Genomic DNA, 55,867 nt, shown 5'->3' on the forward strand with positions numbered 1-55,867 from the left:
ACGCCCAAAGAAGTAACTCGCCCGCGGGGGCGAAAACCGAAGGTTTCGCCGAAGGCAAATCCCCGCATGGGCCTGGCCATCAACCAAAAACAGCGAGCCACAGCGCCCGCACCGCATCGCGATGCACCGCCAGCGGCGCTGCCGAAGCCGCATCCAGCGCAGTCGACTGCTCATCCAGCCTCGCCCTGTGCTGCACCCGCCTCAACTCGCGATAGGCATTCGCCGCGTCCACACCCACACCGACCGGCAACAAGCCCACCGCCTCACAACGCTGCAGCAAAGCGATGTTGCCCAGGTTGTCCAGCAGCTCCGGGTGGTCGGCGCCGTTGGCCAGCACCAGCGTCTGCAGCGCGAACTCCGCGTCCATCATGCCGCCCTCGCTGTGCTTCACGTCGAAGAGGCCGTCCCGCACCGGCCGCGCCGCGCGCACCTTCTCGCGCATGGCCTGCACCTCGCGCTTGAGCGCCGCGGCGTCGCGCGGCGCCGTCAGCACCTGGCGCCTGACGTTCTCGCAGCGCTCGGCCAGCCCCGCATCGCCGGCGCAGAAGCGTGCCCGCGTGATGGCCTGGTGCTCCCAGGTCCACGCCGTGTTGCTGCCGCGGCCGGTCTGGTAGGCCTCGAAGTGCGCCAGCGACGTGACCAGCAGCCCCGAGTTGCCGTTGGGCCGCAGCGCCGTGTCGATGTCGAACAGCTCGCCGGCCGCCGTGCGCAGCGTCAGCCAGGTGATGAGGCGGCGCACGAAGGCGCCGTAGATCTCGGCGGCGTTCTCGTCGTCGTCGTCGAAGACGAACACCACGTCCAGGTCGCCGCCGTAGCCCAGCTCCTTGCCGCCGAGCTTGCCGTAGGCGATGACGGCCAGGCGTGGCTGCTCGCGGTGGGCCTTGCCGAAGCGGGCCCATGCCCAGTCGATGGCGACCTGCAATACGGCGTCGGCCAGCAGCGACAGGTCGTCGGCCACCTGCTCGACGCTGATGCGGCCCTCGACGTCGCGCACCAGCGTGCGGAAGACCTCGGCATGGTGGGCGCGGCGCAACGTGTCCAGCAGCGCCTCCTCGTCGGCCTGGCCGCTGCGGGCCCAGCCCTGCTCGCGGTCCAGCAGGTCGGCGATGAAGGCTTGGGCGGAGAAGCGGGCCTGCAGCAGCAGCGGGTCGGCCAGTTCGTCGATGACGCCCGGGTGCTGCATCAGGTAGCGCATCGGCCAGCGCGCCAGGCCCAGCAGGCGCAGCAGGCGCTGCTGCACGGCCGGGCGCTCGACGAGCAAGGCCAGGTAACTCTCGCGGCGCAGCAGCGGGCCGACCCAGTCGACGAAGCGCAGCGCCGCGTCCAGCGAGCATTCCTCGGCGGCCACGGCCTGCGCCGCGCGGTGGAAGAGCTTGGCCAGGCGCTGGCGCGACTCCTCGCGCAGGCCTTGCACGCGCGGCGTGTCGGCCAAGGCGCGCACCGCCGCCGCGAGCGGCGCGGGCAGGCCGTTGAGGAAGTCCTCGCCGTCGACGGCCGGCTTGGGGCCACCGCACTGGCCGCCCTTGCAGCCGCCGGGCGGCTTGCCGCCTTCGTGCAGCAGTGCGTCGAACTCGGTGGCCACCAGCTCGCGCACCTCCCCCAGCTGTTCGAACAAGTCGCAAGCCTCGCGCGAGGATTTCAAGCCCAGCGACGCGGCGATCCACGCCAGGTCGGCATCGCCCTGCGGCAGGCAGTGGGTCTGCTGGTCGTCCAGGAACTGGATGCGGTGCTCGACGCGGCGCAGGAAGACATAGGCCTCGCTGAGCCTGTGCGCCGTCTCGGCCTTCATCAGCCCGCCGGCCGCCAGCTGGGCCAGCGCCTTGACGGTAGAGCGGGTGCGGATCTCGGGGAACTGGCCGCCGCGCACCACCTGCAGCAGCTGCACGATGAACTCGATCTCGCGGATGCCACCACGCGACAGCTTGACGTCGTTGGCCCGCTCGGGCCGGCCGGCGGCGCGCGCCTTGGCCTCGTTGCGGATCTTGCCGTGCAACTGGCGCAGGCCCTCGAAGACACCGTAGTCCAGGTAGCGGCGGTAGACGAACGGCGTGACGAGGTCGCGGAGCGCCAGCGTGCGGGCGTCGCCCGGCGCGCCCATGCCCGACAGCGGCGCGACGACGCGGCTCTTCAGCCAGGCGAAGCGCTCCCACTCGCGGCCCTGCACGAGGAAATACTCCTCCAGCATGCCCAGGCTGACGACGGGCGGGCCGCTCTTGCCGTTGGGGCGCAGCGCCAGGTCGACGCGGAAGACCTGGCCGTCGTCGGTCACGTCGCCGATCAGCGCGTACAAGCGCTTGGCCACCGCCGAGAAGTATTCATGCGCCGAGATCGGCCGGGCGCCCTGCGTGGCGCCGTCGTCCTCGTAGACGTAGATGAGGTCGATGTCGGACGAGACGTTGAGCTCGCGCGCGCCGAGCTTGCCCATGCCCAGCACCCAGAAGGCGATGTCGCCGCCTTCGGCGGTGCGCGGCTCGCCGTGGAGGGCGTCGAGCTCCTTGCGGGCGTCGACCAGGGCGAGATCGAGCGTCACTTCCGCCAGATGGGTCATCGCCGCGGTGATGTCCGTCACGCTGGCGCCCTGCTCGATGTCCAGCACCGCCAGGCGTTCCAGCACCAGGTGGCGGGCCACGCGCAGCGCGCTCGCCAGCGGCCGGTGCGCGGACAAAGTCGCGATCAACGCGGCGATGACGGCCCGGTCGGGCAAGCCCGGTTGAAGCAGCGCCAACTCGGCCGCATAACGGCGGCGCACCCGCTGGACATAGCGGCTGTGTTCAGCAACGACGGGAAACAGTTGGCTCATGACCCTGTGCTAGATTGCCTGCCGGCCGGTTCTTCTCCACGTGCCCCAAGACAACGTGTCTGACTTCTTCTCGGCCGCCCTCCACCACTGCTCGCGCGCTGCCGGCTGGCCTTTGCGCCTGTGCTGGACCGCTCTGCGCTGGGCAGTGCTGGTCCTGGCCCTGGTGTGGGCTCTGGGGGTGGCGGCTTGGGCTGTGTTGCACTGGGCCATTCTCCCGCACGCCAATGAATGGCGCCCCTGGCTGGAAAAGGAAGCCTCAAAGGCGCTGGGGATAGAGCTGCGCATCGGCAGCATCACCGTCCAGTCCGGCGGCTGGATGCCCCGCATGGAACTGGCCGACGTGCGCGTGCTGGACGCCAACGGCCGGCCGGCGCTGACGCTGCCGCGCGTGGCGGCCGTGCTGTCGGCCCAGTCGCTGGTGGTGCTGCAGCCGCGCTTCTCGCAGCTGCGGGTCGACGCGCCGGAGCTCATCATCCGCCGCGACGCCAGCGGCCGCATCTTCATCGGCGGCCTGGGCCTGGACGAGGCCGAGCGCACCGACGCCGGCACCACTGACGCCGGCCTGGACTGGCTGTTCAGCCAGCCCGAGCTGGCCATCGTCGGCGGCCGGGTGCGCTGGGTGGACGAAAAACGCGCCGACGCGCGGCCGCTGGAACTGTCCGGGCTGAACTTCATCCTGCGCAACGGCCTGAGGCGCCACGCCATGCGGCTGGACGCGACCCCCCCGGCCGACTGGGGACAGCGCTTCTCGCTGCGCGGCCAGTTCACGCAACGCGTGCTGAAACGGCCGGCCGAGTTCCAGCACTGGAGCGGCCAGGTCTATGCCGAGCTGCCACGCGCCGACCTCAGCCAGCTGCGCCGCCATGTCGACCTGCCCTTCCAGCTCAGCGAAGGCGACGGCGCCGTGCGCGCCTGGGGCCAGATCAAGGACGGCGAGCCGGTCAGCGCGACGCTGGACCTGGCGCTGCGGGCGGTGCGGCTCAAGCTGCTGGACTCGGCGCCCGAGCTGGACCTGGACCACATCGAAGGCCGGCTGGACCTCGCCCGCTCCCAGGACCGGCTGAGCCTGCAGGCGCGCCAGCTCGGCTTCGTCAGCGGCGACGGGGTGGCCTGGCCGCGCTCGGACTGGGGCGTGAGCCTGCAGCTGGGGCCCAACGACACGGTGCTGGGCGGCGAGGTCAACGCGCAGCGGCTGGACTTCGCGTTGATGGCCCAGATCGCGCAGCGCCTGCCGCTCGGCGAGCGCGCCCACGAGCTGCTGGGCGAATTGGAACCCCGCGGCCTGCTGACGGCGCTGTCCGGCCAATGGCAGGGCACGCTGGACGCGCCGCGCAGCTACCGCGTCAAGGCCCAGATCGACGGCCTGGCCGTGGCGCCCAAGCCCAGCGAGCAGGAAGGACACCTCGGCCGGCCCGGCCTGCGCGGCGCCAACCTGGCGCTGGACGCCAGCGAGCGCGGCGGCACCGCGAAGCTGTCCGTGCACGACGGCGAGGTCGAGCTGCCCGGCCTGTTCGAGGACCCGCGGCTGCCCATCACGCGGCTGTCCACGCAGATGAGCTGGCAGCTGCCCAAGGCGGACACCAAGGCGCCCGGCGACGTCGAGGTGAAGTTGCGCGAGTTGCAGCTGCAGACGCCCGACCTCAGCGGCGAGTTCGATGTGACCTGGCGGCGCGCCGCCGGCGCGGCCACGCCGGGCTTCCTGGACCTGAGCGGCAAGGCGCAGCGCGTGGACGCCACGCGCGTGGCGCGCTACATCCCGCAGCGCCTGCCGGCCACGCGCAGCTATGTCACGCGCGCCGTGCTGGGCGGCGAGGCGCGCAACACCAGCGTGAGGATCAAGGGCGAGTTGACCGACTTCCCCTTCGACGCGCCCCGGTCCACCGGCATCTTCCGCGTCGTCACGCAGGCCCAGGGCGTGACGCTGGCCTATGTGCCGCACAGCGACGTCGGCACCAACTGGCCGGTGCTGGAGGGCGTGGACGCGGAGCTGATCTTCGAGCGCGGCGGCATGGAGATCCGCAACGGCCGCGCCAAGGTGATGGGGTACGAGCTGAGCGGCGTCAACGGCGGCATCAAGGACTTGCACCACGGCCGCGTGCTGGCGCTGGACGGCGCCGGCCGCGGCATGGGCGCCGACCTGCTGAACTACGTGCGCAACTCGCCGCTGGACGAATGGCTGGGCCATGCGCTGAGCACGACCTCGGCCCAGGGCCCGGTGGCCTTCAAGCTGGGCCTCAGCATCCCGCTGGACGACACCACCCAGACGGCGCTCAAGGGCCAGCTGCAGCTGGGCGGCGTGGACCTGAAGCTGCGCCCCGAGCTGCCGGCGCTGAGTGGCACGCGCGGCCGCGTCGACTTCGACCGCAAGGGCCTGCAACTGGCCGGCGTGACGGCCCGGCTGCTGGGCGGCGACGCCGGCATCGAGGGCGGCACGCAGCGCGACGGCAGCATGCGCTTTGCCGTGCAGGGCCAGGCCACGGCGGAAGGCCTGCGCCGCGCGACCGAGCTGGGCGCCGTGGCGCGCATGGCCCAGGCGGCCAGCGGCCAGGCGCCCTACCGCTTCCAGCTCGCCGTCGGCAAGGAAGGGCAGACGGAGCTGAGCGTCAGCAGCAGCCTGCAGGGCCTGGCGCTGGACCTGCCCGCGCCGGCCCGCAAGGAGGCCGACGCGACGCTGCCGCTGCGCCTGCTGATCGTGCCGACCGGCAGCGGCCGCGACGAGATCCGCCTGGAGGTCGGCACCGCCACGGCGCCGCTGCTGCAGGCGCAGCTGCAGCGCAGCATCTCGGGCACCAGCTCGCAGGTGCTGCGCGGCGCGCTGGCCGTGCAGGACAAGCTGCCGGCGCTGCCGGCCAGCGGCGTGCTGCTGCAGGCCAATGTCGCCAGCCTGGACGTGGACGCCTGGCAGCAGCGGCTGGCCGCGCTGTCCGGCGGCAACGGGGGCGGTGGTGACGACGCGGGCGACGCGCTGTTGCTGCCGAGCCAGATCGCGCTGCGCAGCCAGGCCCTCAAGCTCGGCGGCCGCCAGCTGGGCCGGGTCGTCGCGCTGATCGCCCGCGACGGCACCACCTGGCGCATCAATGTCGACGCCGAGCAACTGAACGGCCGCATCGAGCTGCGCGGCGGGCGCGACGGCCAGATCGACGCGGTGCAGGCGCGCCTCACGCGGCTGTCGCTGCCGCGCCAGGAGGCCGAGACGGTCAGCGAGCTGATCGACCCGGGCAAGGCGGCAGCGAGCAGCAGCCCGCTGCCGTCGCTGGACATCGAGGTCGACGACTTCGAACTGCGCGGCAAGCGCCTGGGCCGCCTGGAGGTGCTGGCGCAGGCCCCCGCCGCCGCGCGCGACTGGAAGCTGGAGAAGCTGCAGCTCCTGTCGCCCGAGGCGACGCTGACCGCCAGCGGCCTGTGGACCGTCGTCAAGGGCGACACCGGCGGCCGGCGCCGCACCCAGCTGGACTGGAAGCTCGACATCGCCGACGCCGGCAAGCTGCTGGAGCGGCTGGGCCAGGGCCAGGTGCTGCGCGGCGGCAAGGGCCAGCTGGCAGGCCAGGTCGGCTGGGACGGCTCGCCGCTGGCGCCGCACTACCCGACCATGGCCGGCGCGCTGAACGTGCAGCTCGACTCGGGCACCTTCCTGAAGGCCGAGCCCGGCGTCGGCCGGCTGCTGGGCGTGCTGAGCCTGCAGTCGCTGCCGCGCCGGCTGCTGCTGGACTTCCGCGACGTCTTCGCCGAGGGCTTCACCTTCGACGGCGTGACGGGCGACGTGAAGATCGCCGCCGGCGTGGCCAGGAGCGACAACATCCGCATCCGCGGCCTGCAGGCCGTCGTGCTGGTGGACGGCAGCACCGACCTGGCGGCCGAGACGCAGAAGCTGCGCGTCGTCGTCGTGCCCGAGGTGTCGGCCGGCGGCGCGTCGCTGGCGTATGCGGCCATCAACCCGGCCATCGCGCTGGGCGCGTTCCTGGCCCAGATGATCCTGAGCCGCCCGGTGGCCGCCGCCAACACGCGCGAGTTCCACATCACCGGCAGCTGGGACGACCCCAAGGTGGAGAAGGTCGAAGCGCCCGCGGCCAGGGCGGCCAGCGCCGCCAGCGCGCCCTGAGCGGCGCCGCCGCGGTCAGCGCGGCTCGGTCGACGCGGCGCCGGGCTCCAGCGCGCGCAGCTGCAGCCGCAGGCCCGCGTAGCTGCGCAGCTGCGCGAGTGCGGCCTTCAGCCCCGGCTGGGCGTTGAAGAGCGCGTCGAAGCTGCCGTCGGCCGCCGCCAGCGCCAGGCCGCGCTGCAGGCGCTCGGCCAGCTGCGGCTTGTCGCGCGCCACGAAGAAGTACACCGGCTGCTTGTACTGCAGCGCCAGCCCCGGCAGCTCCGCGAAGCCCTGGTCGGCGTGCAGCTGCAACTCGGTGTCGATCTCCTCGCGGGTGCGCGGGATGAAGTCGAAACGGCCGGCCTTGAGCATGCGGAACAGCGAGTCGAACTTCGGTGTCGTCTCGACGGTGAAGCCGTTGGCGCGCAGGATCTGCGCATCGCTCCAGTAGGTGCCCGCGCCGGCGCGCAGCCGGCGCAGCGCGTCCAGCGTGCGCACGCCGCGCAGCGCGGGCAGGTCGGCGGCGCGCACGAGCAGCAGGCGCAGCTCGTTCGTGCCCTTGAGCAGGTCAAAGCGCACCGGCTGCGCCTGGGCCTCGCGCTCGGGCGTGGTGGTGCTCCACAGCAGGTCCAGCTGGCCGTCCTGCAGCATGTGGCGCAGGCGCGGGCGCGGCAGGTGCGGTGCTGCGTGGACAAGGACGGGCGGCGGCCCGCCCTCGGCCGTCAGGGCCAGCGCCCGCTTCAGCACCTCGATGAAGAACTGGCCGTGGGCGCCGTAGGCATCCGGGTCGGGCAGGCGCAGCGTCAGCGCCGGGGTGGCGCCACGGGCCGGCCGCAGCACGGCCGCGAGGGGCAGCGCCAGGAGCTGGCGCCGCAGGCAGGAGGGGCTCGACATGACGGCCCGATTCTCATCCGGCATTCCGCCGCCCACGACCAGCCGGCGCGCTCGCCGTGACATCCGACCCAGCGCGCACCGGTCCGTAAAGCGACGCGGCGCGCCCGCCGGGGCAGCTAGCATGAGCGCCATGAAAATCGCCGCCTGCCAGATGGTTTCCGGCCCCGACCTGGGGGCCAACCTCGTTGCCGCGAGCCGCCTGCTCGAATCGGCCGTCGCCCAGGGCGCGCAGCTCGCCGCCCTGCCCGAATACTTCTGCCTGATGGGCCACCACGACAGCGACAAGCTGGCTTATGCCGAGACGCTGGGCCATGGCCCCATCCAGGCCATGCTGTCGCGCGCCGCCCGGGAGCTGCGGCTGTGGATCATCGGTGGCACGCTGCCGATCAAGGCGGACACACCCGACCGCGTCCGCAACACGACGCTGGTGTTCTCGCCCAGCGGCGAGGTCGTGGCGCGCTACGACAAGATCCACCTCTTTGCCTACGACAACGGCCGCGAGAGCTACGACGAAGCGCGTGTGCTGGAGCCAGGCACCCAGCCGACGGCCTTCGACGCCGAGCAGCTGCGCGTGGGCCTGTCGGTCTGCTACGACCTGCGCTTCCCGGAGCTGTACCGCGCCTACAACCCCTGCGAGCTGCTGGCCGTGCCGGCCGCCTTCACCTACACGACCGGCGAGAAGCACTGGGAGCTGCTGCTGCGCGCCCGCGCCGTCGAGAACCAGTGTTATGTCATCGCGCCGGCCCAGGGCGGCAAGCACGAGAACGGCCGCCGCACCTGGGGCCATAGCATGATCGTCGACCCCTGGGGCGAGGTGCTGGCGGTCGTGCCCGAGGGCGAAGGCGTGGCCTGCGCCGACATCGACCCCGCGCGCCTGGCCCAGGTGCGCCAGCAGTTGCCCGCGCTCGCGCACCGCAAGCTGTGAGCGCCGCGCAGCCGCCCCGGGCCATCGCCTGGCTCGTCGGCGTGATGGTGGCGCTGGCGCTGTTCGGCAACTACTACGTCTACGACTCCATCGGCCCGGTGGCCGACCTGCTGCAGCAGCAGCGTGCCTTCAGCGACAGCCAGGTCGGCTTGCTGAACGCGATCTACAGCCTGCCCAACATCGTGCTGATCCTCGTCGGCGGCGTGCTGGTGGACCGCTTCGGCGCGGCGCGCATGACGCTGGTCACGGCCGCGGTCTGCCTGGCCGGCGCGGCGCTGACGGCCTTCAGCCCGAACTTCACCGGCATGGCCACGGGCCGGCTGCTGTTCGGCATCGGCGCAGAGACCTTCGGCATCGCGACGCTCGCCGCCATCGCCGACTATTTCGGTGGCCGCAGCCTGGCGTTCGCGATGGGCCTGGCGCTGGCCATCGGGCGGCTGGGCTCGTTCGGCGCGGACATGTCGCCCACGTGGTTCAGCGCCGCCTATGCGCAGGGCTGGCAGCCGCCGCTCGTGATCGCGACGGCTTTCGCGGCCACATCCTTCGCCGCGTCGCTGGCCTATTGGTGGGCGGACCGCGGGCCACGCAAGGCCGGCCTCTTGCCGACCGGCCGCACGGCCGAGCGCCTGGTCTGGCGCGACCTGCTGCACTTCGGCCGTGCCTACTGGTACCTGCTGGCGCTGTGCGTGCTGTGGTACTCGGTCATCCTGGCGTTTCGCAGCACCTTCTCGATCAAGTACTTCCAGCACACCCACGGCCTGGACCTGGCCACTGCCGGCGAGATGAACAGTTATGTCTTCCTCGCCGCGGTGTTCGCCACGCCCGCCTTCGGCTGGCTGTGCGACCGCGTAGGCCGCTATGCACCCTTCCTGGCGTTCGGCACGCTGATGCTGCCCATCGCGCTGGCCGTCATGGCGCTGACGGGCTGGTCGCTGTGGGTGGCGACCGTGCTAATCGGCATCAGCTTCTCGCTGGTGCCGGCCGTCATGTGGCCGCTGGCCAGCCGGCTGGTCGCGCCCAACCGCTTCGGCACGGCCATCGGCCTGATGTGGGTGGCGCAGAACGCCGGCATCGGCGGCGCCAACCTGTTCGCCGGCTGGCTGAACGACAGCGCGGGCGCCAGCGCGGCCAACCCGGCGGGCTACGCGCCGATGATGGCGTTCTTCGGCACGGCCAGCGTGCTGGGCTTCGTCTGCGCGCTGGCGCTGTGGCTGACCGCCGGCCGACGCCGGCATGAGGTCAGGGCCGCAGCGTCACCAGGTCGCGCAGCAGCAGGCTGATGTTGGCGCGCAGCGTGCGCTCGTTGGCGATGCGCAGCCGCTCCGATGGCGACACGATGGCATCGGCCAGGCCGGCTTCCTCGGTGTTGGCGATGCGACGCTGGTAGACCACGCGGCCGCTGGCCTTGTCGACCAGCGTGTAGCGCACCGCCGCGCCGACCGTCACGCCGATGGCCGGCACCGTGGGCTGCTCCAGCTGCAGCAGCTCGGTCTGCAGCTCGAAGCGCGGCGCCGGCTCGGGGGCTGGCGGCTTCATGCCGACGGCGTGTAGCGATTCCTCCAGCGCCTGCTGCAGCGCCGTGGCGCTGACCTTGGAGCCCCACCAGCGCCCGGTCTCCATGCCCCCCTGCACGGGCGCGATGCCGACCTGGAACTTCAGTGCCTCCGGCACCCAGCCGCGGATCTGCAGCGCATCGGCTGGCGCGACCGCCATGGGCAGCGGCTGGCTGGGCGTGCCGCAACCTACCAGCAGCAGGGCCAGCAAGGCGGCGGGAATGAAGGTCAGGCGCGACATGGCGGGCCCATGCTAGGCCGAAGTGGCCGCCACGGTTTCGACAAAAGCGCCGCTGCGAGCGGTCATTTCCTCAGCCTTGCGACAGCGGCGCTGGCGCGCCGAGGGCGGAGATCACCTCCAGCATGCCGCGCACCTTGAAGGGCTTGAGCAGCAGACGGCAGATGTCGAGCTCCTTGAGCCGCAGTGCCAGCTCGACGTCGCAGTGCGTGGCGGTGGCGGCGATAGGCACGTCCGCCGGGTGCTGCGCCTCGCCGGCGCGCACCCGGCGCATCAACGCCAGCGCCTCGCCTTCCTCGTCGACAGCCATCAGCAGCGCATCGAAGCGGCGCTCCGCCAGCAGGCGCCCGGCGACCGCGGGGCTGGTGGCCTCCTGCACGTCGGCCAGGCCCATGTCGCGCGCCAGCGTCGACACGGTGCGGCGCATCACGAACTGCGGCTCCAGCAACAGCAGCCGGCCCCTGGGCACGATGCGCGCGTTCATCCGCCAGCCTCCGGCTCCGTCTGGCCGGCCAGCTCGGCGGCGGCCATGTCGCGCAGCGTGCCCAGGATGGCACGGTCCATGGCGTCGAGTTCGCGCGGCCGGGTGTCGATGAGGCAGAGCGTGCCGAGCACCGCGCCACCCGGCAGCCGCAGCGGCGCGCCGATGTAGAAGCGGATGAATGGGGCGCCGACGACGAGGGGGTTGTCGACGAAGCGCGGGTCGCGGGCCGCGTCCACCACCTCGAACAGCCCGGGCTGCAGGATGGCGTGGCCGCAGAAGGAAATCTCGCGCGAGGTTTCGCAGGCATCCAGGCCGACGCGGGCCTTGAACCACTGGCGGTCGCGGTCGACGAGGGTGATCAGCGCGATCGGGACGTCGAACTCGCTGGCCGCGAACGCCACGATGCGGTCAAAGCGCTCCTCGGGTGGCGTATCGAGGATCAGCAATTCGCGCAGCGCGCGCAACCGTTCTTCATCGTCGGCAGGGATGGGGGCGGGCAGCATGGGGCGCTCTCCGTCTGGGCCGTGTCAGTGTAGACAGGCCGACCGGACCGCCGCATCAAGCCGCTGGCGCGGGATCCGGCAGCGGCGGCAGGCTCAGGCGCGCGCGCAGGCCTGGGCCGTGATGGGCGTCGAGCAACTCCAGGCGCCCCCCGTGCCGCCCGGCGATGTCGGCGGCGATGGCCAGGCCCAGGCCGCTGCCAGTGCCCGCGGCCTGGCCGCCGCGGCGAAAGCGCTGCATGGCTGCGGGGCGGTCGGCCGGCGGGATGCCGGGGCCGTTGTCCTCGACCTCCAGCCAGGGCCCTTCGGCGGACGAACCGCAACGCACCGTGATGCGCGCCCCGGCGCCGGCATAGCTGACCGCGTTGTGGACCAGGTTCTCCAACGCCTCGCGCAGCAGGAAGGCGTGCCCCAGCGCCGGCGCGTCGGCCAGCTCGAAGCCCAAGTCGACGCCCGACGGCAGCGCGCGGTGGGCCCAGTCCTGGCCGCTTTCGATGGCGATGTCGCGCAGATCCAGCGCGGCGCCGACGTCGACGCTGCGGTCCTCGGCGCGGGCCAGCGACAGCAGCTGCTGGGCCAGCCGGGCACTGCGCACGACGCGCTGGCGCAGCCGATCGAGCAGCGGTTCGACGCGCTGGTCATGCGGCTCGAGCATGGCCAGCTCGATCTCCGTCTGCAGCGACGTCAGTGGCGTGCGCAGCTGGTGGGCCGCATCGGCCAGGAACTCGCGCTGGGCACCGGCCGCGCGGTCCAGGCGCTCGAAGAGACGGTTGAAGGCGGCCTGCAGCGGCACCAGCTCACGCGGCAGGCGGGCCGTCAGCGGCGTCAGGCGGTGCAGGTCGCGGCGCTCCAGCTCGGCACTCAGGCCGGTCAGCGGCACCAGCCCCTGGCGGATGGCCCACCAGCCGGCCAGGGCCAGCAGCAGCGCGAGCGTGAGGCCGTTCAGCGCCACCAGGCCGCCAATCTCGCGCTGCAGCGCGTCGCGCTTGTGCAGCGTCTCGGCAACGAGGATCTGGCAGACACCCTGGCCGCAGTCTCGGCCCAGCTGTACCAGCCGGAGCTCGCGGCCGCGCAGCTTCACGTCGCCGTAGTACGTGTCGCCCGCCGGCTGCGGCCGCGGCTGCGGTTGCACTTCGGCCAGGCCGGCGTCGCCCTGCATCACCTCGCCGCGCGGGCCGAGCACGAGGTAAAAGACATCGTCCTGCCGGTCGAAGCGCAGCGCGCGGTCCATGGTCGCGCTGATGTCGATGCGCAGCTCGCCGCCGCGCAGGTCGATCTGCCCGGCCAGCGTCAGCGCGGTGTCCTCCAGGCCGTCGTCCAGCCAGCTCTGCGCGCTGCTCTGCACCTGGTGGTACAGGGCGATGCCGAGCAAGGGGGTGGCCACCAGCAGCGGCAGCATCAACCAGCCGAAGAGCCGGCGCTGCAGGCTGGAGCGCACGCCTTCAGCCACCCAGGGGCCGAGCGCCGTCAACTCGGAGTACCGGCCAAGGTACGCCTTGGACGAGGGGCTCCATGTCAGCCGATTTCCTCGAGCAAGTAGCCGAGGCCGCGCACGGTGCGCAACTGCACGCCGCCCGGCTCGATCTTGGCGCGCAGCCGCGACAGGCAGACCTCGATGGCGTTGTCGCTGACGCCCTGGTCCCAGGCATTGCTGGCCAGCGCGATGTGCTCCTTGGGCACCACCTTGCCGGCGCGCGCCATCAGGAAGCCCAGCACGTCCCACTCGCGCGCGGACAGGGCCAGCGGCTCCTCGTCGATGTAGGCGCGACGCGCCTCCTGGTCGATGCGCAGGCGCGCCAGCTGCAGCTGGTTGCTGGTGCGCGCCTGGCTGCGGCGCACGAGAGCGCGGGCGCGGGCGACGAGTTCGGTCAGCGCAAAGGGCTTGACGAGGTAGTCGTCCGCCCCGCCTTCCAGCCCGCGCACGCGGTCCTCGACGGCGTCGCGTGCGGTGAGGATCAGCACCGGCACGGCCAGGCCCTCGGCACGCACGCGGCGCAGCGTCTCGAAACCGTCGATGCCGGCCAGGCCGATGTCGAGGATGAGCAGGTCGTAGGCGTCCTCGCGCAGCGAGCGCGGCACCGGTTCACCACGGGCCGAGCAGTCGACCACCCAGCCCTGCGAACGCAGTGCGCGGGCGGTGGTCTCGACGAGTTGTTCGTCGTCTTCGACAAGCAGGATGCGCATGGGCGGCAGTATGGCGCGAGACCGGTCAGGCTGCTGACGCCGGGCTGTCACGGCCGCGGCGTCAGGCGGCGCCGAAGTCCTTCAACGCCTGCCTGAGCCGCTTGCGCCCGTCGCTGTTGGTGCCGCGATAGGTCTTCAGCGCCAGGGCCAGGAACTGCTGCTCGGCGGGCGTCAGGCCGGTCGGCTCGCGGGCCTCGTCGATCCAGCCCGCGGGCTTGCCGCAGTGGTGCTCGATCTGGCGCGCCAGCTTGTCGCCGATGGGGCGGGCGCCGCTCTTGGCCATGGACCAGGTCGCGCCGCTGACGCCGATGCGCGCGGCCCAGGCGGCCTCCAGGCCCTTGGGCGGGTCGCCCGCCGTGATGCGCTCTTCCGCGAAAGTCTGGAAGAGAGCCAGGGCGTTGAGCCGACGGATGGTGGCGGGGCTGGACACGTGGATGGGTCGAAGGATGGAGTGTTGTGAAAACACTTCACATGCATTCTAGGTGGCGTGCCGCGCTTGACCAAGACGTGAACGTTCTTAACAATGCGCGGATTCGCTCAACGCACTTGAGCTTTTCCACTCACCCCCAGCCGACGACCGAACCGCTTTCGCGCCCTGCCATGAACCGCCATCTCGTCACCGTCATCGACTTCACCGGCTCCCAGAGCTGGTGCGATGCCGCGTTGCTGGCGCAGGGATCGAAGCCGGCGGGCATGCCCGGCTTCGTCGCCTATGCACACGACCTGGGTCGTGAGCGCCATGACACCAACCCATCGGGTGAAGGCCCCGGCTAGACGCCGCCCTTCCACGCTCATTCGAGGCCCGGTCTCCTGCCAAGGAACCGGGCCTTTTGTTTTGCCGCCGCCGGGGCTGCCCCGGCGCCGCTGCGCACGCGCGGCGCCTGCTCTTTCACAACTCGCATCGATTGCGCGCCGGCTCCACGGCTGGCGCGCATTCAACACTGGCAGGCGCCGAGGCTCGTCCTCGGCGGCCCTGCCCCATCTCGGGTGTGCCCACGCACAAGCATCGGCCGGCCTGGTGTGCATGTGCGCTCGGGCGGCCGCCTGTCGCGTGCAGCGACGCGTCACTGGCTTGCGCAGGCCGGTCGCGTCGCGTGTGGACACAGCCGAGATGGCTTTACTGCCCCGTTGGACTTCCGGTGAGGTCCTCGGCCCTTCAAGCCGAAGAGGCGGGTTCGACTCCCGCACGGGGTACCAGCTGTTTACCGAAGCCCCTCGTCGAGCTCACGCTTCGAGGGGCGCAAACCGGCCGCAACGATTGGGCGGCGTCGGAACCCGTCACCGACAACCTTCATCACTCCGGGTGTAGCTCAACCAGGTAGAGCGCCTGCTTTGGGAGCAGGTGGCTGCACGTTCAACTCGTGCCACCCGGACCATTCGTTCATTCATGTCGCCATAGCTCAGTTGGAAGAGCGCCGGTCTGTCGAACCGGAGGTCGCGGGGTCGGGACCCGCTGGCGGCGCCACGCGTCATTTCATCCACCGCGCCAGCCCAAGGAAAGGAGGCCACCATGCACGACGTTTTGCAGTTGGACATCACCGGCCTGCCACAGGCCTGGATCTCGGTGGAGCAGGCCGCCTGCCTGGTCGCCACCGACGCGGTGGTCTGGTCCGCCGGAGATCAGCCGCTGGCCGTCATGCGCGGCGGCGTCAACACCGCCACGGGCCGTCAGTCGGTGCTGGCCGTGCCGCCCATCGTCGCCTTGCGCGGCGCGTCGAGGATCAACCTCTTCGACGTCGTGCCGACCTTCGGCAAGGGCAAGCTGCTCAAGCGCGACAGGCACACCTGCGCCTATTGCGGCGTGGTGCAGGACCACCGCGCGCTGACGGTGGACCACATCGTCCCGGCCAGCCGTGGCGGTGCCTTGAGCTGGATGAACACGGTCGCCGCCTGCCGCGCCTGCAATTCGCGCAAGGCCGCCCGCACGCCGGACGAAGCGCGCATGCCGCTGCTGTTCGCGCCGTTCGTGCCGAGCCGCTTCGAGGACTTCATCCTCAAGGGTCGCTACATCCGCGCGGACGTGCACGACTGGCTGGCCGCGCGCCTGCCGAAGGGATCGCGGCTGAGCTGAAAGGCTCGGGCGCCCACGAGTCTGCCGAGGAAGGCAAGGGCTCACAGGCCGGGGTTCCCAAGCCCCGCCGGTGCGCTGTGGCCAGGTCCGCCTGTCGCCGCAACGTATGCCGCCCTGCTGGAATTGGCCGATCTAGGAAAGACATGGTGTCCCGCAAGGGCGGGGTTCGTATCCCTGCTTTCCTGCCATTTGGATAGCTCAAACGGTAGAGCAACGAACCAGTAATTCGTGTGTCGCGGGTTCGATTCCCGCTCCAAAACTTGGATTTCCCATCCAGGAACCACCGGTCGCAAGACCACCCCGCCGAACGTGCGCCCCGGCCCCGGCCGGACCGCGCATCAGCGGCCCGCGCTCGCGCGCCGGGCAAGCGGGGCTCTGCTTCCACGGCCAGCAGCGAACGCCTTCAGGGAGGAGGCGCTCGACGCGCACCGTGGTGCCAGGCCCTGGCATCCGACGTCCGCACGGGCTGCTGTAACGGCACCCTCATCCCATCAACACGCGTCACCACAAGGAGAACACCATGACGATCAAGCGTGTGACTGTGAAGAAGAACGAGCGCGGCATCCTGCTGCGCAATGGCGATTTCGAGCGCGTGCTGCAGCCCGGCACGTATTGGCTGTTCGCCGGCCTGGACACGTCGAAGGTCGAGCTGTTCGCGATCAGCCAGCCGGCTTTCGTGCACCCGCTGACCGACTACCTGATGGCCAAGGAGCCCGCCGTCGTCGACGCGGAGTTCCTGCGCGTCGAGCTGACTGAACACGAGGCCGGCCTGCGCACCGAGAACGGCGTGCTCGTTGAGGTGCTGCCGCCTGCCACGCGGCGCCTGTACTGGCGCGGTCTGGTGGACGTGCAGGTCGAGGTGGCCGACCTGCGCGCGTCCGCCGAGCTGCCCGCAGCCCTGGCCGCACGGCTGGCACAGCCGCAACTGCGCCCGCGCGCGGTGACCGGCCGGGCCGGCGTGCTGCAGGTGGAGGTGCCGGAAACCGGCGTCGGCCTGCTGCGTGTCGACGGCAAGGTGGAGCGCCTGCTGACCGCAGGCTCCTACGCGTTCTGGAAGTTCGGCCGCAACGTGGCGGTGGAGCTGGTGGACCTGCGGCTGCAGGCACTGGAGGTGACGGGCCAGGAGATCCTGACCCGCGACAAGGTCGCGCTGCGGCTCAACCTCTCGGCCACCTGGCGCTACACGGACGTGCTGCGTGCGTTCGAGCAACTGGCCAAGCCGGCCGACCACCTCTACCGCGAGCTGCAGTTCGGCCTGCGCGCAGCGGTGGGCACCCGCACGCTGGATGAGCTGCTGGAGAACAAGTCGGTCATCGACGAGGTCGTGACCGCCCAGGTGACGTCCAAGCTGGCCGGCTACGGCCTGCAACTGGACGGCGTGGGCGTGAAGGACATCGTGCTGCCGGGCGAGATGAAGACCATCCTTGCCCAGGTGGTGGAGGCCGGGAAATCGGCCGAAGCCAACGTGATCCGCCGCCGCGAGGAAACCGCGGCGACGCGTTCCCTGCTCAACACGGCCAAAGTGATGGAGGACAACCCCGTCGCCCTGCGCCTGAAGGAGCTGGAGACGCTGGAACGCGTGGCCGAGCGCATCGACAAGATCTCCGTGTTCGGAGGTCTGGACCAGGTGCTCAATGGGCTGGTGAAGCTGCGTTGAGCCGTTCCCCGCCGCCTTGATGGTGGCGGGCCTTTCTCATTCATTTGGCACAGTGATGCGAACACTTCGCGTCTGCCAACGCGCGCCTCATCGAGCACATCATGAAAACGAAACGACCGACTGCAGCGCAGCGACGCCGTGCAGCCTCAATGCCAGCTTGGACTCCGCAGGGCGTCGGGTTGGAGCCTGATCTCTACGCTGCGGCGCTGCGATACCTGTTTGACCGGCCTGTTCCAGAAGGCCAAGAGCAGGCGTGGTACTGGAGTGTCTACGAGCCAGAATTCGAGGCTACTCCGCTTGAATGGACACGGATCCAGACCGTGCTGTTCGCAAATGCGGGCACCGACTTGTCGGTCTACGGCGACGATCAGGTCGGCTTTGGCCTGGATTACTTGGCCAACAACTCGATCAGCGATGTGCCGTTCGCGGCCATTGATGCCAGCGTGCCGCTGGATGAAGCTATGCGGATGATGGACGCCATGCCGGTGCTCTGGCGGCAGTGCTTCGGACCGCGGCTGGCCGAGATGAACAAGCCGATCGGTTCTTCGAGCGGCCAACTCGCCCACATCTGCTACATGTGGTTCGACGTCTGGCCTACGTTCTGGAACGTACGAAGCGAGCCCCGTTGGCAGCAGGCCGTGTGGCATGTCTTGCGCGAGATGTTGGCCGTCCCGTGCCGGGAGGTTCAGGTTGCGGCGCTGCATGGCATCGGACACCAGCTGCGGTATCTGAATCGGCGCGAAGAGATCGACCGCACCGTCGCCGCATTCATCCATTCGATCGACCACAACGACAAGAACCTCAAGAACTACGCGGAAGCAGCCCGCCAAGGCATGGTGCTGTGACGCAATCGAAGGAATCAACATGGAACCCCAACACATCCACGAGGACGTCCCCGGCGGCGTGCCGCTGAAGACGTGGACGCAGGGCGTGCCGGTCGAGGACGCGGCCAAGCGCCAGCTCCAGAACGCGGCCCGCCTGCCCATCGTCTTCAAGCACATCGCCGCGATGCCGGACGTGCACTTCGGCATCGGCGCGACCGTCGGCTCGGTCATCCCTACCGTCAAGGCCATCATCCCGGCGGCCGTCGGCGTGGACATCGGCTGCGGCATGATGGCCTGCAAGACCACGCTGACGGCCGAGGACCTGCCCGACAACCTTGGGCCCCTGCGCGCCGCCATCGAGCGCGCCGTGCCGCACGGCCGCCAGCCGGGCAGCCGCGACCCCGGCGCGTGGCAGAAGCCGCCCGGCTCGGTCAACACGGCCTGGGCGCAGCTGGAGCCCGAGTTCACCGAGCTGTGCCGCGACTACCCCAAGATCGCCAAGACCAACCACATCCAGCATCTCGGCACGCTGGGCTCGGGCAACCACTTCATCGAGGTCTGCCTGGACGAAGCGGGCGCCGTGTGGTTCATGCTGCACTCGGGCTCGCGCGGCGTGGGCAACTTCATCGGCACGATGTTCATCGAGCTGGCCAAGCAGGACGCGCTGCGCCACCAGGCCAACCTGCCGGACCGCGACCTGGCCTATTTCGAGGAAGGCAGCCGCTACTTCGGCGACTACGTGCGCGCGGTCGGCTGGGCGCAGAAGTTCGCGGCCACCAACCGCGAGGTCATGATGAAGCGCGTCATCGAGGCCGCAAAGACGGTCATCCACAAGAACTTCCAGGCCCACATCGAGGCGGTGAACTGCCACCACAACTATGTGCAGAAGGAAACCCACTTCGGCCAGGAGGTCTACCTGACCCGCAAGGGCGCCGTGAGCGCCAAGGCCGGGCAGCTGGGCATCATCCCCGGCAGCATGGGCGCCAGGAGCTACATCGTGCGCGGCAAGGGCAATGCGGACAGCTTCGAGAGCTGCTCGCACGGCGCCGGCCGCGTGATGAGCCGTGGCGACGCCAAGCGCCAATTCACGCTGGCCGACCACCGCGCCGCGACCGAGGGCGTCGAGTGCCGCAAGGACAAGGACGTGCTCGACGAGACGCCCGCGGCCTACAAGGACATCGACGCCGTCATGGCCGCGCAGCGCGAGCTGGTGGACGTGGTGCACACCCTCAAGCAGGTCGTCTGCGTGAAGGGCTGACGACAACGCGCACCGCATCAGGGCGCCCGGCTTCGGTCGGGCGCCTTTTTTTTGGTCTTTCGTCGGCCGCCAAGGGAGCATTCACGAAGGCCCGCGCCGCCAAGCCGGCACTACCATTGCCGCCCTCACGGGATCCGCATGAAACTGCTCGTCAAATTCAACCTGGTCTACCTGCTCGTCATGAGCCTGGGCATCGCCGTCAGCGGCTACATCGCCCGCCAGCTGCTGCAGGACAACGCCCAGCAGGAGGTCGTCGGCAGCGCCCGCATGCTGATGGAGAAGGCGCTCGCGGTGCGCAACTACACCAACACGCAGATCAAGCCGCTGCTGACCTCGCAGATGGCGCACGAGTTCCTGCCGCAGACGGTGCCCAGCTACTCGGCCACCGAGGTGCTGGGCACGCTGCTGGCCAAGCACCCCGAGTTCGCCTACAAGGAGGCGACGCTGAACCCCACCAACCCGCGCGACCGTGCCACCAGCTGGGAGGCCGACATCGTGGGTCAATTCAGGAGCGCCGCCGATCTGACGGAGACCGTCGGCACGCGCGACACGCCCGCCGGCCCGTCGCTGTACATCGCCCGCCCGCTGCGCATCACCGACCCCGCCTGCCTGGCCTGCCACAGCAGCGTGGATGCCGCACCCGCCACAATGGTCGCCAAGTACGGCCCCGCCAACGGCTTCGGCTGGAACTTGAACGAAGTCATCGGCGCGCAGATCGTCTCCGTGCCGCTGGGCGTGCCCATGCAGCGCGCCGACAAGGTCTTCCAGGTCTTCATCACGTCGCTGGTGGGCGTCTTCGTCGTCGTCGGCATCGTGCTGAACCTGATGGTGTGGATGCTGGTCGTGCGCCCGGTCACGCGGCTGTCGGCGCTGGCCGACCGCGTCAGCCAGGGCGACCTGGACGCGCCGGAGTTCAAGACCAGCGGCCGCGACGAGATCGCCACCTTGTCCGATTCGTTCTCGCGCATGCGCGCCAGCGTGGTGCAGGCGATGAAGTTGCTCGATTCGTGAGTCATCTCAACTCATGAGCGACCTCAAGAAGCACCCAGCGCAGCTCGGCAAATACCGCATCACCGAGGTGCTCGGTGAGGGCGCGATGGGCGTCGTCTATAAGGGCTTCGACCCCGACATCCAGCGCACCGTCGCGCTCAAGACCATCCGGCAGCAGGTCAGCGCCGATGACGACAGCCCGGGCGGCGCGGCTTCGCGCTTCCGCAACGAGGCGCAGGCGGCGGGCCGGCTGGGCCATCCCGGCATCGTGGCCGTCTACGACTTCGGCCGCGACCAGCAGATCGCCTACATCGCGATGGAGTTCGTCCAGGGCCGCTCGCTGGCGAGCTACCTGAGCGACAAGCTGCGTTTCACCGACACCGACATCCCCGGCATCATGAGCCAGCTGCTCGACGCGCTGGGCCACGCGCACGAGCAAGGCGTGTGGCACCGCGACGTCAAGCCCAGCAACATCATCATGACGACGGCCGGGCGCTTGAAGGTGGCCGATTTCGGCATCGCGCGCATCGAGTCGCAGAACCTCACGCAGACCCACTACATGGTCGGCACACCCAGCCACATGGCGCCCGAGCAGTTCCTCGGCAAGCCGATGGACCGCCGCGTGGACATCTATGGCGCTGGCGTCGTGCTCTACCAGCTGCTGACGGGGCGCGCACCGTTCGCGGGCACGACCGAGGCGCTCATGTACAAGGTCGTCAACGAGGACCCCATGCCGCCGTCTATGGCGGAAGGCGCCGGCCGGCCGGGCTGGTTCGACGCCATCGTGGCGCGCGCGCTCGCCAAGCGCCCCGCCGACCGTTTCGCCACCACCTACGAGTTCAAGCAGGCCTTGATCGACGGTGCCGGCAAGGGCATGGCCGACACCGGCTGGGAGCGCACTCTCATGATGGCGCCGCCGCGGCCGCCGCAGGCGGCCCCGCCGACCTTGGCACCGCCGTCCACCGCGGGCGCATCGGCGGGCACCCCGGCGCCCACGCACTGGGACAAGGCCCAACTCACCCAGGCCGAGCAGTCGCTGGCCCGGTATGTCGGCCCGCTGGCCAGCGTGCTCGTGCGCCGCGCGGCGCGCGAATGCCGGGACCTGGGCGAGCTCTACAGCAAGCTCGCCGAGCAAGTGACCGACCCGCGCGCGCGCGACGCCTTCCTCGGCCAGGCCAGCTTGATCACCGGAGCCAGTGCGCGCACCGCGGGCGGCGGTACCGGCGCACCGCCCAGTTCAGGTTCCAAGGCGTCCCAGGGCTCGGCGGGCGGCACGACCGTCGGCGGGCCGCTGACCGACGCCGTGATGGACAAGGCGCAGGGGTTGCTCGCCCAGCATGTCGGGCCCATCGCCAAGGTGCTGGTCAAGCGCGCCGCCGTGGGCACGGACAGTCGGGCCGTGTTTTTCAACCGGCTGGCCGAGGCCGTCAGCGACGCCGCGGCGCGCGAGAAGCTGCTGAAGGCGCTGGCGCAACTGCACTGAGGCCCGGCCTGCGCGACGTCAGCGGCTGGCGCCCTTCAGGAACTGCTCGACCTCGTCGGCGCGGTCGCCCACGCGGGCCACGGCCTCGCGCAGCTGTTCAGGGCTGACGCCGAACTTGGCGGCCCAGTCGCGCAGCTCATAGGCCTCGTTCACATTGATGCGCTGACGGTCCTGGCCGCCGCGCTGGGTCTTGTCATCTGACACGGCTCTGCTCCGGAGTTGAGAAAACGCCACCCTAAGCCGGCCGCGTCGTGGCGTGTGTCGGACAGACGCGCATGCGGCGGCCACGACCCGGGCTAGCAATCGCCTTATTTGCAAATGCGAATCATGCGCATTTACACTCGAAAGCCTCGCTGCTATCGATCGCCCGCTGCCCGCGCAGCGCGACTGCCATGACCGCCGCCTCGTTCCTCCTGCGTCCCCTGCCGCTGCTGTCGCGCATCGCCGCGGCCGTGTTCGGGGGCTACGCCTGCTGCTGGGGTTTTGTCGCCCTCGGACTGGCCGGCTTCTATGCCGCCGGCCTGCCCTTCCACGACGCCGAGCACCTCAGCAGCATCCTCGGCGTGCTGCTCTATCTCGTCGTGTTCTGCTGGACCTTCGCCGTGCCGCGCGTCGGCCGCGCATGGGTCTTGCTGCTGGGCAGCGGCGCGTTGATGGCCGGCATCGCCACGCTGGTCCAGCGTGCCCTGGCCTGACGGAGCGCCCCCGTGTTCCAGAGTTTTCGGTTGTCCATGGCCTGGCTGCACACCTGGTTCGGCCTGGTGCTGGGCTTCGTGCTGATGGTGGTGTTCTTCTTCGGCGCGCTGTCGGTGTTCGACCGCGAGATCGACCGCTGGGCCACGCCGCAGTCGCGCTTCCAGCCGCAGCCCATGCCGTCGTTCGACCGCGTGCTCAAGCCGGCGTTCGAGCGCATGCAGCCGGACAAGGCGGCGGTGGCGCTGCTGGAAGGCCGCGTCGACGGCCCCATCCCCGAGCGCTTCGACACGGTGCGCCGCTGGGGCGCCTACACGACGCACCGCGACCCGGTCGTCGCCGTCTTCGCCGGCTATGCCGTGCCCAAGGCGAAGGACCCGGACGAGACCGTCTTCGCCATCCACGCGCTGGACCCGCGCGACGGCGCCGTGCTGCCCGACGGCCAGCTGCGCATCGGCAGCCAGTTCTTCTACCCGCTGCACTACAGCCTCAACCTGAAGTGGAAGGACCTGGGCACCTGGATCGTCGGGTTCGCCGCGCTGATGATGCTGGCCGCGCTCGTCAGCGGCGTCGTCATGCACCGCAAGATCTTCCGCGAGTTCTTCACCTTCCGCCGCGACAAGAGCACCCAGCGCAGCGCGCTGGACCTGCACAACCTGACCGGCGTCGTCGCGCTGCCCTTCCACTTCTTCTTCGCGTTCACGGGCCTGGTGATCTTCGCGGGCATCTACTTCCCAGTCGCGCACACGCAGCTGCGCGATTTGCACGAGCTCAGCGAGAGGATCGAGGCCCGCGAGACCGGCCTGCCGCATGAGCGCGCCGGCGTGGGCGCACCGATGGGGTCGGTGGACGCGATGGTCGCCGAGGCGCAGCGCCGCTGGGCCGCCAAGGGCATGGCGGGTGACGTGGGCTATGTCGGCGTGGAACACGTCGGTGACGCGAATGCCTTCGTCAGCGTCTACCGCGCCGGCACCGACCGCGTCGCGCTGACCGGCGAGGGCATCCATTTCAAGGCCAGTACCGGCGAGCTGCTGCGCGAGGACCCGCCGCGCACGGCCGTCGACAGCGTCAACGAGTTCCTCACCGGCCTGCACCTGCAGCACTTCCGCCACTGGCTGCTGCGCTGGCTCTACGTGCTGGGCGGGCTGCTGGGCTGCGTCTGCATCGCCACCGGCTTCATCTTCTTCGTCGAGAAGCGCAAGAAGCAGCATGCCAAGGCCGGCAGCCAGGGCAGCCGCATCGTCGACGCGCTGGCCGTGACGACGGTGACCGGCATGCTGATCGCGACCACCGCGATGCTGCTGGCCAACCGCCTGCTGCCCGACGCGCTGCCCGACAAGGGCGACTGGGAGAAGACCGTGTTCTGGAGCGCCTGGGCGCTGGCGCTGCTGCACGCCTTCGCCCGCAACGGCGCGGTGGCGCTGGGGCGCCCGAGCCCGGCCTGGCGCGAGCAATGCCTCATCGCCGCCGCGGGCGCGGTCGCGGCCGTCGTGGCCAATGCGATCACCACCGGTGACCACCTCGGCCGCACGGTGTCCGCCGGCTACTGGCCGGTGGCGGGCGTGGACCTCAGCCTGCTGGCGCTGGCCGCCGTCGCGCTGCTGGCCGCACGTCGGCTGGGCCGCCTCGGGCAGCAGGCCGCGCCCCAGAGCACGCCGGCCGCCATCGCGGGGGCGTCGAATGGCTGAGCCGCTGCTGCTGCTTGCTGGCGCCGCCTTCGCGGCCCTCGCCGGCTTCGCCTGGCTGGCCCTTGCCATGGACGTGCACTGGGCGCAGGTGCACGGCCTGCGGGCCCGGGCCACGCCAGCGCGGCTGCGCGTGGCCGGCGGGGCCGCGCTGGCGCTGTCGTTCGGCCTGTGCCTGGGCGCCGATCACCCGTCGATGGCCGTGCTCGTCTGGCTCATGCTGCTGGCCGGCTCGGCGGTCGCCGTCGCGATGACGCTGTCGACGCGGCCGCAATGGCTGCGCTGGCTGTGGCCGGCGTCGAGCCGGCGCTGAATCTCAGGGCCGCTCGGCGGGGAAGGTCGGCACGGCCGGCCCGCGGCGCCGGGCCGCGCGCTCGACGACCTGCGGCTCCAGCCGGTCCCATCGCGCGGGCAGCTCGCTGGCGGCAGGCGCCGCCTTGGCATCCACCTTGGCATCCACCTTGGCGGGCTTCTGCGGCCTGTTTTCGGCCGCGCCCGCGGCGGTCGCGGCGAGCAGCAGGACGAACAAGAGAATTCGCTGGACTTTCACGCTGGCGCTCCACTGGGCTTCGGCAGCGCCGAGCTTAAGCGGCTGGCGCCCGATAGGCGAGCACCTTCAAGCCCCGGTCCTCCGACACATCCGCGAACACCGCCGGGTTGGCCACCCGCCCGACCCACTCCAGCGCCGGCGCGTTCTCCGCGACCACCTCACGCAGGAAGCCCACCCCCAGCTCGGGCGCATTCAGGCACAGCAGCGCCTGCCCACCCGGCGCCAGCAGCGCGGGCAGCCGCCGCGCCAGCCGCGCGTAGTCCTTGGTGGCGACGAAGCTGCCCTTCTGGAAGCTGGGCGGGTCGCAGATGACCAGGTCGTAGGGCCCGCCGCGGGTCAGCTTGCCCCAGGAGTTGAAGATGTCGTGCGCCAGGAACTTCGCGCCGGCCTTCACGCCGTTGAGTTCATGGTTGGTGCGGCCGATGGCCAGCGCGCCGGACGCCATGTCCACGTTCACAACCTCGGCCGCGCCGGCCTGCAGCGCGACGGCCGAGAAGGCGCAGGTGTAGGCGAACAGGTTGAGCACCTTGGCGCCTGGCTTGACATGGTCCCGCACCCAGCTCCGCCCCGCGGCCATGTCGAGGAAGAGGCCATGGTTCTGGCCGCGCAGCAGGTGCACGAGGTAGCGCGTGCCGGCCTCGGTGACGACATGGGGCTCGGGCACGGCACCGGCCATCAGCCGTGTCTCGGCCTGGGCGCCGCGGCATTGGTAGACCCAGTTCAGCGCCTCGCCCTCGGGTGCGATGTCGCGCCAGCGCGCGGCCAGCGCCTGGCCGACGGCTTCCAGCGCCGCGTCGGCCAGCGGCTCGAAGCTGGTCAGCAGCAGCACGGGCGGATAGGCGTCCAGCGCCAGGTGCTCGCAGCCAGGAAAGAGGCCGCCGCGGCCGTGGAAGAGGCGCTGGGCATCGCGGGGAACGGTGGCCATCGCGGCGATGGCGTCGAGCAGGGCTTGCATGGGGCGGCATTGTCCCGGCGTAAGAATGCCGCCATGGATTTCCAACTCGTTCTCGACCAGATCAACACCGAACTGCGGCCGCTGCTCGGCACGGGCGGCAAGGTCGCCAGCTACATCCCGGCGCTGGCGCGCGTGTCGCCTCTGCAATTCGGCATCGCGCTGCGCACCTGCGCGGGCGAAACGGCCCAGGCCGGTGACAGCGCGGTACCGTTCTCCATCCAGAGCATGTCCAAGGTGTTCTCGCTGACGCTGGCCATCAAGGCGCTGGACGAGGCGCTGTGGTCGCGCATCGGCCGCGAGCCGTCGGGCAGCCCGTTCAACTCGCTGGTGCAGCTGGAGAGCGAGCGCGGCGTCCCGCGCAACCCCTTCATCAATGCGGGTGCCATCGCGGTGGCGGACCGGCTCGTCAGCCAGGCGGATGCCCTGCCCCAGCTGCTGCGCCTGCTGAGCGGCCTGTGCGGCGAAGCCGTGCACGTGGATGCCGAGGTCGCGCGGTCGGAGGCCGACACCGGCTATCGCAACGCCGCGCTGGCCAATTTCATGAAGGGCTTCGGCACGCTGGACAACGACGTGGCGACGGTGCTGGACGTCTACTTCCACCAGTGCGCCATCGCAATGACCTGCGAGCAGGTGGCCTGCGCGGCCGGCTACCTCTGCCGCGACGGCCAACATCCGCTGGCCGGGCCGACGGTGATCAGCGCGACGCAGACGCGCCGCATCAACGCGCTGATGCTGACATGCGGCACCTACGACGCGGCCGGCGAGTTCGCCTTCCGCATCGGGCTGCCGTGCAAGAGCGGCGTGGGCGGCGGCATCGTCGCCGTGGTGCCGGACCGCCTCACGCTGTGCGTCTGGTCGCCGGCGCTGGACGCCACCGGCAACTCCTGGCTGGGGCGCCAGGCGCTGGAGCTGTTCGTCGCGAAGACCGGGTTGTCGGTCTTCTGAGGGCCGTCAGCTGGCGTACTTGATCGAGCAGCCGTAGGGCCGCGTCGACGCCTTCTCGACCTTGCGGCCCGACGACACGGCGACCAGCGCCTGCGTCACATAGGGCTCGGCCTTGCCGATGTCGTTCTTGTCGGCGGTGGCCAGGCTGTCGATGCCGCCCTTGTAGGCCAGCGTGCCGTCGGGGCGGATGACGTACATGTGCGGCGTCGTCTGCGCGCCGTAGGCCTTGCCGATCTCGCCCTTGGGGTCCAGCAGCGTCGCGGTGGGCACGGCGGCGCGGTCGGTGTTGAGCTTCAGCGCGGTGGCGCCGTCGACATGGCCCTGCTGGCCGGGCGCCGAGGAGATCACCTGCAGCCAGACCACGCCGCGGCTCGTGGCCGCCTTCTGCTGGCTCTGCATGTTGCCGCTGCCATAGTGCTTCTTCACGAAGGGGCAGTCGTGGTTGGTCCACTCCAGCACCACCGTCTTGCCCTTGTAGTCGGCCAGCGAAACGGTCTTGCCGTCGGCCGTCGTGGCCGTGAAGGCCGGCGCCGGCGCATCGATGTCGGCTGCGGCATGGGCCAGTACAGGAACGAGCAGGGCGGCCAGCAGGCTGCGGCGAAGCAAGGTCATGTCGAACTCCTGGGAGCGGTGGGGGGAGAAACCGCCTCGATGACGAGGCCGGGGGTGAGGATCTGCGGCAGCACCTGGGCCTCGGCGGCGCCGGGTGCGTAATAGAGGTAGAGCGGCACGCCCGAGCGGCCATGGGCCTTCAGCACGGCGGTGATGGCCGGGTCCTCGCGGGTCCAGTCGCCCTTGAGGTAGGTGATGCCGGCCTGGGCGAAGGCGGCCTTGACCTCCGGGCGCGACAGCGCGACGCGCTCGTTGACCAGGCAGGAGATGCACCAGGATGCCGTCATGTTGACGAACACCGGCTTGTTCTGCGCGCGCAGGTCGGCCAGGCGGGCGGCGCTGTAGGCCTCGGTGGCGGATTCACCGGCCACGGTCACGTCGGCCGCGACCGGCTTGATCCACACCGCCAGGCCCAGCGCCAGCACGAGGCTGGCGACCGCCGCGCCGGTGCCCACGAGGCTCGCGCCGCTGCTGTGGCGCCACCACAGGCCGAAGGCGATCAGCACCAGGCCGATCAGCGCCAGCGCCACGCCGTCCGGCCCGGTCTGCTGCGCCAGCACCCACAGCAGCCAGACGACGGCCGCATACATCGGGAAGGCCAGCGCCTGCTTGAACTTGTCCATCCAGGCCCCCGGCCGCGGCAGCCAGCGCTGCGCCGCGGGCCAGAAGGCCAGGACCAGGAAGGGCAGCGCCAGGCCCAGCCCCAGCGCCAGGAACACCGCCAGCAGCACCGCCGCCGGCTGGGCCAGCGCAAACGCCAGCGCCGCGCCCATGAACGGCGCCGTGCAGGGCGTGGCGACCACCGCCGCCAGCACGCCGGTGAAGAAGCTGCCGGCCAGCCCCTGCCGCGACGCCAGCGCCGAGCCGACGCCGGTGAAGCTGCCGCCGATGGCGAACAGGCCCGACAGGCTCAGGCCCACCAGGAACAGCAGGTAGGCGACCACCAGCACGAACACCGGCGAATGGAACTGGAAGCCCCAGCCCACCTGCTGGCCGCCGGCGCGCAGCGCGATCAGCACGCCCGCCAGCACCGCGAAGCTGGCCAGCACGCCGGCCGTGTAGGCCAGGCCTTCGCCCTTGTGGTCGCCCTTGTTGACGAGGGCCAGGGCCTTGATCGACAGCACCGGGAAGACGCAGGGCATCAGGTTGAGGATGAGCCCGCCGAGCAGCGCCAGCGCCAGCGCGGGCAGCAGGCCCAGGTCGCTCTGCGGCGCGGCCGGCGGCACCACCTCGGCGGTCGGCGCGTTCAGGTCGGCGGGGCCGGGGCCCTTGCCGGCGCCGGCTGGCATGGCGACGGCAATGGTCCAGGCCTGGGGGCCGGCCGGCGTCGTCAGCGTGATGACGCCGGCGAGCGGCTTGCCGGCGGGCACCGGTTCGTCGCCGGCGGGAATGTCCAGCGTCCAGCCGCCGGCCTCGGCCTTCAGGGCTTGGGGCGCGCTGTGGGCGACGGCGCCCCAGGTCTCGGCAAAGAAGTAGGCCTTGCTGACGCCGGCCGTCGGCCCGCTCAGCTGCACGCCCTGGGGCGCGGGCCTGGCCTGCACGGCGAACGGCGCCGGCTTGGGGATGGCGGCGCGCCACTCCTCGATCTGCGCGGCGTCCGGGCCGGCCTTGGCCTCGGCGGCCACCGGCAGGTCCAGGCCCAGGGACACCTGCTCGGGGATGCAGACGTCCTTGCAGACCAGCCACCGGACCTCCGCCCCGGGCTGGAAGCGGCCGCCCGGCTTGGCATCGGCCGGCACGGTCAGCTCCACCAGCAGCGCCGGGCGGCCTTCGTAGCCGTAGTTGACGATGGGGCCGATGGCCTGCACCGACGGCGCCGGCCATTGGATGGGGCCCGCCTCGGCGCCGCTCCAGGCGAGGGTGGTCGCCTGGCCGGAATCTCCGGGGTTGAGCCAGTAGGTGTGCCAGTGCGCCTTGATGTCCTGCTCCAGCGCGACAGTGAAGCGCTGGCCCGGCGCGACGGCGGCCTGGCTGGACACCAGGCGGGCTTTCACATGCTCGGTGGCCGCCTCCGGCGGGGCGGCCTGGGCCCGCAGCGAAACGGCCAGGAGGGCCAGCAAGGCCAGGGGAACAACGGGTCGCAGGAACGAAGGCATCCTGAAATGCTAGGCCATCCCTGTTTCCCTTCGATAAAGGCCGGCTTGGACGAAGGCTTCGAAGGCCGCCCACAGCGGCGCGAAGCGCGCCGGCCCGCCTTCCAGCAGGGCCAGCGCATGCAGGCCCGCCTCCAGCGTCGACAGTTGGCCCGGCCGGTGGGCGCGGCGCAGCGCATAGCGGCCGGCTTGCTCGGGCAGGGCCAGCCGCGGCAGCGCGGCCAGCCAGGGGTTGGCGGCGAGCAAACGGCGGCTCTGGCGCCAGCTGCCGTCGAGCAGGATCAGCTGGCTCAGCTGGCTCACATGCTGCGGCGCGGGGGCTTCGCCCTCGCCGGGATAGAGCAGCGTCGCGGCCGGTTGAGCCACGTTGGCGTCAAAGACCTCGCCGCGCAGCAGCCGCGCGGACTGCAGGCCCAGCGTCAGCAACGCCGTGGTGTTCTTTGCATGGCCGGCCTCGGCCGGATGCTGCAGGATCAGCAAAGGGGTGCGGTGGGCCAGCGGCGGCGCCGGCAGCGTGGCGCACAGGCAGGTCGACAGCGGGCGCTCGCAGCGGGGGCAGACCGCGCGGGCCATGCGCTCGTCCTGTCAGTGCGGTGGCGAGACCGTGTGCGGCCCGAGGCTGGACACGGTGCTGTCGAGGTCGCCTTCCACTGCCGCGGCCTCCTCGGCCTCGCGGCGGCGCGAGCGTGTGACAGGCAGGCTCAGCTGCCGGCGTTTGGCCAGTGCGCCGGCCACCCAGGCACCGCCCAGCACGCCGAAGATGTTCAACGCGCCGAACAGCGGGGCTGCGTTGGAGGACAGCAGCATGGTCTGCAGCGGTGCGGAATAGGCGCGCGGCTTCAGCGCGAAGCTGAAGGCACCGAAGATCAGCCAGCCCGCCCAGGCCACGCCGATGCCGGCCATCATCCAGGCGACATAGGGCCGGTGGCGGCGCCGCGCCGGGCGCAGCGTCACGTAGGCCCAGACGGCGGCGACGATGAAGATCAGCGCCGCGATCGCCAGGGCCTCACCCAGCATGACGGGCAGGCTGTTGCGGCCACCGAGCGACAGGTAGATCGAACGGGGCAGGCCGACGCTCGCGTACTTCATGGCTGCACCTGCGCAGAAGGAATACAGCAGTGCGCCGGAAAAAAAGGCGACGGAGCGGCGGGCAGCTTTCATGCGGGGCATTCTCGGCGCAGCAACGCGGCAAGCCGCCCACGGACTCCCTGTGCTGCGGGCAAAGTCCACGAACCGCGCGCGCAAAACAAAGCCCACCGTCCGGGGCCGGGCGGCGGGCTCATCAAGGGGGTACCGCGCGCGGGAGCGGCGGGCTCATAGACGCGCCCAGCAGGGCGCTTGCAGTTCAGCGCTTGCGGTCCAGGCGCTGGGCTCGCGCCAGGCCGCGGCGCTCGCCGCTGTAGAAGCCGGTGTCGAAGGCTTCGTGCTTGCGGCCCTTCTCGACGGATTCGTCCGCGCTCCAGGCCTGTGCCATCTCGGGCACTGGCAGGCGGCGGTGGGTTTGTTCGGTACGGGTCTGGATTTTCATCATGGCTGTCTGGCCTTTGGCGGGCCGTCTCGCGGGATTTGCTGCGCGATTGGAAGGCACAACGCCAGGCCGGCAACGTAGGTTGACAGGCCGGGAACACTTCCTTGCACTCGTGATCTATCGACAATGTTGGTTTCGAATTCAGGATTGCCCGATGACCGTCAAGCTGAAGAAAACCGTTCCCGCCAAGGCCACGTCCATCACCGTCGTGGACCGCGCCGCCTTCCAGGCGCTGGCGCCCAGCCTGCCCGAATCGACCCGCGCCTGGCTGGCCACGGTCGGCTTCGTCGGCGCCGCCGACAGCCATGCGCTGGTGCCGGGCGCCGACGGCCGGCTGGCCCGGGTCTTCGCCGGCATCGGCCATGTTGCCCATCCGTTCGCGCTGAGCAGCCTGCCGCTGGCACTCCCGGCAGGCGAATACCGCCTCGACGACACCGGGCTGGCCCTGCAGGCCGAGGCCGCGGCGATGTCCTGGGAGCTGGGCGGCTACCGCTTCGACCTCTACAAGCCCGCCAAGCGCGAGCCGGCCACGCTGTGGCTGGCAGCCGGCGCAGACGCCGAGCGCGGGCTGGCACTGGCGGCGGCCATCGCGGCCACGCGCGACCTCGTCAACACGCCGGCCGAGCACATGGGCCCGGCGGAACTCGCCGGCGCCGCCAAGGCGCTGGCCGCGCAGTACGGCGCCAAGTACAGCGAGGTCGTCGGCGATGCGCTGCTGAAGAAGAACTTCCCGAGCATCCACGCCGTCGGCCGCGCGAGCACGCGCTCACCTCGCCTGATCGAGCTGAACTGGGGCAATCCCAAGCACCCCAGGCTGGCGCTGGTCGGCAAGGGCGTCTGCTTCGACAGCGGCGGGTTGAACATCAAGCCCGGCGAAGGCATGCGGCAGATGAAGAAGGACATGGGCGGCGCGGCCAATGCGCTGGGGCTGGCGACGCTGATCATGGCCTTCAAGCTGCCGGTGCGGCTGCAACTGCTGATCCCGGCGGTCGAGAACTCGATCGCGGGGAACGCCTACCGGCCCGGCGACATCATCAAGACCCGAAAGGGCCTGCATATCGAGATCGGCAACACCGACGCCGAAGGCCGTGTCATCCTCTGCGACGCGCTGGCCTATGCCGCCGAGGGCGAGCCCGACCTGGTCATCGACCTGGCGACGCTGACCGGCGCGGCCCGCGTGGCCTTGGGGGCGCAGTTGCCGGCGCTGTTCGCCAAGCACATGGACACGGCGCGCGACCTCGTCGACCTGGGCCTGAAGCTGGACGACCCGCTGTGGCACATGCCGCTGTGGGCGCCGTACCACGCCGGCATCGAGAGCACCATCGGCGACATCGTCAACACGGGAAAAAGCCCGCTGGCCGGCGCCATCAACGCGGCGCTGTTCCTGGAGGACTTCCTGCCCGCCCAGCAGGACTGGCTGCACGTCGACCTGTTCGCCTGGAACGACGCGCCGCGCCCCGGCCGGCCGGTGGGCGGCGAGGCGCAGACCATCCGCACGCTGCTCGCCTACCTCGAGCAGCGCTACGCGGCCTGATCAGTCGGAAGCCTGGTCCTTGGCCGGCGGCGCCTCGGCGGCCGGCTCGGCCTTGGCGGCCCGGGCGGCTTGCAAGGCCTGGGCCATCTGGGACGGCACAGCCTGCTCGGGCGGCTGAGGGGCCGGCTTGCGGGCCGGCTGCGGCGGGCGGCCGCCTTCACGGCCCCCTTCGCGACGCTCGCCGCGTGGCGCATCGCGCCGGCCACCGGCGCGCTGATCGGGGCGCCGCTCGCCACGGCCCTCCGGCCGGCCGCCACCGGGGCGGCGGTCGTCGCGGCGGCCGCCATCGCGCTCCTGGCGCGGCGGTGCGGGCGGCGCCTCGGCGCGCTCCTTGCGGGCGATCTCCAGCAGGCCGGGCAGTTCCTCGGGCTTGAGTCCCTTGAGCACGCAGAAGTTGGCCTCGGTCAGCGTGGTGCGCTCGAAGTCCCACAGCAGCTGGCCGCGGTTGCGGCGCTGCTGCGCCTCCAGCTGGTGGCGCTCCTGCTCCTGCTGCTGGCGCTCCTGCTGCAGGCCCTTGCGGCGGACCAGCTCTTCCTTGGCGGCGGCCAGGTGCTCCTCGGTGATCTCGCCGGCCGGGTTGCCGTCCAGGTCGAAGCGGGTCTTGGCCTGCGTCAGCGCGATCAGGTAGCCGGTGCTGCCGGTGTGGCGGCGCAGGAAGGCGCTCAGCTGCGCCTTGCTGAACTTGCCCGGCGCGCGCTCCTGTATGTCGGCCTGGATGCGCAGCTTGACGGGCTTGGGCTTGCCGGTGAACAGCGCCGGGAACAGCGCCTTCAATTCGGCCGCGGCATCCGCGACCGGTGCGGCCGGTGCAGCGCCTGCAGCGGGGGCCTCCGCCGGGGCCGGCTCGGCAGCGGCGTTGTCGGGCGGGAGATCGGGCTGTGCCTCGGGCGCAGCTGCGGCCAGGGCCGGTTCCTCGGACGGGGTGACGGGATCGGGCAGATCGGAATTCATCGCAGGGCCGTCGAAGCGGCAGCAAACAGGCAAGGGGCGGGATTGTCGGCCATCATGCCCCTCTGCACGCCATCCCGTAGAAAGGCCGCCCATGCACCTCGAAGGCTCCTGCCACTGCGGCAGCATCAAGTTCTCGCTCGAGGCGGATTCGCCCGTGCCCTTCATGCGCTGCTACTGCTCCATCTGCCGCAAGACGGCGGGCGCGGGCGGCTATGCGATCAACCTCGGTGGCCTCACGCACACGATGAAGGTCAAGGGCAAGCGCCACCTGCGCATCTACCGCGCCAAGCTGCCGGACAAGGACGGCCACGGCCGGCACAAGAGCAGCGGCCGGCGCTACTTCTGCGTGAAGTGCGGCAGCGCGCTGTGGCTGTGGGACCCGACCTGGCCCGATCTCGTGCATCCGCATGCCAGCGCCATCGACACGCCGCTGCCGGTGCCACCCGAGCAGGTGCACTGCATGGTGGGCTCCAAGGCGCCCTGGGTGGAGATCGAGGGCAAGCCGCAAAGCCCGCGCTTCGACGCGTACCCGGACATGTCGCTCGCCCAGTGGCACGACGCCCACGGACTGCCCTGAAAAGCGGCCGAGCGCCGGGCCGCCCCAAGCCGGCCGCGCAGGCGATGTGCTGGCGGCTCAATGCCGCAAGCATCGCCGTCCCCGAGGGGGACCGGGCAGTCCTGCCGGCGTTCAGCCGGCGCAGGACTGAACGAGGGGCATCTACAACCCTCCGAAGACCTTCTTGAGGATCGCGCTGCCGGTGCCCACGGGGTCGCGACGGATCTTCTTTTCTTCCTCGCCAATGATGCGGTACAGGCCGTCCAGCGCCCGCGCGGTGACGTACTGCTGGATGTTGGCGTCCTCGCCGCGCACGAGGCCGAAGCCCGAGGCCTTGCCGGCGACCGCGTTGTACTTGTCGGCCAGTGCCACCTTCTCGGTGGCTTTGGTCACGATGGGCAGGAACTGCCGGCCCAGCGGCTCGCGCGTCTTGTCGGCGAAGAAGGTGGTCACCGAATCGTCGCCGCCGCGCAGGATCTTCAGCCCGTCCTCGACGCTCATGTCCTTCACCGCCTTGACCAGCAGCGGCTTGGCGGCCGGCACGGCGGCTTCCGCCGCGCGGTTCATCGCCGTGACGAGCTCGTCCAGCCGCGCACCCTGGCCGGTGGCGCGCAGCAGCTTGCCGGCGTCCTTCAGGTAGCCGGGCAGCTCGATCTTCACGAGCGGGTTGCCCAGGAAGCCGTCACGCCGGCCCAGCAGCGCCACCGCCGCGTTGGCGCCGCGCTCCAGCGCCGTGCGGATGCCGGCGTTGGCGTCGCCTTCGCTCAGGTTGAGCGCCCAGGCGGGGCGCAGCAGCAGCAAAGGGGCGCAGGTGAAGACGTGGCGGCGGTGCATGGCGTGCTCCCGGTGAGGCGGTGCCCCATCTTGCCATTCAGGCCGACACCGGCTGCAGCCCGCGCTTGTCGCAGTACATGCGCTGGTCGGCCAGCTCGAGCAGCCGGGTTGCATCGGCCCCATCCTCGGGAAAGCTGGCCGCGCCCATGCTGGCGCCCACCTGCAGCAGCCGGCCTTCGAACTCCACGCTGCCATTGATCTGCCCGGCCAGCCGCTGCATCGTCGCCGCCAGGCCGCCGTCGGCGGCCAGGGGACGCAGCAGCACGGCGAACTCGTCGCCGCCCAGCCGCGCCGCGGTGTCGGTCTGGCGCAATCCGCCGGCCAGGCGGTGTGCGAACGTCAGCAGCGCCGCGTCGCCCGCGCGGTGACCGAAGCCATCGTTGATGCCCTTCAGGCCGTTCAGGTCGAGCATCATCACGGCCAGCGGCTGGCCGTCGCGCTGGGCCTGGGCCAGGGAGGCATACAGGCGGTCCATGAAGAGCGAGCGGTTCGGCAGGTCGGTCAGCCCGTCGTGCGTCGCCTTGCGAAACAGCTCGTCGGGCGCGTAGCGGGTGGCGAAGTACATCGCCGCGGCGACGAGCTCCGACACCAGCTTGAGCAGCGCCAGATGCCGGTCGGCGAAATGCCCTGGCTGACGGGACATCGCCTTCAGCACGCCCACCGTCATGCCATGGTGGCGCAGCGGCACGACCACCATGGAGCGCAAGCCCAGGCGCTCGCAGGCAGCGCGGTCGCAGCGTGGGTCCAGCAGCGCGTCCGCACAGATCAGCGACTGCCCCTCGGCCACGCACCGCCCCGACAGGCTGTCGCTGCGCCGGAGCCGCAGGCCCAGGCTGCCCTCGGCCATGCCTGCGGCCGCGCGGTAGACCATCTCGTCACCCTCGGCCATTTCCAGCGCCGCGCCGTCGGCGTCGACCAGGTTCACGGTGCGCTTGACGACGCGGTCCAGCAGGCTCCCCAGGTCGAGGTCCAACCCCAGCCCGGCCACCTCGGTTTGCAACGCGATGACCTCCAGCAGTTTCCCCGTGGTCGGCATCGGTCTCTCCTCGGCGCGCATGCGCGCGACGGTGCGCCTCTTGCTGCCCCGGGCGCTCGTCTATTCCCCGGTGGCCAGTGTCTCACTTACTCATAAATGATGTCGATCGCCGACTGTCACATCAACTATGGGCATGCTCTTGCGTTGCCCTGGGTCAAGACGCCGGCCGGCCCCAGGCGCCATGCTGGCGTCCCGAACCTGTGAACGGCAGCGCCTGCCGATCGACGCCTAGAGTTTCCGCATGGACCACCATTTCCTCACCCCGCTGTTCATGCCCCGTTCGGTCGTCGTCTTCGCCGGCCCGCCGGACGAGCCGGAGCGCCAGACCCGCCAGGCGCGCGTGCTGTGCGCGGCGCTGCAGGCCGCGCCCGGGGCGAGCCCGCCGCAGTTCCTGCACGTGGAGACGACCGGCACGCTGGGTGAGCTGTCCCGTTCGCGGGCCGACCTGGCCATCATCGCCCTGCCCCCCGAGGAGATCGCCGCGGCGCTGGAGCTGGCCGGGCGCATCGCCTGTCGCGCGGCGCTGATCGTCAGCGACGGCGTCGAGCCCGAGCAGGCGGCGCAGCTCAAGCGCATCGCGCGGCGCGAGGGCCTGCACCTGCTGGGGCCCAACTGCCTGGGCTTCCAGCGCCCGCACCTGGGGCTGAACGCCAGCGCCGCCGGGCCACTGGCGGCCGAGGGCTCGCTGGCGCTGGTCTCGCAATCCGGCGCACTCACCTCGGCCATGCTGGACTGGGCGCAGCACAACCATGTCGGGTTCAGCCAGGTGGTGTCGCTGGGCCCGCACGCCGCGATGGACCTGGCCCAGGTGCTGGACTTCCTCGCCACCGATGCGCGCACGCAGAGCATCGTCGTCCACCTGGAGGGCATCTCCAACGCGCGTCGCTTCATGAGCGCGCTGCGCTCGGCCGCCCATGCCAAGCCGGTCGTCGTGCTGAAGGCCGGCCGGCGCAGCGCCGGCAACGAGGCGGCGCTGACCCACTGCCGCGCCATCGTCGGCAGCGACGACGTGTTCGACGCCGCGCTGCGCCGCGCGGGCGCCGTGCGGGTGCGCAGCTTCGTCGAGCTGTTCTCGGCCGCCAAGGGCCTGGCCGCCCGCTACCGGCCGGTCGGCAAGCGGCTGGCCATCGTCACCAACGGTGGCGGGCCGGGCGTGCTGGCGGCGGACCATGCCGGCGAGATCGGCCTGCAGCTCGGCCGCCTGTCGGCCGAGACGGCGCTGCGGCTCGGCCCGCGCCTGCCCGATCGCGCCTCGCTGGCCGACCTCATCGACCTGTCGGCCGAAGGCACGGCCGAGCACTTCCGCGCGGCGATCGAAGCCGCCGCCGCCGACCCGGCCGTCGACGGGCTGCTGGCCATCTACGCGCCGCAGGCCGGCTCCGACGCCGCCGAGGTGGCGCGCGCGGTCGTCGCGGCCAAGGCCGCCACGGCCAAGCCGCTGCTGGGCTGCTGGATGGGCGACGCCACGGTGCAGGCCGCGCGCCGCGTGCTGAACGACGGCGGCATCGCCAACTTCCGCACCCCGGAGGCGGCGGTCGGCGCCTTCGGCAGCATCGCGTCGTTCTACGCCAACCAGCAGCTGCTGCTGCAGACGCCGCCGCCGCTGTCCAGCCTGGCGCAGCCCGACATCGAGGCGGCACGCCTGCTGATCGAGAGCGTGCTGGCCGAGCGCCGCCGCACGCTGACGGAGATGGAGAGCAAGGCGTTGCTGGCGGCCTTCCACATCCCGGTCACGCCCACGATGCTGGCACGCAGCGCCAACGAGGCCATGATGCTGGCGACCCAGCTCGGCTTCCCGGTCGCGCTGAAGATCGACTCGCCCGACATCGCCCACAAGAGCGACGTGCAGGGCGTGGCGCTCAACATCCAGAGTGGCGCGGCGGCGCGCGACACCTTCAACGAGATGGTGGCGCGGGTGAAGCGGCTGCAGCCGCTGGCGCGCATCAACGGCGTGACGGTGCAGAAGATGGCCCGCGCCCAGCGCGGCCGGGGCGGGCGGGAGGTCTGCGTCGGCCTCGTGACGGACGAGGCCTTCGGCCCCACCATCGTCTTCGGCGCCGGCGGCACCATGATCGAGCTGATCGCCGACCGCGCGATGGAGCTGCCGCCGCTGAACCAGTTCCTGTCGCGCCGCCTCATCGAGCGCGCCCGCGTGGCCGAGACGCTGCAGCAAGGCTGGCAGGGCGGACCGCCGGCCGACCTGGAGGCGCTGGAGCGCGTGCTGCTGCGCGTCAGCGAGATGGTGTGCGAGTTCCCGCAGCTGCGCGAGATGGACATCAACCCGCTGATCGTCGACGAGACCGGCGCCGTGGCGGTGGACGCGCGCATCGTGCTGCAGCCCGGGCCGCAGGCCGGCAGCCCGCGCGCCTTCGACTATGCGCACCTGGCCATCCTGCCCTACCCGGCCCGCTTCGAGCAGGTCTGGCCGCTGGCCGGCGGCGGCGATGTCACCGTGCGCCCGGTGCGCCCGGACGACGCGCAGATGCTGCAGGACCTGGTGCGCGGCCTCAAGCCGGAGAGCCGCTACTTCCGCTTCGCCAGCGCCATCAAGGAACTGCCGCCCGGGCTGCTGGCGCGGCTGACGCTGATCGACTACGACCGCGAGATGGCGCTGGTCGCCGTCTACACCGAACGCAGCGCCCGCGCGGACGGCGGCTTCGACGAGGCCGAGCGCATCGTCGGCGTGTCGCGCATCATCATGAAGCCCGACCAGACGAGCTGCGAGTTCAGCCTGCTGGTGGCCGACGACTTCGGCGGCAAGGGCCTGGGCTCGCGGCTGATGGAAGGCATCACCGACGCTGCTCGCGAGAAGGGCCTGGCTGAGATCGAGGGGCTGGTGTTGAGCAACAACGCCGACATGCTCAAGCTGATGCGCGGCCTGGGCTTCACGGTCAAGCCCTTCCCCGAGGAACCGGAGTTCAAGCTCATGACGCTGTCACTGCAAGGCTGACAGCCGCTCGGTCAGCAGCGCGAAGAAGCCGTCCGCGTCGACATGGCGCAGCACCTGGGCGTTGGCCGGCAGGCCGGTCACGGCCCACCAGTCGATGACGGTCATGCCGCGCGTCAGCTCGCTGTGCGTCTCGATGCGCACATTGCAGTCGCGGCCGCTGAACAGCTCGGGCTGGAGCAGCCAGGCGATCACGCAGGGGTCGTGCAGCGGGCCGCCGTCCTGGCCGTATTTCTCTTCGTCGTAGCGCTCGAAGAACTCCATCCAGGCCGCGACGACGGTACCGGCGCGGTTGCCGATGGCGCGGATGGCCTCGATGCGGGCCGCCGTCGTCAGCGCCTCGTGCGTGACGTCCAGCGGCGCCATCGTGATCGGCACGCCGCTGGTGAACACCTCGTGGGCCGCCTGCGGGTCGACGTAGATGTTGAACTCGGCCGCCGGCGTCACGTTGCCACCCTCGAAGAAGCCGCCGCCCATCAGCACGATGCGGCGGATGCGCAGCGCGATGTCGGGCGCGCGGCGCAGTGCCAGCGCGATGTTGGTCAGCGGGCCCAGCGGGCACAGCGTCACGGTGCCAGGCTCGCGTTCGCGCAGCGTCTGGATGATGAAGTCGACCGCGTGGCGCGGATCCAGCGCCAGCGTCGGCGCGGGCAGCTCGACGCCGTTCAGGCCGGTGTCGCCATGCACGTGCTCGGCGGTGACGAGGGGCACGTCCAGCGGCCGGTCGGCACCGGCGCAGATGGGCACGTCGCGCCGCCCGGCCAGCTCCATGACCTTGCGCGCGTTCAGCGTCGTCAGCGCGAGCGGCACGTTGCCGGCCACGGTCGTCACGCCGAGGAGTTCCAGCTCGGGGCTGGCCGCGGCGAGCAGCAGCGCGATGGCGTCGTCCTGGCCGGGGTCGGTGTCGATGATGATTGGCAAGGGCTTCATGCGGCGGGTGGCGGGGCGATGTCGAGGTCGATGGCGCCGAACAGGCTGTTGCCTGCGGCGGTCTTGAGGTCCAGCAGCAGGCTGTCGCCGGCGGCGAGCGGCAGGTCCAGCGCGCCCAGCGCCGCGCCCGCCACCTGGCCGGCGCGCAGCGACCGCAGCCGCGCCAGGCGGGCCAGCGCCTGGCCCGGCGCGGCGTCGACGTCGCGCGGCGGCTGCTTGGCGCCGTTGTGCAGCAGCTGCAGCCGCGCCTGCAGGCGGCCGGCGGCCCAGCCGTCGCCCAGCTCGTCGGGCGTGACGGCCAGCGGCGCGCATTGCGTGGCGACCAGTTCGCCGTCGATGCGCCAGTCCACCGCCAGTGTCAGCAGGCGCATGGCGTCCAGCGCGGCGGCAGCGTCGCTGGCGGCGGCCAGGTCGCCGGTGATGGCCGCCAGCGCGGCCTCGCCCGCGGCGGGCGCACGCAGCGGCTGGTGCGGCGAGGAGAAGCTGCCCATGTCGCGGCGCACGCCGCCGTCGGCATCGACGACCGCCCAGCCGCAGCCGCGCGGCAGCGGCGCGAGGCACTTCTCGGGCTCGAAGGCGAAGGCATGGCGCAGCTTGCCGTGGTTGAGCTGCACGGCGAGGTCTTCGAGCTGCGGCGCGATGAAGCCCCAGTCGTCGAGCAGCTGCTGCATGCGGGTCGCGATGCCGGTGGCGTAATGGGCCTGGGTCAGGTCGCGCGACACGACGACGAGGTGGCCGTCGCGCGAGCCGTCGGCGTAGCTGGCGAGTTTCATGGGCGGGTGGGCGACAGAGATGGCAGCATTGTGCGGTGCGCGCCGCCCTGTCCTTCCCGACACGACCGCCCCGTGCGGCCCTGTTCGCGCTGGCGGCCAGCGTGCTCGCGCATGCGGCGCTGCTGGGCGGCGGGCGCGCACGCGACGAGGCCGCGCGGCCGGCGCGGGCCGTGGAGGTCGCGTGGCTGGCGCCGCCTGCGGTGCCGGTGGCGCTGCCCGAGCCGGCACCGCCGGCCCTGCCGATGGCGCAGGCACGGTCGCAGCGCCTCAACCCTCGACCTCCGGTGCCCGCGGTGGATGCGCCGGCCGCGACGCCCGATGCGCCGCTTCGCCTGGCCGGGCCGGCGTCATGGCGCTACCGGCTGCGCCAGGGCGGCCAGGACGGCGAGGCGCTGCTGGAGTGGCAGCCACAACCCGATGGCCGCTACAGCCTGCGCCTGACGCGCCGCATCGGCGAGCGCGCATTGCCGGCACAGGAAAGCCTGGGCCGCACCGGCGGCGCGGGCCTGGCGCCCGAGCGCTTTGCGCTGCAGCGCGGCGGGCAGGACCGCCAGGCCGTCAACTTCGACACCGAGGGCCGGCGCATCAGCTTCTCGGCCAGCCCGGCCCGGCTCGACCTTCCCGAGGGCGCGCAGGACCGGCTCTCCTGGTGGTTGCAGCTCGCCGCCATGGTGCAGGCGGCGCCCACGCCGGGTGGCCGCTGGCGCGTCTGGGTCGCGGGCGTGCGCGGGGAGCTGCGCGAATGGGTGTTCGAGGCGGTCGACGCCGAATCGGCGGGCGGCGGCACGCTGCACCTGCGCCGCCAGCCGCTGGGGCCCTACGACCCCGGCATCGAGCTCTGGCTGGACCCTGCACGGGGCTACTGGCCGGTCCGCCTGCGCCAGGGCGACCCCGAAACGCGCGGTTTCGAAATCACGCTGGCCGACGTGAACTCCTGACGCTTCCTACACGTTGTCGGCGCATGGGATGACCCGATTTGCACCCCGTTCTGCCAGTATCTGAACCGACCGGGGCTTGAAACACCGGGCCCCACCCGCAGCTGAAGCCAGAGGAGAACTTCATGCACATGCTCTACAACTCCGACAGCTTCATCGTCGTCCAGTTCGACGTGCCGACCGCGGAGCCGCAGATCGTGCCCGCCGGGCCGCAGCTGAACCGCGGGGGTTTCGAGATCGTCGACAAGTTCGCCCGCAAGGAAATCTTCATCGAAGGCGCACTGGCCGAATCCTTCCAGCAAGGCGTGCAGGCCCTGATCGACGAAGGCCAGCCGTCGGAGGACGAACTCGACGCCTTCATCGAGCGCTATGCCGTCATGGGGCAGCAACCGGTCGTGATGCACTGAACACTTGGGGGGCGGTCTTACATTGATTGACGCCCAACCCTGATACAAGATGGGTCCGCGCGGCCGCTGCAGGCTGCGCAAGGAGCCCATCGAATGGTGAAGCGAGCCGCCGCACAGACATCCCGAGCCCCCGGCCCGGTGCTGCCTTCGCCCGGCCTGGACAGCGCCCCGGTGCTGGACCGCATGTGCTCGCAGTTCGTGCTGACGCTGACCGTGAGACACGCCGGCCGCTTCAACCTGCGGCGCGACTTCAACGGCCTGCTGTCCTTCACCGGCCGCCACCTCGTCTGGCCCACGCGCGTGCTGCAGAGGCTGCGCGTCTACCTGGCCCAGCGCTGTGCAGGCAACGAGCTGTGGCGCGGCCATGAGGCCTTGAGCGACGAAGCCTTCCTCGACCGCTTCGGCCAGTGGAGCGGGCCGTTCTCCGAAGGCACCCTCTTCTTCTACCTCGACGAATACGTCAAGGACGCGCCCAAGGACATGATGGCCTTGCTGGCCACCACCTGCGAGCACCTGGACCGTCAGCTCAAGCGCGAGTCCACGCTGGTCGAGAAGAACATCGCGGCCCTCGGCACGCTGCTGCAGCTCAACCCCGCCGAGCGGGCCATCCTGCTGTACGGCACGCTGGCACGTTACCAGCGCGAGCTGCGCGGCGCGCTGGTGGAGTTCAAGGTGAACACGGCGCAGGAGGCTTTTGCGGCCATCGCGGCGGTCGCCGGCGTCGATGAGCGCGAGGTGGCCGAGGCGCTGCGTGCCGGCTCGCGGCTGGAGCGCATCGGCATGGTGGAGAACCTGATCTCCGAGCACAACATCACCGACCTGGCCGACCTGATGAAGGTCAGCGACCAACTGCCGCCAGTGCTGATGCGCGAGTACCAGGGCCCGCACGACCTGATGGCCGTCTTCACGCGGCCGGCCGCGCCCAGCCTGCTCGCGCCGGCCGACTTCCAATTCGTCGTCGAAGACCTGGACCTGCTGCAAGGCCTGTTGCGCCGCGCCGTCGCGACGCACGCGACCGGCGTGAACGTGCTGCTGTACGGCCCGCCCGGCACCGGCAAGACCGAACTGGCCAAGGTGGCCGCCGCGGCAGCAGGGCTGGATCTGTACGAAGTGGAGTACGCCGACCGCGACGGCAACTCCCTGTCCGGCCGCGACCGCTACCGCTCGCTGCAGATCAGCCAGGTGTTCCTGAAGGCCAGCGCCAACGTGGCGCTGCTGTTCGACGAAGTGGAGGACGTGTTCCCGCCGCTGAGCAGCGACACGGCATCGCTGCTCAGCCGGCTCGATGCCAGCGCCGAAGGCGGTGTGGGCAACTCGGTCAGCGGCAAGGCCTGGGTCAACCAGATCCTGGAGACCAACCCGGTGCCGGTGATCTGGGTGACCAACCGCATCGAGCAGATCGACCCGGCCTTCCGCCGGCGCTTCCAGTACCACCTCGAATTGAAGTCGCCACCGCCCGGCGCGCGACGCGGCCTGGTGGCGAAGTCGCTGGGCGAGATCACCGTCAGTGAGGCCTTCGTCGGCAAGCTGGCCGAGCGGCCCGGGCTGACGCCGGCGCAGATCCGCACCGCGGTGCGCTTCGCTCAGTTGGCCGGTTCGGCCGACGAGGCGGAGAAGCTGATCGAACGCCAGCTTGCCAATGCCGACAAGGCGCTGGGCCGTGACGACATCAGCCTGGCGCGCCCCTGCGTGACGAGCTATGCGCTGGAGCTGCTGAACTGCGAAAGCCGCTTCGAGATCCCTCGCATCGTCGAGGCGCTGCGCCGCAAGGGCAGCGGCCAGCTGTGCTTCTACGGCCCGCCCGGCAGCGGCAAGACCGCGCTGGCGGAGCACATCGCGCAGCGCTTAAGCCGGCCGCTGATGGTCAAGCGCGCCAGCGACATCGCCAGCAAGTTCGTCGGCGAGACCGAGCAGAACATGGCGCGCATGTTCGAGACGGCGCAGGCCGAAGGGGCAGTGCTGCTGCTGGACGAGGCCGACAGTTTCCTGCGCAGCCGCAAGCGGGCCGAGCGCAACTACGAGGTCAGCGAGGTCAACGAGATGCTGGCGGGCATGGAGCGCTTCAACGGGCTGTTCATCTGCACGACCAACCTCTTCGACGACCTGGACGAGGCGGCGCTGCGGCGCTTCGCGTTCAAGATCAGGTTCAAGGCGCTGAAGCCGGAGCAGCGGGTGGCGATGTTCGAGCGTGAGGCGGGTGTCGCGCCGGACGATGAGCAGCACTCACGATTGGCGGCGCTGGATTGCCTGACGCACGGCGACTTCGCGGCCGTGAGGAACCAGGTCGAGATCCTGGGCGAGGCCTTCACGCCGGATGAGTTCCTGGCGCAGCTGGAGGCGGAACATCGCGCGAAGCCGGAGGTGCGGGAGCGGCGGGGGATTGGGTTCAGGTAGGGCGCTCTCTCACACGCGCTACGCAGCTTCGTGCCTCCAAACAGGGAACGCCAATGCAAAGCCTGCTTCTTCGAGCGAATCAACCATCGCGTTGATTTCATCGCACTGGACGTCGGCCGGCACATCGACTGCAAACATCGAGAACTTCTCGAAGCTTGCCAAAGAACACCCGAGTTCGAGCAGGCATTTCTCCGGCCGCGAGAAGTCAAGGCCATCGTTGTTCAACACCCAGACCACTGAATGGCCAGCCGGTCGCACGAGTTCAAACTCGAAGATCTGTCCGTTGACTGGATCGGGCTGGGCTCGAAAAACATCGCCGACCGCCAAGCCGCGGATGAAGAGCGGAACGTTCTTGAGCGAGTACAGCTCTCCATCTCGCTCACACCAAACACCCTCAGCGGCGACAGGCGGCCATCCATCGTCCACATCCAGGGCAAAAAGCAGCTTTTCCACGATGAGGCCTCGGGCACGAAGGGTCAGATCTGCTTGAAATAGTAGGTCGTCGAGCAAAACGGCCCGTCCGGCATCAACGCGTAGTTCGGAATATCCCCCGCCTTCTGCCAGCCCTGCCGCTCATAGACCCGCGACGCATCGCTGCCGGTGACGGTGTCCAGCACCAGCGTCGTCTTGCCGAGTTCGCGCGCCTTGGCCTCCAGCGCTTTCAGCAGCCGCTCGGCCATGCCCTGGCGCCGTGCGCGCCGGTGCACGAGCATCTTGCTCACGTCCGCCCGGTGCGGCTGGTTGTCGGGCATGTCGACGACGAGGGACAGCGTGCCGCAGATGCGGCCGGTCTCGTCCTCGGCGACGAAGAGGTGGCGCTCACCGGCCGCGACGCCTCCGGCAACACGGCGCCAGAAGGCTTCCGGCCGCCCCTCGGCCAGCGGCAGCATGAAGCCGACCGACGCGCCGCCCTCCACGCAGTCGCGCAGCACCTCGGCCAGTTCGCCCACTCGTGCCAGCGCCTCGGCGCCGTCGAGTTCCCGGATGGTGCTCGTCGTCATGCCCAACTCCTTGCCAAAACACAGGGCCGCCGCGTTGCCCGCGTAGCGGCCGAAGTTGTCGATCCGCCGGTAGCCATGGCGCTCGTAGAAGGCCACGGCGCGGGTGTTCACGGCGCGCGTCTCCAGCCACACCGCGCGGTAGCCGAGCGCGCGGGCCGTTGCCTCCAGGTGGGCCAGCACCGCGGCGCCGGTGCCCCGGCCACCGGTCTTTGCATACATGCGTTTGAGCTCGGCCACACCGTCCTGCAGCGGCCGCAGCGCGCCGCAACCGATCGCATGGCCGTCGGCATCCCGCGCGACGACAAAGCGGCTGCGCGGGCCGCGCACGTCGTCGGCCACGAAGCCGCTGCGGCCGCTGTCGCCGGTGATGGCCTGCAACGCCGCCGAGAGTTCATCCAGCAGCACGCGTGCGTCGGCATGCTCGGGGTCCAGCGTGACGATGCTCAGCGCCATGACACGGCACCGGTCAACGCGACAAGGTAGCGCGCCGGCTTGGCGCCGGGGTTGTGGAAGCGGATGGGCGCATCCAGCCGCATGGCCAGGCAGTCGCCGGGGTTGAGCTGCCAGACGTCCTTGCCGTGGGCGATCTCCATGACGCCGTCGATCATCCAGACCAGCTGGTGGATGTCAGCGTCGCGCTCCGAGGTCTCGAAGGCCACGCGCTGGCCGGCCGGGAAGATGACGTCCACCAGTTGCAGCGGCGACACGCCCGGCGGCGACACGTTGCGGCGGCGGTAGCCGGAGGCGGGGTCGTCCCAGACGGGCTGGTCGGCCACGCGCGCCAGCGGTGAGGGCGCAGCCGGCGCAGGACCGGCCTCAAACATCGACGCGACGCTGACGCCCAGCGCCGACGAGAGCTTGTCCAGCACCACCGCCGTCGGGCTGCTCTGGCCGCGCTCGATCAGCGAAATGTTGGAGCGGCTGACGCCGCTTTTGTTCGCCAGCGCGTCCAATGACAGGCCAGCTGCGGCGCGCAGCTCGTGCAAGCGCCGGCCGATGAGTTCGGTGATGTTGTCGTTCGCCATGCAATCCAGTTTACTGGAATTCATCCTCCATCAAAATGGATGGCGCGCTCGACCGCGCGACGCCAGGCCGGGTCGGGCCAGCGGCGGCCCAGGCGCCAGGCGGCATGGGTGATCTTGATGACATGGGCATCGTCCTGATCGCAGGCGGCGGAGATCAGCGCCGGCCAAGGGCGGCTCGGCAACCGGTCCAGTGCCGATGCGGGCGCCGCGCTGCTGGCCAGCAGGCCCGCAGCCGCAGCGACGCTGAAAGCTCGTGGCAGGTCGGGCGTCGGCCACCAGGGCTGCAGCACGCTCATCGCATGGCTGGCCGTCAGCAGGTGCAGCACGGTGAAATCGCCACTCGCGGCATAGGTGCGCGCGGCCAGCAATGCCAGGGCGCGCAACGCGTCAGGGCCATGGTGCAGGCGCCCGGCAACAGCGGCAAAGCCGGCAGTGCCGGCCCAGGCCTGCATGCGGCCGCTGATGAGGCTGCCGGGCGGGTAGGCCGGACGAGGCAGTTCGGCCAATGCGTGCAGCCAGTCGGCCAGCGCAAGCGGCGCGCCGGCGTGGGGCGCCGCGGGCAGCGGCATGAAACAGGCGGCCCAATGGGCCAGGCCGGCGGCCAGTTCCCTCTCGTGGCCGGCGAGCACGGCATGGCCGGTGCGGATCAGGCCGTGGAAGGCGGCGGCGCCGACGCCGGGCAGCAGCAGGCCCAGGGCTTCGCGCAGTGCGCCCCCGGAGCCGAGCTCACCGATGCGCGCCGCGAAGTAGGCGCGCCAGGCCGCATCGCTGTCGGGCCGTCCGAGGTCGCGTTCGGCGACGACTTGCGCCGGCCGGGCGCTGATGCGCGGTTCCAGCATGGCCTCATGGCCTTCGCTCCAGGCCTGCAGCCGCGCCGCCGAGGCGCCAAGCGCCAGCAGCGCCTGCTGGGCCATCGGCAGGTGGTTGCTCAACTGGCCGCGGTAGGTGGGGGACAGCGCCTGGCCGGCGTCGAGCAGGTGATGCAGCTGCGCCAGCGTGGCGGGCGCAGCGGCGGTGGTGGTCTTCATCAGCATGGGCAACCTCGGGAACGCCGTCGTGGGAACATGGCCGCCATGCTCAAAGTTGAAGTTAACTTGAAGTCAAGCCCCACGCCGCTGTCTATCGGCCAGCTGGCGCAGCGCGCCGGCGTGGCGACGAGTGCCCTGCGTTTTTACGAAGCCGAGGGCCTGCTGGCCGGCAGCCGCAGCGCGGGCGGGCACCGGCAGTACCCGCGCCACGCGCTGCGCCGTGTCGCCTTCATCCGCGCGGCGCAAAACGTCGGGCTGACGTTGCCGCAGATCAAGGCGGCGCTGGCCACGCTGCCCGACGGCCGCACGCCCACCAAGGCCGACTGGGCGCGGCTGTCCGCCAGCTGGGCGCCGTTGCTGGACGCCCGTATCGCAGCCTTGCAGGCCCTGCGCGCGAAGCTGACCGGCTGCATCGGCTGCGGCTGCCTGTCGCTGAAGGCCTGCGCGCTCTACAACCCGCTGGACGTCAAACGCAACGAAGGCCCAGGCGCGCGCATGCTCGATGTGGCCGCCCCCTCAAACGCGGGCGTCGCCGGCCAAAGCGAGACCGGGCGCTCATAAGATCCGCGTCCGACCAGCCTGGCTCAAGGCGCGGCGTACAGGGAGTGAACATGATCGAGACGATTCGCCGCGCGGCCACGGCTGCGTGTATGGCCGCTGCATTGCTGGCTTTGAGTGCCTGCGGGGGCGGAGGCGGGGGTGAAAATGCACCGTCCACCACGCCGGCAGCCGTTGACCCACCGACAGCCGTCATCCGCGCGACGGCGTTGGCCGCCACATCCACGAGCAATGCGACGGTGCAGGCCCCCGTAGGCAGCACCCTCACGCTCGACGGCACCGGCAGCACGTCCGTCTCTGGCGGCGTCACCAGCTACCTGTGGACGGTGACCACCAAGCCAGCCGGCAGCACCGCCGCGCTGCAGAACGCGACGACCGCGACGGCCACGTTCGCGCCCGACGTGGCTGGCAGCTATCAGTTCACGCTGCAGGTCGGCGCCAACGGCATGACCGCGAGCACGGTGATGCCGGTGACGGTCACCGCGGCCGTACCCGTCGTCAACGTGAACGCGTCGGTGAACTTCGCCGGCCCTGTGAACACCCGCCCCACGCAGTCCATGTCGGTGGGGTCGGTCATTGCCCTGGATGGCACCGGCAGCACCGACGCCAACGGCGGCCCGGTGACGTTGGCGTTCTCGCTGCTGTCGGCACCGGCCGGCAGCACGGCCGCGCTGGTCGCCACCGGCGCTGCGGCTCGCCTGACGCCCGACATCGTCGGCGCGTACCAGGTTCGTGTGCGGGCCACATCGCCGTCCGGCCTGTATGCGGATTCGGTGCACACCTTCGATGCGGCCGCGCTCGCGCCGACGATGGCCGTGTCGACCAGCGTGTCTACCGTGATCGCCAACAGCAGTCTCGATGCCGCCGTGGGCAACATCGTGTCGTTGGACGCCGGCAGCTACACGTCCTACAACAGCGAAGGCACCTGGGCGGTCGCGGGCAAGCCTTACTCCAGCGCGCTGGCGCAGCTGACCACCGTGTCGCCTTGGGCCGTCAGTTTCGTGCCGGACGCCCCCGGCACGTACACGCTGCAGTACACGGTCGTGGACCGCACCACCGGCGCGTCCGCCGTGCATCGGGTGATCGTCAAGGCCGACTTCGGGCCTGTCGCGATCGTGACCGCCAGCGCCGCGCCCGTGGCCCAGGCCGTTGGCCCCAGCTATGTCGCCGCCGTCGGCAGCGCCATCACGCTGCGCGGCTCGGGCAGCCAGGACCCGGCTGGCGGCGCGCTGACCTACAGCTGGGTGCTGGACACCCGGCCGGCGGGCAGCACCGCCACGCTGACCGATGCCGCCACCGCCACGCCGAGCTTCACCCCCGACAAGGATGGCCGCTACTCGGCCACGTTGACGGTGACCAATGCCGCAGGCCTGCGCGCCGTGCAGTCGGCCAGCGTGGAGGTGGGCAACCGCCCACCGGTGGTGGTGCTCGACCGCAGCCAGGCGATGGTGCTTCAAGGCGGCAGCATCACGGCATCGGCTGCCAGCAGCTACAGCACCAACACCTCCGGCACACTGAGCTACCAATGGGCGCTGGACACCCGGCCGACCGGCTCTGTCGCCAGCATCGGCGCGCCGAACAGCGCCACGCTGAACTTCGCACCGGACGTGCCCGGCAGCTACTACGCCTCCGTCACGGTGACGGACGGTCAGGTCAGCGCCGTATCGGGGGTCAGCATCACCGTGCTGAGCGCCACCGCTGGCACCGTGCCGCTGGCCTACAAGCCGTTGCAGATGCGCTTCAGCAAGTCGCAGAACAAGTTGGTGGTCGTCTCCATCAATCCGAACCAGCTGCACCTTGTCGATCCCGCTGCCGGCACCGATGTGGCCATCGCCCTGCCCACGACGGTCAAGGCCCTGTCGCTGTCGGCTGACGGCCGCCTAGCGGGCGTGATGCACGAGGGCGCCGTCAGTCTGGTTGACGTCGTGACGGGCACATTGCTGAACACCAGCATTACGGCGGGCTCGCAGACCGAGGTGTTCACGGCCAACAGCGGCGTCGTGTTTGTGGCCGGCGCGTCGAACTCCTGGTCCGGTGCCGTCTCCGCCATCAACGGGCGCACCGGCGCCATCATCGCCACCGGCGGTCTCTACAGCAGCAGCTACGGCACCCTGCGCGGCGTGATGTCGGAATCACAGGGCCGGCTCTACACGCTGAGCGACTCGTTCCAATCGCTGTCCTGGACCGGCGTGAACGCCACCAGCGGCAGCTTGAGCGGCACCGGCGGCCAGGGCTCGTACACCAACTATGCGACGGCGCCGCTGTGGCTCTCGGGCGATGACGCCCTGCTGTTCACCTCTGGTGGCACCTACTTCCGGACGTCTGACTTCCAGTACACCGGTACGCTGGGCAGCGCGGTGTTCTCGGTCAGCCACAGCACCACGGCCACCGAAGCCGTGGCCCTGGCCGTCAGCAGCGGCAACCCGACCCAGTATCCCGAAGTGCTGAAGCGCTTTTCCGGCTCGCTGCTGTTCCCTGCGGGCGACATCCGCCTGCCGGTGATCGGTGGTTCGCAGTCTTACGGCCTGGCGGTCTTCCACGCCAGCGACGACAAGCGCGTGAGCGTGGTGCAGACGGGCAGCAACGAAGCCCAGGCGAGCGGCATCCAGTACTTCCTGGTGGTGCGCTGACCTTGCCGCCTGGCCCCGGGAGGGGCCAGGCGCATGCCGGCTGGAAGTGGGACGAAGGCCGCCCACGCGACTGCTTGACCCTTTGGTGACGGCGGCGGCCCATATCCCGGCGAAAATCACGGGGTTAACCCTCTACGATCACCGCCCCATGAGTGCCTTCCACGAAGAGACCGTCCTGACCGTCCACCACTGGACCGACCGCCTGTTCAGCTTCACGACGACGCGCGACCAGGCGCTGCGTTTCTCCAACGGCCATTTCACGATGATCGGCCTCAAGGGCGAGAACGGGAAACCGCTGCTGCGCGCCTACAGCATCGTCAGCGCCAACTACGAGGAGCAGCTGGAGTTCCTGAGCATCAAGGTGCCGGACGGCCCGCTGACCTCCAAACTGCAGCACATCAAGCCCGGCGACAAGATCATCGTCGGCCGCAAGCCCACGGGCACGCTGCTGATCGACTACCTGCTGCCGGGCAAGAACCTCTACCTGCTGGGCAGCGGCACGGGCCTGGCGCCCTTCATCAGCATCGTGCGCGACCCGGTCACGTACGAGCGCTTCGAGAAGGTCGTCATCGTGCATGGCGTGCGCGAGGTGGCCGAGCTGGCGTACCACGACCACCTCACGGTGGACCTGCACCAGCACGAGTTCCTGGGCGAGTTCGCCAGCGAGCAGCTGCTGTACTACCCCACGGTGACGCGCGAGCCCTACAAGAACATGGGCCGCATCACCGACCTGATCCAGACCGGCAAGCTGCAGGCCGACCTGGGCCTGCCGCCGCTGGACCCGGAGAACGACCGCATCATGCTGTGCGGCAGCCCGGCGCTGCTGAAGGACATGCAGGAGATGCTGGAGATCCGCGGCTTCAAGGAAGGCAGCACGACGACGCCGGGCGACTACGTCATCGAGCGGGCGTTCGTCGAGAAGTAAAAAACCAGCAAGCCTGCCGCGGGAGCGGTGGGCAAGCAACGCGCAGACGGATGAGGAACCCTCAATCAATTCCTCACGTAATTCCTGACGCCGCCTGACTTTTGGCTGTGCCCTCGAAGGGGGCACACTCCGCACCTGTCGTGAGACAGAACAGCGGCAGGAGGCCGAAAAGCCCAATGAACAACCCCAAGCGCATCGCCGGCACGCTCATCGTGCTGGCCGTGTTCGGCAGCGCGCTCTTCTATGCGCTGCGCAGCAACCAGCAGACCCAGGCGCTCGAGCATGAGCAGTCCGCGGTGGCCCAGACCGCGCCGCTGAAAGGCCTGATCGCGGTGGACGTGGAGCCCTTCTTCAAGGACGAGCGCGTCACGAAGCTGCTGGCCCGGCAACGCCTGCCGGTGCAGGCGGTGCGTGTGGGCAGCCGCGACATGGCAGCCAAGCTGGACGAGGCGCCCGACTTCTTCCTGGCCAGCGGCGTGGTCGCCGCGAACATGATCCTGGACGCCGCGCGCAAGGCCAACAAGCCGGCCACGCAAAGCTCGCCCTTCCACTCGCCGCTGGTGGTGGCCTCGTGGGAGCCGGTGGCCAAGATCCTGGTGGCCAACCAGATGGCCAAGCCGATCGCGCCCAAGGTCTACGGGCTGGACATGGAGAAGCTGACGGAGGCGATGCTGGCCAAGAAGCGCTGGCGCGACCTGAAGGACAGCGGCGAGTACGCCGTGTCGCGCAGCGTGCTGGTGTCGACGACGGACATCCGGCGCAGCAACTCGGCGGCGATGTACCTCGCGCTCACGTCGCAGGCGCTCAACGGGGAAGTCGTCAGCGACCGCGCGCAGGGCCAGGCGCTGGCGCAGAAGCTGGCGGAGCTGTTCAAGCGCCAGGGCTTCCAGGAGAACTACGTCAACGGCGCCTTCGACGACTACCTCTCCATCGGCATGGGCAAGACGCCCATGGCCTTCATCTACGAGCAACAGATGCTCGGCCAGGCGCAGAAGGCCGGCGGCAGCCTGCGGCCGGAGATGGTGCTGATGTACCCGCAGCCGACCATCGTCAACAAGCTCGTCGTCGTCGCGATGACGGAGCGCGGCAAGAAGCTGGCCGAGCTGCTGGCCACCAGCAAGGAGCTGCAGGCCGTGGCACTGGAACAGGGCTTCCGCACGGGTGACCCCGCCGCATTCGCCGCCACGGCGAAGCAGGCGGGGTTGGCCGTGGACGCGCAGTTGCGGCAGGTGGTGGACCCGCCGAGCTTCGACCTCATGTTCGAAATGATCGACATCGTCAGCCGGGAGATGAACCAATGAAGCGACGCCTTGCTTTGCTCGTCCTCGCGCTGACGCTGGCCGCCTGCGGCAAGCGTGAGGAACCTGCCGCTGCGCCCAGCGCGCCGCCGGCGCCGAAGACCACTCTGAACGTGCTGGCCACCAGCGACCTCAAGGACATCGAGCCCCTGGCCGCGCAGATCGAAGCCGCGACCGGCGTGGCGGTGAAGTTCCGCTTCGGCGGCACGATGGAAAGCACGCAGGAGGTGCTGAGCGGCTCGCAGGCCGACGCCGCCTGGTTCGCCAATGCGAAGTACCTGCTCAGCGACGCCGCCGGCCAGGGCCGCGTGAAACTGCAGGAAAAGATCATGCTGTCGCCGATGGCCGTGGGCGTCAGCGAAAGCGACGCGGCGCGCTACGGCTGGAACAAGCCCGACGCCAAGCTCACCTGGGCCGACATCACCAAGGCCGCCAAGCGCGGCGAGCTGCGCTATGCGCTGAGCAACCCGGCGACGAGCAACCAGGGCTTCATGGCGCTGCTGGGCGTGGTCGCCGCAGCCGGCGGCAAGGGCGAGGCCCTGACGGCCGCCGACGTGGACCGCCAGGCCATCTCCGACTTCCTCACGGGCTACAAGATCGTCGGCGACAACTCCACGTACCTCGCCGAGCAGTTCACCAAGCTGCAGGGCACGCGCGCCAACGCCTTCATCAACTACGAGAGCTGGCTGCTGACGCTGAACGCCAGCGGCAAGCTGCGCGAGAAGCTGCACCTAATCTACCCGTTCGAAGGCGTGACGACGGCCGACTACCCGTTCATGTTGCTGAACGACGCACGGCGGGCGGACTACCAGAAGGTCGTCGAGTACCTGAAGGGCGATGCGGCTCAGCTGTGGCTGGCGCGCCAGACGTTGCGCCGCCCCATGAAGGCCGAGCTGGCGGCCCAGGTGGCAGACATCCTGCCGCCGCGCGGATTCCAGGTGGAACTGCCCTTCTCGCCCGACCGCCAGCTCGCCGACGGCCTCATCGACGCCTATCTCAACGAATTCCGCAAGCCCATCGCGAGCACCTTCGTGCTCGACACCAGCGGCAGCATGCAGGGCCAGCGGCGCGAGCAACTCGTCGAGGCCATCCACTACCTGGCCGGCGCCGACGTGTCGCTGACCGGCCGCGTCGCCAAGCTGACCAACCGCGAGAAGCTGTGGTTCCTGCCCTTCAGCGACCGGCCGCGCGAGCCCGTGCTGTTCGAGATTCCGTCGGGCAGCCCGGTGCGCAAGGGTGTGGCGCCGCAGGCCGACACCGATGCCAAGAAGGCCGAGCTGCAACGCGTGCGCGACGCGGCGGACAACCTGCGCATGGCCGGTGGCACCGCGCTGTACGACGCCGTGCTGGCGGCGCTCAACCACATGCTGGAGCAGCGCAAGCTCAAGCCCGACTACCAGTACTCCGTCGTCGCCTTCACCGACGGCAAGAACACCGTGGGCCGCAACCTCGACGCCTTCAAGCAGGCCTACGAGCAGCTGCCCGAGGACGTGCGCGGCATCCCCGTCTTCATGGTGCTCTACGGCGATGCGGCGGAAGGCGACCTGAAGCAGCTGGTGAGCATCACCGGCGGCAAGGTGTTCGACGCGCGCAAGACGCCGCTCTACGCCGTGTTCAAGGACATCCGCAGCTACCAATGACCGCCCTCTTCCGATGGCTCAACGCACCGGCCAACTGGTGCGGCCTGCTCGCGGCGACCGGCGTGCTGGTGCTGAAGGCGCTCGGCCTGCTCGGCGGCCTGGGGCTGGGTGTCGCAGCACTCGGCTACGTCGGCGGCCTTATCGTCGGCGCCATGTGGTGGGGCTGGCCCAGCTTCAAGGAAGCCGAGTGGGAGGCGCTGGAGTTCAAGGACGAAGGCGATGCCCGCGACGCCATGGGACGCGCGCTGTCCGGCGTGCGACGCCTCACCGAGCACAACCCCGGCAACCGCATCCCCGGCCCGCTGGCCACGCGAATCCAGCAGCTGTGCAGCAAGCTCGAAAGCCTGCTCGACCAGTGGGAGCGCAGCAAGGGCCAACTGCCGCTGCAGGAGAGCTTCCACGCCCGCCACATCGCCATCAGCTACCTGCCCGATGCACTAAACACCTACCTCAGCATCCCGCCGCAGTTCGCGACGAAGAAGCTGCTCAGCAACGGCATGACGGCCCAGGCCACCTTCGAGGGCGTGCTGACCGAGCTGGAGGCCAAGGTCGAGCAGCTGGGCGACGACCTCGCCGGGCAGGACGCCCAGGCCTTCCTGCGCCACAGCGAATTCCTGAAGCAAAAGTTCGGAGCCAAGACACCATGAGCGACACCACCACCCAACCCGCCTTCACGCTGACCGCCCCCGAAGTCATCACGCCCGTCGAGCCCGTGCAAGCCGTCGAGGCCGTGCCGCTCAAGCCCGAGATCGCCAGCCAGGTGGACGAGCAGGTGCGCCGCTTCATCGACGCGCTGGAGAAGGAAGACCTGCACAGCGAGCCCTTCAAGGCCAAGCTCGACAGCGCCTTCCAACTCGGCCGGCAAGAGATCAGCATCGCCGCCAACCTGATGCAGGGCAGCCTGATGCAGCGCAACTTCGTCGGCGCGACGGATACGCCCGCCTACAAGGCCATCGCCGCCATCCGCGGCCAGTTGGACGAGCTCAACCCCGGCAAGGACGGCGACCTGCTGCAGCCGCGCAAGCTGCTCGGCCTCATCCCGTTCGGCAACAAGCTGGAGGCCTACTTCCGCAAGTTCGAGAGCGCCGCCAGCCAGCTGCAGACCAGCATGACGCAGCTCTACGCGGCCAAGGACGGCATCCAGAAGGGAGTCATCGACATCGAGGCCACGCGCGGCAAGCTGTGGGAGGCGATGCAGTCCCTCGCGGCCGCCGCGCGCTTTGCCCGCACGCTGGACACGCGGCTGGCCGAGCGCGTGCAGGCGCTACAGGCGACCGACCCGATCAAGGCCAAGGCGCTGGAGCAGGAGGTGCTGTTCTACGCGCGCCAGAACCTCGCCGACATCCAGACCCAGCAGGCCGTCTGCGTGAATGGCTACCTGGCCCTGGACGTGCTGAAGAAGACCGGCCGCGAAATGATGATCGGCTGCGACCGCGTCGCCACCACCGGCATGAGCGCGCTGGCC

Annotated in this window: 52 protein-coding genes, 3 tRNA genes and 1 pseudogene (1 of these 56 only partly in view); 30 read left to right on the forward strand and 26 right to left on the reverse strand. The window is 70.5% G+C overall.

Annotated features, from left to right (window positions below):
• Positions 1 to 79: 79 nt before the first annotated feature.
• Entirely contained in the window at positions 80 to 2,800 is a 2,721-nt protein-coding gene (gene glnE / locus ASD35_RS13085; RefSeq protein ID WP_056875371.1) for a bifunctional [glutamate--ammonia ligase]-adenylyl-L-tyrosine phosphorylase/[glutamate--ammonia-ligase] adenylyltransferase, read from the reverse strand.
• A gap of 55 nt (positions 2,801 to 2,855) precedes the next feature.
• Here glnE and ASD35_RS13090 point away from each other — a divergent pair, with 55 nt between their 5' ends.
• On the forward strand, positions 2,856 to 6,899 hold the full coding sequence (locus tag ASD35_RS13090; RefSeq protein WP_235538338.1) for a YhdP family protein: 4,044 nt from the start codon (positions 2,856 to 2,858) through the stop codon (positions 6,897 to 6,899).
• A gap of 15 nt (positions 6,900 to 6,914) precedes the next feature.
• On the opposite strand, the gene ASD35_RS13095 is transcribed toward ASD35_RS13090, so the two are convergent.
• Entirely contained in the window at positions 6,915 to 7,772 is an 858-nt protein-coding gene (locus ASD35_RS13095) for an ABC transporter substrate-binding protein (protein WP_056875372.1), read from the reverse strand.
• Positions 7,773 to 7,893: 121 nt separating this feature from the next.
• Between ASD35_RS13095 and ASD35_RS13100 the strand changes: the two genes are divergently transcribed.
• Positions 7,894 to 8,697, forward strand: coding sequence for a carbon-nitrogen hydrolase family protein (locus tag ASD35_RS13100; RefSeq protein ID WP_235538339.1), 804 nt, complete (start codon positions 7,894 to 7,896; stop codon positions 8,695 to 8,697).
• Positions 8,694 to 9,977, forward strand: a complete 1,284-nt coding sequence (locus ASD35_RS13105) for an MFS transporter (RefSeq protein WP_056875374.1) — start codon at positions 8,694 to 8,696, stop codon at positions 9,975 to 9,977. Before ASD35_RS13100 ends, ASD35_RS13105 begins: the two co-directional genes overlap by 4 nt.
• Here ASD35_RS13105 and ASD35_RS13110 read toward each other — a convergent pair.
• From ASD35_RS13110 to ASD35_RS13135, 6 genes are all read right to left on the reverse strand, one after another.
• Entirely contained in the window at positions 9,937 to 10,491 is a 555-nt protein-coding gene (locus ASD35_RS13110) for a hypothetical protein (protein ID WP_056875375.1), read from the reverse strand. The genes ASD35_RS13105 and ASD35_RS13110 overlap by 41 nt on opposite strands.
• 70 nt (positions 10,492 to 10,561) lie before the next feature.
• Positions 10,562 to 10,972: a response regulator gene (locus ASD35_RS13115; protein WP_056875376.1), complete on the reverse strand. Its 411-nt coding sequence runs from the start codon at positions 10,970 to 10,972 to the stop codon at positions 10,562 to 10,564.
• A complete protein-coding gene (locus ASD35_RS13120; protein WP_056875377.1) occupies positions 10,969 to 11,475 on the reverse strand; it encodes a GAF domain-containing protein in 507 nt (168 codons plus the stop codon). The genes ASD35_RS13115 and ASD35_RS13120 overlap by 4 nt, the downstream gene beginning before the upstream one ends.
• A 55-nt stretch (positions 11,476 to 11,530) precedes the next feature.
• The gene (locus ASD35_RS13125; protein WP_056875378.1) at positions 11,531 to 12,943 is read right to left on the reverse strand and encodes a sensor histidine kinase; all 1,413 of its coding nucleotides are present in this window, start codon (positions 12,941 to 12,943) and stop codon (positions 11,531 to 11,533) included.
• A gap of 44 nt (positions 12,944 to 12,987) precedes the next feature.
• Positions 12,988 to 13,656 carry a response regulator transcription factor gene (locus tag ASD35_RS13130; protein WP_056875379.1) on the reverse strand — a complete coding sequence of 223 codons (669 nt, stop codon included), beginning with the start codon at positions 13,654 to 13,656 and terminating at the stop codon, positions 12,988 to 12,990.
• A gap of 61 nt (positions 13,657 to 13,717) precedes the next feature.
• Positions 13,718 to 14,086 (reverse strand): hypothetical protein, encoded by a 369-nt coding sequence (locus ASD35_RS13135; RefSeq protein ID WP_056875380.1) that lies wholly within the window; start codon positions 14,084 to 14,086, stop codon positions 13,718 to 13,720.
• Between the two features lie 170 nt (positions 14,087 to 14,256).
• Here ASD35_RS13135 and ASD35_RS27185 point away from each other — a divergent pair, with 170 nt between their 5' ends.
• The 10 genes from ASD35_RS27185 to ASD35_RS13185 all read left to right on the forward strand — a co-directional run bounded on the left by ASD35_RS27185 (position 14,257) and on the right by ASD35_RS13185 (position 21,939).
• Entirely contained in the window at positions 14,257 to 14,430 is a 174-nt protein-coding gene (locus ASD35_RS27185; protein WP_157275531.1) for a hypothetical protein, read from the forward strand.
• Positions 14,431 to 14,778: 348 nt separating this feature from the next.
• Positions 14,779 to 14,853 (forward strand) — tRNA-Glu (locus tag ASD35_RS13140).
• A 102-nt stretch (positions 14,854 to 14,955) separates the two neighbouring features.
• Positions 14,956 to 15,032: transfer RNA gene (locus ASD35_RS13145), tRNA-Pro, on the forward strand.
• Positions 15,033 to 15,045: 13 nt separating this feature from the next.
• Positions 15,046 to 15,121 (forward strand) — tRNA-Asp (locus ASD35_RS13150).
• A gap of 45 nt (positions 15,122 to 15,166) precedes the next feature.
• Positions 15,167 to 15,727, forward strand: coding sequence for an HNH endonuclease (locus ASD35_RS13155; protein ID WP_056875381.1), 561 nt, complete (start codon positions 15,167 to 15,169; stop codon positions 15,725 to 15,727).
• Positions 15,728 to 16,247: 520 nt separating this feature from the next.
• Positions 16,248 to 17,384, forward strand: a complete 1,137-nt coding sequence (locus ASD35_RS13165) for a slipin family protein (RefSeq protein ID WP_056875382.1) — start codon at positions 16,248 to 16,250, stop codon at positions 17,382 to 17,384.
• Positions 17,385 to 17,485: 101 nt separating this feature from the next.
• On the forward strand, positions 17,486 to 18,229 hold the full coding sequence (locus tag ASD35_RS13170) for a hypothetical protein (protein ID WP_056875383.1): 744 nt from the start codon (positions 17,486 to 17,488) through the stop codon (positions 18,227 to 18,229).
• A gap of 19 nt (positions 18,230 to 18,248) precedes the next feature.
• Positions 18,249 to 19,466: an RtcB family protein gene (locus tag ASD35_RS13175; protein ID WP_056875384.1), complete on the forward strand. Its 1,218-nt coding sequence runs from the start codon at positions 18,249 to 18,251 to the stop codon at positions 19,464 to 19,466.
• A gap of 138 nt (positions 19,467 to 19,604) precedes the next feature.
• Positions 19,605 to 20,477, forward strand: coding sequence for a DUF3365 domain-containing protein (locus ASD35_RS13180; protein WP_056875385.1), 873 nt, complete (start codon positions 19,605 to 19,607; stop codon positions 20,475 to 20,477).
• A gap of 13 nt (positions 20,478 to 20,490) precedes the next feature.
• Entirely contained in the window at positions 20,491 to 21,939 is a 1,449-nt protein-coding gene (locus ASD35_RS13185; protein ID WP_056875386.1) for a serine/threonine-protein kinase, read from the forward strand.
• An 18-nt stretch (positions 21,940 to 21,957) separates the two neighbouring features.
• Here ASD35_RS13185 and ASD35_RS13190 read toward each other — a convergent pair whose 3' ends face one another.
• Positions 21,958 to 22,143 (reverse strand): DUF3606 domain-containing protein, encoded by a 186-nt coding sequence (locus tag ASD35_RS13190; protein ID WP_056875387.1) that lies wholly within the window; start codon positions 22,141 to 22,143, stop codon positions 21,958 to 21,960.
• Between the two features lie 188 nt (positions 22,144 to 22,331).
• Here ASD35_RS13190 and ASD35_RS13195 point away from each other — a divergent pair, with 188 nt between their 5' ends.
• The 3 genes from ASD35_RS13195 to ASD35_RS13205 are packed head-to-tail and all read left to right on the forward strand — an operon-like array spanning position 22,332 to position 24,630.
• Positions 22,332 to 22,634 (forward strand): hypothetical protein, encoded by a 303-nt coding sequence (locus tag ASD35_RS13195; protein WP_056875388.1) that lies wholly within the window; start codon positions 22,332 to 22,334, stop codon positions 22,632 to 22,634.
• A 12-nt stretch (positions 22,635 to 22,646) separates the two neighbouring features.
• On the forward strand, positions 22,647 to 24,320 hold the full coding sequence (locus ASD35_RS13200; RefSeq protein ID WP_056875389.1) for a PepSY domain-containing protein: 1,674 nt from the start codon (positions 22,647 to 22,649) through the stop codon (positions 24,318 to 24,320).
• Positions 24,313 to 24,630, forward strand: a complete 318-nt coding sequence (locus ASD35_RS13205) for a DUF3325 domain-containing protein (RefSeq protein WP_056875390.1) — start codon at positions 24,313 to 24,315, stop codon at positions 24,628 to 24,630. Before ASD35_RS13200 ends, ASD35_RS13205 begins: the two co-directional genes overlap by 8 nt.
• Before the next feature lie 3 nt (positions 24,631 to 24,633).
• Here ASD35_RS13205 and ASD35_RS13210 read toward each other — a convergent pair whose 3' ends face one another.
• Entirely contained in the window at positions 24,634 to 24,846 is a 213-nt protein-coding gene (locus ASD35_RS13210) for a hypothetical protein (protein WP_056875391.1), read from the reverse strand.
• Positions 24,847 to 24,901: 55 nt separating this feature from the next.
• On the reverse strand, positions 24,902 to 25,822 hold the full coding sequence (locus ASD35_RS13215; RefSeq protein ID WP_056875392.1) for a class I SAM-dependent methyltransferase: 921 nt from the start codon (positions 25,820 to 25,822) through the stop codon (positions 24,902 to 24,904).
• 33 nt (positions 25,823 to 25,855) lie between these two features.
• Between ASD35_RS13215 and ASD35_RS13220 the strand changes: the two genes are divergently transcribed.
• Entirely contained in the window at positions 25,856 to 26,767 is a 912-nt protein-coding gene (locus ASD35_RS13220) for a glutaminase (RefSeq protein ID WP_056875393.1), read from the forward strand.
• Positions 26,768 to 26,773: 6 nt separating this feature from the next.
• On the opposite strand, the gene ASD35_RS27190 is transcribed toward ASD35_RS13220, so the two are convergent.
• The 5 genes from ASD35_RS27190 to ASD35_RS13245 form a co-directional block, all read right to left on the reverse strand.
• Positions 26,774 to 27,379, reverse strand: coding sequence for a redoxin domain-containing protein (locus tag ASD35_RS27190; RefSeq protein WP_056875394.1), 606 nt, complete (start codon positions 27,377 to 27,379; stop codon positions 26,774 to 26,776).
• The gene (locus ASD35_RS13230) at positions 27,376 to 29,439 is read right to left on the reverse strand and encodes a thioredoxin family protein (protein ID WP_304438200.1); all 2,064 of its coding nucleotides are present in this window, start codon (positions 29,437 to 29,439) and stop codon (positions 27,376 to 27,378) included. The genes ASD35_RS27190 and ASD35_RS13230 overlap by 4 nt, the downstream gene beginning before the upstream one ends.
• 45 nt (positions 29,440 to 29,484) lie before the next feature.
• Positions 29,485 to 30,045, reverse strand: coding sequence for a tRNA-uridine aminocarboxypropyltransferase (locus tag ASD35_RS13235; RefSeq protein ID WP_056875396.1), 561 nt, complete (start codon positions 30,043 to 30,045; stop codon positions 29,485 to 29,487).
• 12 nt (positions 30,046 to 30,057) lie between these two features.
• Complete coding sequence (locus ASD35_RS13240; RefSeq protein ID WP_056875397.1) at positions 30,058 to 30,633, reverse strand: hypothetical protein; 576 nt, start codon at positions 30,631 to 30,633, stop codon at positions 30,058 to 30,060.
• 184 nt (positions 30,634 to 30,817) lie between these two features.
• Complete coding sequence (locus ASD35_RS13245; RefSeq protein ID WP_056875398.1) at positions 30,818 to 31,003, reverse strand: hypothetical protein; 186 nt, start codon at positions 31,001 to 31,003, stop codon at positions 30,818 to 30,820.
• A 151-nt stretch (positions 31,004 to 31,154) separates the two neighbouring features.
• Between ASD35_RS13245 and ASD35_RS13250 the strand changes: the two genes are divergently transcribed.
• Positions 31,155 to 32,534 carry a M17 family metallopeptidase gene (locus ASD35_RS13250; RefSeq protein ID WP_056875399.1) on the forward strand — a complete coding sequence of 460 codons (1,380 nt, stop codon included), beginning with the start codon at positions 31,155 to 31,157 and terminating at the stop codon, positions 32,532 to 32,534.
• Here the strand turns inward: ASD35_RS13250 and ASD35_RS13255 are convergent, their stop codons facing one another.
• A complete protein-coding gene (locus tag ASD35_RS13255) occupies positions 32,535 to 33,485 on the reverse strand; it encodes a ProQ/FINO family protein (RefSeq protein WP_056875400.1) in 951 nt (316 codons plus the stop codon). It abuts the gene before it with no gap.
• Between the two features lie 91 nt (positions 33,486 to 33,576).
• Here ASD35_RS13255 and ASD35_RS13260 point away from each other — a divergent pair, with 91 nt between their 5' ends.
• Positions 33,577 to 34,062: a GFA family protein gene (locus ASD35_RS13260; protein WP_056875401.1), complete on the forward strand. Its 486-nt coding sequence runs from the start codon at positions 33,577 to 33,579 to the stop codon at positions 34,060 to 34,062.
• A 141-nt stretch (positions 34,063 to 34,203) separates the two neighbouring features.
• On the opposite strand, the gene ASD35_RS13265 is transcribed toward ASD35_RS13260, so the two are convergent.
• Entirely contained in the window at positions 34,204 to 34,875 is a 672-nt protein-coding gene (locus tag ASD35_RS13265) for a DUF4197 domain-containing protein (RefSeq protein WP_056875402.1), read from the reverse strand.
• Positions 34,876 to 34,912: 37 nt separating this feature from the next.
• Positions 34,913 to 35,911, reverse strand: a complete 999-nt coding sequence (locus ASD35_RS13270) for a sensor domain-containing diguanylate cyclase (protein ID WP_056875403.1) — start codon at positions 35,909 to 35,911, stop codon at positions 34,913 to 34,915.
• Positions 35,912 to 36,152: 241 nt separating this feature from the next.
• Here ASD35_RS13270 and ASD35_RS13275 point away from each other — a divergent pair, with 241 nt between their 5' ends.
• Complete coding sequence (locus ASD35_RS13275) at positions 36,153 to 38,861, forward strand: bifunctional acetate--CoA ligase family protein/GNAT family N-acetyltransferase (RefSeq protein ID WP_056875404.1); 2,709 nt, start codon at positions 36,153 to 36,155, stop codon at positions 38,859 to 38,861.
• Here ASD35_RS13275 and ASD35_RS13280 read toward each other — a convergent pair.
• Both ASD35_RS13280 and ASD35_RS27585 read right to left on the reverse strand, forming a co-directional pair.
• The gene (locus ASD35_RS13280) at positions 38,847 to 39,788 is read right to left on the reverse strand and encodes a nucleoside hydrolase (protein WP_056875405.1); all 942 of its coding nucleotides are present in this window, start codon (positions 39,786 to 39,788) and stop codon (positions 38,847 to 38,849) included. The two genes, ASD35_RS13275 and ASD35_RS13280, sit on opposite strands and share 15 nt — an antisense overlap.
• Entirely contained in the window at positions 39,785 to 40,561 is a 777-nt protein-coding gene (locus ASD35_RS27585) for a hypothetical protein (protein WP_056875406.1), read from the reverse strand. Before ASD35_RS27585 ends, ASD35_RS13280 begins: the two co-directional genes overlap by 4 nt.
• A 35-nt stretch (positions 40,562 to 40,596) precedes the next feature.
• Here ASD35_RS27585 and ASD35_RS13290 point away from each other — a divergent pair, with 35 nt between their 5' ends.
• The 3 genes from ASD35_RS13290 to ASD35_RS13300 all read left to right on the forward strand — a co-directional run bounded on the left by ASD35_RS13290 (position 40,597) and on the right by ASD35_RS13300 (position 44,297).
• Positions 40,597 to 41,499, forward strand: coding sequence for a hypothetical protein (locus ASD35_RS13290; RefSeq protein ID WP_056875407.1), 903 nt, complete (start codon positions 40,597 to 40,599; stop codon positions 41,497 to 41,499).
• Positions 41,500 to 41,621: 122 nt separating this feature from the next.
• Positions 41,622 to 41,903, forward strand: coding sequence for a DUF3567 domain-containing protein (locus ASD35_RS13295; RefSeq protein ID WP_056875408.1), 282 nt, complete (start codon positions 41,622 to 41,624; stop codon positions 41,901 to 41,903).
• 93 nt (positions 41,904 to 41,996) lie between these two features.
• Entirely contained in the window at positions 41,997 to 44,297 is a 2,301-nt protein-coding gene (locus ASD35_RS13300) for an ATP-binding protein (protein ID WP_056875409.1), read from the forward strand.
• 18 nt (positions 44,298 to 44,315) lie between these two features.
• Here the strand turns inward: ASD35_RS13300 and ASD35_RS26610 are convergent, their stop codons facing one another.
• The 5 genes and pseudogenes from ASD35_RS26610 to ASD35_RS13325 all read right to left on the reverse strand — a co-directional run bounded on the left by ASD35_RS26610 (position 44,316) and on the right by ASD35_RS13325 (position 47,357).
• The gene (locus tag ASD35_RS26610; protein ID WP_162254458.1) at positions 44,316 to 44,750 is read right to left on the reverse strand and encodes a DUF4265 domain-containing protein; all 435 of its coding nucleotides are present in this window, start codon (positions 44,748 to 44,750) and stop codon (positions 44,316 to 44,318) included.
• Positions 44,751 to 44,773: 23 nt separating this feature from the next.
• Entirely contained in the window at positions 44,774 to 45,298 is a 525-nt protein-coding gene (locus ASD35_RS27785) for a GNAT family N-acetyltransferase (protein WP_056875444.1), read from the reverse strand.
• Between the two features lie 78 nt (positions 45,299 to 45,376).
• A pseudogene (locus ASD35_RS27790) lies at positions 45,377 to 45,751 on the reverse strand (GNAT family N-acetyltransferase); the annotation flags it as partial.
• Positions 45,742 to 46,347, reverse strand: coding sequence for a helix-turn-helix domain-containing protein (locus ASD35_RS13320; RefSeq protein ID WP_235538340.1), 606 nt, complete (start codon positions 46,345 to 46,347; stop codon positions 45,742 to 45,744). The gene ASD35_RS13320 and the pseudogene ASD35_RS27790, both read right to left, overlap by 10 nt.
• Positions 46,344 to 47,357, reverse strand: a complete 1,014-nt coding sequence (locus ASD35_RS13325) for a questin oxidase family protein (RefSeq protein ID WP_056875413.1) — start codon at positions 47,355 to 47,357, stop codon at positions 46,344 to 46,346. Before ASD35_RS13325 ends, ASD35_RS13320 begins: the two co-directional genes overlap by 4 nt.
• A 60-nt stretch (positions 47,358 to 47,417) precedes the next feature.
• On the opposite strand from ASD35_RS13325, the gene soxR reads away from it, so the two are divergent.
• The 7 genes from soxR to ASD35_RS13360 form a co-directional block, all read left to right on the forward strand.
• Positions 47,418 to 47,912, forward strand: coding sequence for a redox-sensitive transcriptional activator SoxR (gene soxR / locus ASD35_RS13330; protein ID WP_235538341.1), 495 nt, complete (start codon positions 47,418 to 47,420; stop codon positions 47,910 to 47,912).
• 236 nt (positions 47,913 to 48,148) lie between these two features.
• The gene (locus ASD35_RS13335) at positions 48,149 to 50,539 is read left to right on the forward strand and encodes a PKD domain-containing protein (protein ID WP_157275533.1); all 2,391 of its coding nucleotides are present in this window, start codon (positions 48,149 to 48,151) and stop codon (positions 50,537 to 50,539) included.
• A gap of 148 nt (positions 50,540 to 50,687) precedes the next feature.
• Positions 50,688 to 51,464, forward strand: coding sequence for a ferredoxin--NADP reductase (locus ASD35_RS13340; RefSeq protein ID WP_056875415.1), 777 nt, complete (start codon positions 50,688 to 50,690; stop codon positions 51,462 to 51,464).
• 176 nt (positions 51,465 to 51,640) lie between these two features.
• A complete protein-coding gene (locus ASD35_RS13345) occupies positions 51,641 to 52,765 on the forward strand; it encodes a hypothetical protein (RefSeq protein WP_056875416.1) in 1,125 nt (374 codons plus the stop codon).
• Positions 52,762 to 54,402: a VWA domain-containing protein gene (locus ASD35_RS13350; RefSeq protein WP_056875417.1), complete on the forward strand. Its 1,641-nt coding sequence runs from the start codon at positions 52,762 to 52,764 to the stop codon at positions 54,400 to 54,402. Before ASD35_RS13345 ends, ASD35_RS13350 begins: the two co-directional genes overlap by 4 nt.
• The gene (locus tag ASD35_RS13355; protein ID WP_056875418.1) at positions 54,399 to 55,049 is read left to right on the forward strand and encodes a hypothetical protein; all 651 of its coding nucleotides are present in this window, start codon (positions 54,399 to 54,401) and stop codon (positions 55,047 to 55,049) included. The genes ASD35_RS13350 and ASD35_RS13355 overlap by 4 nt, the downstream gene beginning before the upstream one ends.
• A protein-coding gene (locus ASD35_RS13360; RefSeq protein WP_157275534.1) for a toxic anion resistance protein crosses the window boundary here: on the forward strand, positions 55,046 to 55,867 show its 5' portion. It continues 375 nt past the right edge of the window; 822 of the gene's 1,197 nt are visible here — the first part of the coding sequence; the start codon lies at positions 55,046 to 55,048; the stop codon falls past the right edge of the window. Before ASD35_RS13355 ends, ASD35_RS13360 begins: the two co-directional genes overlap by 4 nt.

Source organism: Pelomonas sp. Root1444 (genome assembly GCF_001426885.1).
GTDB lineage: Bacteria > Pseudomonadota > Gammaproteobacteria > Burkholderiales > Burkholderiaceae_C > Pelomonas.

Coding starts and splice junctions, on each gene's coding strand:
- glnE (WP_056875371.1), bottom strand. CDS start 2,800: ATGAGCCAACTGTTTCCCGTCGTTGCTGAACACAGCCGCTATGTCCAG.
- ASD35_RS13095 (WP_056875372.1), bottom strand. CDS start 7,772: ATGTCGAGCCCCTCCTGCCTGCGGCGCCAGCTCCTGGCGCTGCCCCTC.
- ASD35_RS13100 (WP_235538339.1), top strand. CDS start 7,894: ATGAGCGCCATGAAAATCGCCGCCTGCCAGATGGTTTCCGGCCCCGAC.
- ASD35_RS13110 (WP_056875375.1), bottom strand. CDS start 10,491: ATGTCGCGCCTGACCTTCATTCCCGCCGCCTTGCTGGCCCTGCTGCTG.
- ASD35_RS13115 (WP_056875376.1), bottom strand. CDS start 10,972: ATGAACGCGCGCATCGTGCCCAGGGGCCGGCTGCTGTTGCTGGAGCCG.
- ASD35_RS13120 (WP_056875377.1), bottom strand. CDS start 11,475: ATGCTGCCCGCCCCCATCCCTGCCGACGATGAAGAACGGTTGCGCGCG.
- ASD35_RS13130 (WP_056875379.1), bottom strand. CDS start 13,656: ATGCGCATCCTGCTTGTCGAAGACGACGAACAACTCGTCGAGACCACC.
- ASD35_RS27185 (WP_157275531.1), top strand. CDS start 14,257: ATGAACCGCCATCTCGTCACCGTCATCGACTTCACCGGCTCCCAGAGC.
- ASD35_RS13155 (WP_056875381.1), top strand. CDS start 15,167: ATGCACGACGTTTTGCAGTTGGACATCACCGGCCTGCCACAGGCCTGG.
- ASD35_RS13165 (WP_056875382.1), top strand. CDS start 16,248: ATGACGATCAAGCGTGTGACTGTGAAGAAGAACGAGCGCGGCATCCTG.
- ASD35_RS13170 (WP_056875383.1), top strand. CDS start 17,486: ATGAAAACGAAACGACCGACTGCAGCGCAGCGACGCCGTGCAGCCTCA.
- ASD35_RS13175 (WP_056875384.1), top strand. CDS start 18,249: ATGGAACCCCAACACATCCACGAGGACGTCCCCGGCGGCGTGCCGCTG.
- ASD35_RS13180 (WP_056875385.1), top strand. CDS start 19,605: ATGAAACTGCTCGTCAAATTCAACCTGGTCTACCTGCTCGTCATGAGC.
- ASD35_RS13185 (WP_056875386.1), top strand. CDS start 20,491: ATGAGCGACCTCAAGAAGCACCCAGCGCAGCTCGGCAAATACCGCATC.
- ASD35_RS13195 (WP_056875388.1), top strand. CDS start 22,332: ATGACCGCCGCCTCGTTCCTCCTGCGTCCCCTGCCGCTGCTGTCGCGC.
- ASD35_RS13205 (WP_056875390.1), top strand. CDS start 24,313: ATGGCTGAGCCGCTGCTGCTGCTTGCTGGCGCCGCCTTCGCGGCCCTC.
- ASD35_RS13215 (WP_056875392.1), bottom strand. CDS start 25,822: ATGCAAGCCCTGCTCGACGCCATCGCCGCGATGGCCACCGTTCCCCGC.
- ASD35_RS13220 (WP_056875393.1), top strand. CDS start 25,856: ATGGATTTCCAACTCGTTCTCGACCAGATCAACACCGAACTGCGGCCG.
- ASD35_RS27190 (WP_056875394.1), bottom strand. CDS start 27,379: ATGACCTTGCTTCGCCGCAGCCTGCTGGCCGCCCTGCTCGTTCCTGTA.
- ASD35_RS13235 (WP_056875396.1), bottom strand. CDS start 30,045: ATGGCCCGCGCGGTCTGCCCCCGCTGCGAGCGCCCGCTGTCGACCTGC.
- ASD35_RS13240 (WP_056875397.1), bottom strand. CDS start 30,633: ATGAAAGCTGCCCGCCGCTCCGTCGCCTTTTTTTCCGGCGCACTGCTG.
- ASD35_RS13245 (WP_056875398.1), bottom strand. CDS start 31,003: ATGATGAAAATCCAGACCCGTACCGAACAAACCCACCGCCGCCTGCCA.
- ASD35_RS13250 (WP_056875399.1), top strand. CDS start 31,155: ATGACCGTCAAGCTGAAGAAAACCGTTCCCGCCAAGGCCACGTCCATC.
- ASD35_RS13255 (WP_056875400.1), bottom strand. CDS start 33,485: ATGAATTCCGATCTGCCCGATCCCGTCACCCCGTCCGAGGAACCGGCC.
- ASD35_RS13260 (WP_056875401.1), top strand. CDS start 33,577: ATGCACCTCGAAGGCTCCTGCCACTGCGGCAGCATCAAGTTCTCGCTC.
- ASD35_RS13265 (WP_056875402.1), bottom strand. CDS start 34,875: ATGCACCGCCGCCACGTCTTCACCTGCGCCCCTTTGCTGCTGCTGCGC.
- ASD35_RS13270 (WP_056875403.1), bottom strand. CDS start 35,911: ATGCCGACCACGGGGAAACTGCTGGAGGTCATCGCGTTGCAAACCGAG.
- ASD35_RS13275 (WP_056875404.1), top strand. CDS start 36,153: ATGGACCACCATTTCCTCACCCCGCTGTTCATGCCCCGTTCGGTCGTC.
- ASD35_RS13280 (WP_056875405.1), bottom strand. CDS start 39,788: ATGAAGCCCTTGCCAATCATCATCGACACCGACCCCGGCCAGGACGAC.
- ASD35_RS27585 (WP_056875406.1), bottom strand. CDS start 40,561: ATGAAACTCGCCAGCTACGCCGACGGCTCGCGCGACGGCCACCTCGTC.
- ASD35_RS13295 (WP_056875408.1), top strand. CDS start 41,622: ATGCACATGCTCTACAACTCCGACAGCTTCATCGTCGTCCAGTTCGAC.
- ASD35_RS13300 (WP_056875409.1), top strand. CDS start 41,997: ATGGTGAAGCGAGCCGCCGCACAGACATCCCGAGCCCCCGGCCCGGTG.
- ASD35_RS27785 (WP_056875444.1), bottom strand. CDS start 45,298: ATGACGACGAGCACCATCCGGGAACTCGACGGCGCCGAGGCGCTGGCA.
- ASD35_RS13320 (WP_235538340.1), bottom strand. CDS start 46,347: ATGAATTCCAGTAAACTGGATTGCATGGCGAACGACAACATCACCGAA.
- ASD35_RS13325 (WP_056875413.1), bottom strand. CDS start 47,357: ATGCTGATGAAGACCACCACCGCCGCTGCGCCCGCCACGCTGGCGCAG.
- ASD35_RS13340 (WP_056875415.1), top strand. CDS start 50,688: ATGAGTGCCTTCCACGAAGAGACCGTCCTGACCGTCCACCACTGGACC.
- ASD35_RS13345 (WP_056875416.1), top strand. CDS start 51,641: ATGAACAACCCCAAGCGCATCGCCGGCACGCTCATCGTGCTGGCCGTG.
- ASD35_RS13350 (WP_056875417.1), top strand. CDS start 52,762: ATGAAGCGACGCCTTGCTTTGCTCGTCCTCGCGCTGACGCTGGCCGCC.
- ASD35_RS13355 (WP_056875418.1), top strand. CDS start 54,399: ATGACCGCCCTCTTCCGATGGCTCAACGCACCGGCCAACTGGTGCGGC.